63 protein-coding genes, 2 tRNA genes and 1 riboswitch (1 of these 66 running past the window's edge) are annotated in these 57,017 nt (G+C 44.2%); of the genes, 35 read left to right on the top strand and 30 right to left on the bottom strand.

Translation table 11 applies throughout. From position 1 onward, the window contains the following. The first annotated feature begins 160 nt into the window (after positions 1-160). Complete coding sequence (locus ACZ5Q7_RS05230) at positions 161-706, top strand: LOG family protein (RefSeq protein ID WP_425542331.1); 546 nt, start codon at positions 161-163, stop codon at positions 704-706. 89 nt (positions 707-795) lie between these two features. On the opposite strand, the gene ACZ5Q7_RS05235 is transcribed toward ACZ5Q7_RS05230, so the two are convergent. After that, entirely contained in the window at positions 796-1,212 is a 417-nt protein-coding gene (locus ACZ5Q7_RS05235; protein ID WP_343750819.1) for a universal stress protein, read from the bottom strand. Between the two features lie 264 nt (positions 1,213-1,476). Between ACZ5Q7_RS05235 and ACZ5Q7_RS05240 the strand changes: the two genes are divergently transcribed. After that, complete coding sequence (locus tag ACZ5Q7_RS05240) at positions 1,477-2,955, top strand: SulP family inorganic anion transporter (RefSeq protein WP_343750821.1); 1,479 nt, start codon at positions 1,477-1,479, stop codon at positions 2,953-2,955. Between the two features lie 155 nt (positions 2,956-3,110). On the opposite strand, the gene ACZ5Q7_RS05245 is transcribed toward ACZ5Q7_RS05240, so the two are convergent. Together ACZ5Q7_RS05245 and ACZ5Q7_RS05250 are read right to left on the bottom strand one after the other, a co-directional pair. Further along, a complete protein-coding gene (locus ACZ5Q7_RS05245) occupies positions 3,111-3,467 on the bottom strand; it encodes a DnaJ family domain-containing protein (protein WP_343750823.1) in 357 nt (118 codons plus the stop codon). A 243-nt stretch (positions 3,468-3,710) separates the two neighbouring features. Next, positions 3,711-3,920: a hypothetical protein gene (locus ACZ5Q7_RS05250; protein WP_343750825.1), complete on the bottom strand. Its 210-nt coding sequence runs from the start codon at positions 3,918-3,920 to the stop codon at positions 3,711-3,713. A 111-nt stretch (positions 3,921-4,031) separates the two neighbouring features. Here ACZ5Q7_RS05250 and ACZ5Q7_RS05255 point away from each other — a divergent pair, with 111 nt between their 5' ends. From ACZ5Q7_RS05255 to ACZ5Q7_RS05305, 11 genes are all read left to right on the top strand, one after another. Beyond that, positions 4,032-4,355 (top strand): PadR family transcriptional regulator, encoded by a 324-nt coding sequence (locus ACZ5Q7_RS05255; protein WP_343750826.1) that lies wholly within the window; start codon positions 4,032-4,034, stop codon positions 4,353-4,355. Continuing rightward, complete coding sequence (locus ACZ5Q7_RS05260; RefSeq protein WP_343750827.1) at positions 4,352-5,227, top strand: permease prefix domain 1-containing protein; 876 nt, start codon at positions 4,352-4,354, stop codon at positions 5,225-5,227. The genes ACZ5Q7_RS05255 and ACZ5Q7_RS05260 overlap by 4 nt, the downstream gene beginning before the upstream one ends. Before the next feature lie 3 nt (positions 5,228-5,230). Beyond that, positions 5,231-6,256, top strand: a complete 1,026-nt coding sequence (locus ACZ5Q7_RS05265; protein WP_343750828.1) for a TolB family protein — start codon at positions 5,231-5,233, stop codon at positions 6,254-6,256. A gap of 132 nt (positions 6,257-6,388) precedes the next feature. Next, entirely contained in the window at positions 6,389-6,955 is a 567-nt protein-coding gene (locus ACZ5Q7_RS05270) for an NADPH-dependent FMN reductase (protein ID WP_343750829.1), read from the top strand. Between the two features lie 75 nt (positions 6,956-7,030). Then, on the top strand, positions 7,031-7,714 hold the full coding sequence (locus ACZ5Q7_RS05275; protein ID WP_343750831.1) for an RluA family pseudouridine synthase: 684 nt from the start codon (positions 7,031-7,033) through the stop codon (positions 7,712-7,714). Positions 7,715-7,727: 13 nt separating this feature from the next. Further along, on the top strand, positions 7,728-8,135 hold the full coding sequence (locus tag ACZ5Q7_RS05280; protein ID WP_343750832.1) for a secondary thiamine-phosphate synthase enzyme YjbQ: 408 nt from the start codon (positions 7,728-7,730) through the stop codon (positions 8,133-8,135). A gap of 105 nt (positions 8,136-8,240) precedes the next feature. Next, a complete protein-coding gene (ytxJ, locus tag ACZ5Q7_RS05285) occupies positions 8,241-8,588 on the top strand; it encodes a bacillithiol system redox-active protein YtxJ (protein ID WP_343750833.1) in 348 nt (115 codons plus the stop codon). Between the two features lie 124 nt (positions 8,589-8,712). Further along, on the top strand, positions 8,713-9,165 hold the full coding sequence (locus tag ACZ5Q7_RS05290; protein WP_343750834.1) for a YndM family protein: 453 nt from the start codon (positions 8,713-8,715) through the stop codon (positions 9,163-9,165). Positions 9,166-9,295: 130 nt separating this feature from the next. Continuing rightward, on the top strand, positions 9,296-12,124 hold the full coding sequence (locus tag ACZ5Q7_RS05295) for a UPF0182 family membrane protein (protein WP_343750835.1): 2,829 nt from the start codon (positions 9,296-9,298) through the stop codon (positions 12,122-12,124). A gap of 145 nt (positions 12,125-12,269) precedes the next feature. Further along, a complete protein-coding gene (locus ACZ5Q7_RS05300; protein WP_343750837.1) occupies positions 12,270-12,506 on the top strand; it encodes a hypothetical protein in 237 nt (78 codons plus the stop codon). Then, positions 12,503-13,234, top strand: a complete 732-nt coding sequence (locus ACZ5Q7_RS05305) for an EcsC family protein (RefSeq protein WP_343750839.1) — start codon at positions 12,503-12,505, stop codon at positions 13,232-13,234. The genes ACZ5Q7_RS05300 and ACZ5Q7_RS05305 overlap by 4 nt, the downstream gene beginning before the upstream one ends. A gap of 21 nt (positions 13,235-13,255) precedes the next feature. On the opposite strand, the gene ACZ5Q7_RS05310 is transcribed toward ACZ5Q7_RS05305, so the two are convergent. Then, positions 13,256-14,023, bottom strand: a complete 768-nt coding sequence (locus ACZ5Q7_RS05310; RefSeq protein WP_343750841.1) for a DUF3891 family protein — start codon at positions 14,021-14,023, stop codon at positions 13,256-13,258. Positions 14,024-14,242: 219 nt separating this feature from the next. Here ACZ5Q7_RS05310 and ACZ5Q7_RS05315 point away from each other — a divergent pair, with 219 nt between their 5' ends. From ACZ5Q7_RS05315 to ACZ5Q7_RS05340, 6 genes are all read left to right on the top strand, one after another. Continuing rightward, positions 14,243-14,470, top strand: coding sequence for a hypothetical protein (locus ACZ5Q7_RS05315; RefSeq protein WP_343750843.1), 228 nt, complete (start codon positions 14,243-14,245; stop codon positions 14,468-14,470). A 138-nt stretch (positions 14,471-14,608) separates the two neighbouring features. After that, complete coding sequence (locus tag ACZ5Q7_RS05320; RefSeq protein ID WP_343750845.1) at positions 14,609-15,916, top strand: homoserine dehydrogenase; 1,308 nt, start codon at positions 14,609-14,611, stop codon at positions 15,914-15,916. Further along, positions 15,913-16,974 carry a threonine synthase gene (gene thrC / locus ACZ5Q7_RS05325; RefSeq protein ID WP_343750846.1) on the top strand — a complete coding sequence of 354 codons (1,062 nt, stop codon included), beginning with the start codon at positions 15,913-15,915 and terminating at the stop codon, positions 16,972-16,974. The genes ACZ5Q7_RS05320 and thrC overlap by 4 nt, the downstream gene beginning before the upstream one ends. After that, on the top strand, positions 16,971-17,894 hold the full coding sequence (gene thrB, locus ACZ5Q7_RS05330; protein ID WP_343750847.1) for a homoserine kinase: 924 nt from the start codon (positions 16,971-16,973) through the stop codon (positions 17,892-17,894). Before thrC ends, thrB begins: the two co-directional genes overlap by 4 nt. Before the next feature lie 74 nt (positions 17,895-17,968). After that, positions 17,969-19,246, top strand: coding sequence for a cytochrome P450 (locus tag ACZ5Q7_RS05335; RefSeq protein ID WP_343751015.1), 1,278 nt, complete (start codon positions 17,969-17,971; stop codon positions 19,244-19,246). A gap of 116 nt (positions 19,247-19,362) precedes the next feature. Next, entirely contained in the window at positions 19,363-20,787 is a 1,425-nt protein-coding gene (locus ACZ5Q7_RS05340) for a LysM peptidoglycan-binding domain-containing protein (RefSeq protein ID WP_343750849.1), read from the top strand. A 107-nt stretch (positions 20,788-20,894) separates the two neighbouring features. Here the strand turns inward: ACZ5Q7_RS05340 and ACZ5Q7_RS05345 are convergent, their stop codons facing one another. Next, entirely contained in the window at positions 20,895-21,341 is a 447-nt protein-coding gene (locus tag ACZ5Q7_RS05345) for a YaiI/YqxD family protein (RefSeq protein ID WP_343750852.1), read from the bottom strand. A gap of 349 nt (positions 21,342-21,690) precedes the next feature. Here ACZ5Q7_RS05345 and ACZ5Q7_RS05350 point away from each other — a divergent pair, with 349 nt between their 5' ends. Next, on the top strand, positions 21,691-23,229 hold the full coding sequence (locus tag ACZ5Q7_RS05350) for a BCCT family transporter (protein WP_343751016.1): 1,539 nt from the start codon (positions 21,691-21,693) through the stop codon (positions 23,227-23,229). 107 nt (positions 23,230-23,336) lie between these two features. Further along, entirely contained in the window at positions 23,337-24,152 is an 816-nt protein-coding gene (locus ACZ5Q7_RS05355; RefSeq protein ID WP_343750853.1) for a squalene/phytoene synthase family protein, read from the top strand. Positions 24,153-25,106: 954 nt separating this feature from the next. Here ACZ5Q7_RS05355 and ACZ5Q7_RS05360 read toward each other — a convergent pair. The 4 genes from ACZ5Q7_RS05360 to thiD form a co-directional block, all read right to left on the bottom strand. Further along, a complete protein-coding gene (locus ACZ5Q7_RS05360) occupies positions 25,107-26,081 on the bottom strand; it encodes a glycine betaine ABC transporter substrate-binding protein (protein WP_343751017.1) in 975 nt (324 codons plus the stop codon). A 208-nt stretch (positions 26,082-26,289) separates the two neighbouring features. Then, complete coding sequence (thiE, locus tag ACZ5Q7_RS05365) at positions 26,290-26,895, bottom strand: thiamine phosphate synthase (RefSeq protein WP_343750854.1); 606 nt, start codon at positions 26,893-26,895, stop codon at positions 26,290-26,292. 4 nt (positions 26,896-26,899) lie between these two features. Next, positions 26,900-27,670: a hydroxyethylthiazole kinase gene (gene thiM / locus ACZ5Q7_RS05370; RefSeq protein WP_464433148.1), complete on the bottom strand. Its 771-nt coding sequence runs from the start codon at positions 27,668-27,670 to the stop codon at positions 26,900-26,902. Beyond that, positions 27,671-28,474, bottom strand: a complete 804-nt coding sequence (thiD, locus tag ACZ5Q7_RS05375; protein WP_343750858.1) for a bifunctional hydroxymethylpyrimidine kinase/phosphomethylpyrimidine kinase — start codon at positions 28,472-28,474, stop codon at positions 27,671-27,673. Between the two features lie 169 nt (positions 28,475-28,643). Beyond that, a riboswitch (TPP riboswitch) is annotated at positions 28,644-28,759 on the bottom strand. A gap of 176 nt (positions 28,760-28,935) precedes the next feature. On the opposite strand from thiD, the gene ACZ5Q7_RS05380 reads away from it, so the two are divergent. The 3 genes from ACZ5Q7_RS05380 to panF all read left to right on the top strand — a co-directional run bounded on the left by ACZ5Q7_RS05380 (position 28,936) and on the right by panF (position 31,210). Further along, positions 28,936-29,367 (top strand): DUF4064 domain-containing protein, encoded by a 432-nt coding sequence (locus tag ACZ5Q7_RS05380; RefSeq protein WP_343750860.1) that lies wholly within the window; start codon positions 28,936-28,938, stop codon positions 29,365-29,367. Between the two features lie 134 nt (positions 29,368-29,501). Continuing rightward, positions 29,502-29,786: a YhdT family protein gene (locus ACZ5Q7_RS05385; RefSeq protein ID WP_343750862.1), complete on the top strand. Its 285-nt coding sequence runs from the start codon at positions 29,502-29,504 to the stop codon at positions 29,784-29,786. Beyond that, complete coding sequence (panF, locus tag ACZ5Q7_RS05390; protein WP_343750864.1) at positions 29,783-31,210, top strand: sodium/pantothenate symporter; 1,428 nt, start codon at positions 29,783-29,785, stop codon at positions 31,208-31,210. Before ACZ5Q7_RS05385 ends, panF begins: the two co-directional genes overlap by 4 nt. Before the next feature lie 311 nt (positions 31,211-31,521). Here the strand turns inward: panF and ACZ5Q7_RS05395 are convergent, their stop codons facing one another. The 3 genes from ACZ5Q7_RS05395 to ACZ5Q7_RS05405 form a co-directional block, all read right to left on the bottom strand. Beyond that, the gene (locus tag ACZ5Q7_RS05395) at positions 31,522-33,507 is read right to left on the bottom strand and encodes an acetoacetate--CoA ligase (protein ID WP_343750866.1); all 1,986 of its coding nucleotides are present in this window, start codon (positions 33,505-33,507) and stop codon (positions 31,522-31,524) included. Positions 33,508-33,613: 106 nt separating this feature from the next. Continuing rightward, complete coding sequence (locus ACZ5Q7_RS05400; RefSeq protein ID WP_343750868.1) at positions 33,614-33,868, bottom strand: DNA alkylation repair protein; 255 nt, start codon at positions 33,866-33,868, stop codon at positions 33,614-33,616. A 135-nt stretch (positions 33,869-34,003) separates the two neighbouring features. Next, positions 34,004-34,183, bottom strand: a complete 180-nt coding sequence (locus ACZ5Q7_RS05405) for a YfhD family protein (RefSeq protein ID WP_343750870.1) — start codon at positions 34,181-34,183, stop codon at positions 34,004-34,006. Between the two features lie 232 nt (positions 34,184-34,415). Between ACZ5Q7_RS05405 and ACZ5Q7_RS05410 the strand changes: the two genes are divergently transcribed. Both ACZ5Q7_RS05410 and ACZ5Q7_RS05415 read left to right on the top strand, forming a co-directional pair. Continuing rightward, on the top strand, positions 34,416-36,359 hold the full coding sequence (locus ACZ5Q7_RS05410; RefSeq protein ID WP_343750872.1) for an aconitate hydratase: 1,944 nt from the start codon (positions 34,416-34,418) through the stop codon (positions 36,357-36,359). 15 nt (positions 36,360-36,374) lie between these two features. Then, positions 36,375-36,548: a hypothetical protein gene (locus tag ACZ5Q7_RS05415; RefSeq protein WP_343750873.1), complete on the top strand. Its 174-nt coding sequence runs from the start codon at positions 36,375-36,377 to the stop codon at positions 36,546-36,548. Positions 36,549-36,723: 175 nt separating this feature from the next. On the opposite strand, the gene ACZ5Q7_RS05420 is transcribed toward ACZ5Q7_RS05415, so the two are convergent. After that, complete coding sequence (locus tag ACZ5Q7_RS05420; protein WP_343750874.1) at positions 36,724-37,341, bottom strand: spore coat protein; 618 nt, start codon at positions 37,339-37,341, stop codon at positions 36,724-36,726. Between the two features lie 159 nt (positions 37,342-37,500). Between ACZ5Q7_RS05420 and ACZ5Q7_RS05425 the strand changes: the two genes are divergently transcribed. The 4 genes from ACZ5Q7_RS05425 (at position 37,501) to ACZ5Q7_RS05440 (ending at position 40,046) form a co-directional block, all read left to right on the top strand. After that, complete coding sequence (locus tag ACZ5Q7_RS05425; RefSeq protein WP_343750875.1) at positions 37,501-37,902, top strand: alpha/beta fold hydrolase; 402 nt, start codon at positions 37,501-37,503, stop codon at positions 37,900-37,902. A gap of 63 nt (positions 37,903-37,965) precedes the next feature. Then, positions 37,966-38,913, top strand: coding sequence for an MBL fold metallo-hydrolase (locus tag ACZ5Q7_RS05430; RefSeq protein ID WP_343750876.1), 948 nt, complete (start codon positions 37,966-37,968; stop codon positions 38,911-38,913). 66 nt (positions 38,914-38,979) lie between these two features. Continuing rightward, a complete protein-coding gene (locus ACZ5Q7_RS05435; RefSeq protein ID WP_343750877.1) occupies positions 38,980-39,387 on the top strand; it encodes a CidA/LrgA family protein in 408 nt (135 codons plus the stop codon). Continuing rightward, on the top strand, positions 39,354-40,046 hold the full coding sequence (locus ACZ5Q7_RS05440) for an LrgB family protein (protein WP_343750878.1): 693 nt from the start codon (positions 39,354-39,356) through the stop codon (positions 40,044-40,046). Before ACZ5Q7_RS05435 ends, ACZ5Q7_RS05440 begins: the two co-directional genes overlap by 34 nt. A gap of 109 nt (positions 40,047-40,155) precedes the next feature. On the opposite strand, the gene ACZ5Q7_RS05445 is transcribed toward ACZ5Q7_RS05440, so the two are convergent. The 4 genes from ACZ5Q7_RS05445 to ACZ5Q7_RS05460 all read right to left on the bottom strand — a co-directional run bounded on the left by ACZ5Q7_RS05445 (position 40,156) and on the right by ACZ5Q7_RS05460 (position 43,659). Then, the gene (locus ACZ5Q7_RS05445) at positions 40,156-40,548 is read right to left on the bottom strand and encodes a hypothetical protein (protein WP_343750880.1); all 393 of its coding nucleotides are present in this window, start codon (positions 40,546-40,548) and stop codon (positions 40,156-40,158) included. A gap of 125 nt (positions 40,549-40,673) precedes the next feature. Continuing rightward, positions 40,674-41,711: a tRNA 2-selenouridine(34) synthase MnmH gene (gene mnmH, locus ACZ5Q7_RS05450; RefSeq protein ID WP_343750881.1), complete on the bottom strand. Its 1,038-nt coding sequence runs from the start codon at positions 41,709-41,711 to the stop codon at positions 40,674-40,676. An 18-nt stretch (positions 41,712-41,729) separates the two neighbouring features. Continuing rightward, entirely contained in the window at positions 41,730-42,770 is a 1,041-nt protein-coding gene (gene selD / locus ACZ5Q7_RS05455; protein ID WP_343750882.1) for a selenide, water dikinase SelD, read from the bottom strand. Between the two features lie 157 nt (positions 42,771-42,927). Continuing rightward, on the bottom strand, positions 42,928-43,659 hold the full coding sequence (locus ACZ5Q7_RS05460) for an MOSC domain-containing protein (protein WP_343750884.1): 732 nt from the start codon (positions 43,657-43,659) through the stop codon (positions 42,928-42,930). A gap of 365 nt (positions 43,660-44,024) precedes the next feature. Here ACZ5Q7_RS05460 and ACZ5Q7_RS05465 point away from each other — a divergent pair, with 365 nt between their 5' ends. Genes ACZ5Q7_RS05465 through ACZ5Q7_RS05480 form a run of 4 tightly spaced genes read left to right on the top strand, consistent with a single transcriptional unit; the run spans position 44,025 to position 47,145 of the window. Further along, positions 44,025-44,417, top strand: a complete 393-nt coding sequence (locus tag ACZ5Q7_RS05465; RefSeq protein WP_343750885.1) for a GntR family transcriptional regulator — start codon at positions 44,025-44,027, stop codon at positions 44,415-44,417. Continuing rightward, positions 44,410-45,099, top strand: a complete 690-nt coding sequence (locus ACZ5Q7_RS05470; RefSeq protein ID WP_343750886.1) for an ABC transporter ATP-binding protein — start codon at positions 44,410-44,412, stop codon at positions 45,097-45,099. The genes ACZ5Q7_RS05465 and ACZ5Q7_RS05470 overlap by 8 nt, the downstream gene beginning before the upstream one ends. Continuing rightward, on the top strand, positions 45,096-45,926 hold the full coding sequence (locus ACZ5Q7_RS05475) for a hypothetical protein (protein ID WP_343750887.1): 831 nt from the start codon (positions 45,096-45,098) through the stop codon (positions 45,924-45,926). Before ACZ5Q7_RS05470 ends, ACZ5Q7_RS05475 begins: the two co-directional genes overlap by 4 nt. 13 nt (positions 45,927-45,939) lie before the next feature. After that, on the top strand, positions 45,940-47,145 hold the full coding sequence (locus ACZ5Q7_RS05480) for a hypothetical protein (RefSeq protein WP_343750888.1): 1,206 nt from the start codon (positions 45,940-45,942) through the stop codon (positions 47,143-47,145). Between the two features lie 53 nt (positions 47,146-47,198). On the opposite strand, the gene ACZ5Q7_RS05485 is transcribed toward ACZ5Q7_RS05480, so the two are convergent. The 6 genes from ACZ5Q7_RS05485 to ACZ5Q7_RS05510 all read right to left on the bottom strand — a co-directional run bounded on the left by ACZ5Q7_RS05485 (position 47,199) and on the right by ACZ5Q7_RS05510 (position 50,435). Further along, positions 47,199-48,320: a CAP domain-containing protein gene (locus tag ACZ5Q7_RS05485; RefSeq protein ID WP_343750889.1), complete on the bottom strand. Its 1,122-nt coding sequence runs from the start codon at positions 48,318-48,320 to the stop codon at positions 47,199-47,201. A 148-nt stretch (positions 48,321-48,468) separates the two neighbouring features. Then, complete coding sequence (locus tag ACZ5Q7_RS05490; RefSeq protein ID WP_343750890.1) at positions 48,469-48,798, bottom strand: PadR family transcriptional regulator; 330 nt, start codon at positions 48,796-48,798, stop codon at positions 48,469-48,471. Positions 48,799-48,992: 194 nt separating this feature from the next. After that, a complete protein-coding gene (locus tag ACZ5Q7_RS05495) occupies positions 48,993-49,493 on the bottom strand; it encodes a CotY/CotZ family spore coat protein (protein ID WP_343750892.1) in 501 nt (166 codons plus the stop codon). A gap of 296 nt (positions 49,494-49,789) precedes the next feature. Continuing rightward, positions 49,790-50,125 carry a thioredoxin family protein gene (locus ACZ5Q7_RS05500; protein ID WP_343750894.1) on the bottom strand — a complete coding sequence of 112 codons (336 nt, stop codon included), beginning with the start codon at positions 50,123-50,125 and terminating at the stop codon, positions 49,790-49,792. Positions 50,126-50,265: 140 nt separating this feature from the next. Further along, a tRNA-Ser gene (locus ACZ5Q7_RS05505) sits at positions 50,266-50,355 on the bottom strand. Between the two features lie 4 nt (positions 50,356-50,359). Next, a tRNA-Thr gene (locus tag ACZ5Q7_RS05510) sits at positions 50,360-50,435 on the bottom strand. 430 nt (positions 50,436-50,865) lie between these two features. On the opposite strand from ACZ5Q7_RS05510, the gene ACZ5Q7_RS05515 reads away from it, so the two are divergent. Then, positions 50,866-51,060: an SHOCT domain-containing protein gene (locus tag ACZ5Q7_RS05515; protein WP_343750896.1), complete on the top strand. Its 195-nt coding sequence runs from the start codon at positions 50,866-50,868 to the stop codon at positions 51,058-51,060. A 41-nt stretch (positions 51,061-51,101) separates the two neighbouring features. On the opposite strand, the gene trpA is transcribed toward ACZ5Q7_RS05515, so the two are convergent. The 7 genes in view from trpA to trpE are tightly spaced (at most 5 nt apart) and all read right to left on the bottom strand, a layout consistent with a single transcriptional unit that may run on beyond the window. Next, positions 51,102-51,875 (bottom strand): tryptophan synthase subunit alpha, encoded by a 774-nt coding sequence (gene trpA / locus ACZ5Q7_RS05520; protein WP_343750897.1) that lies wholly within the window; start codon positions 51,873-51,875, stop codon positions 51,102-51,104. Then, positions 51,868-53,073, bottom strand: a complete 1,206-nt coding sequence (gene trpB / locus ACZ5Q7_RS05525) for a tryptophan synthase subunit beta (protein ID WP_343750899.1) — start codon at positions 53,071-53,073, stop codon at positions 51,868-51,870. Before trpB ends, trpA begins: the two co-directional genes overlap by 8 nt. 5 nt (positions 53,074-53,078) lie before the next feature. Beyond that, positions 53,079-53,684, bottom strand: a complete 606-nt coding sequence (locus ACZ5Q7_RS05530; RefSeq protein WP_343750900.1) for a phosphoribosylanthranilate isomerase — start codon at positions 53,682-53,684, stop codon at positions 53,079-53,081. Continuing rightward, on the bottom strand, positions 53,674-54,474 hold the full coding sequence (gene trpC, locus ACZ5Q7_RS05535) for an indole-3-glycerol phosphate synthase TrpC (protein WP_343750901.1): 801 nt from the start codon (positions 54,472-54,474) through the stop codon (positions 53,674-53,676). Before trpC ends, ACZ5Q7_RS05530 begins: the two co-directional genes overlap by 11 nt. A gap of 1 nt (position 54,475) precedes the next feature. After that, entirely contained in the window at positions 54,476-55,501 is a 1,026-nt protein-coding gene (gene trpD, locus ACZ5Q7_RS05540) for an anthranilate phosphoribosyltransferase (protein ID WP_343750903.1), read from the bottom strand. Further along, complete coding sequence (locus ACZ5Q7_RS05545) at positions 55,485-56,084, bottom strand: anthranilate synthase component II (protein WP_343750904.1); 600 nt, start codon at positions 56,082-56,084, stop codon at positions 55,485-55,487. The genes trpD and ACZ5Q7_RS05545 overlap by 17 nt, the downstream gene beginning before the upstream one ends. Next, positions 56,068-57,017 carry the 3' portion of an anthranilate synthase component I gene (gene trpE, locus ACZ5Q7_RS05550; protein ID WP_343750905.1) on the bottom strand. 451 nt of this gene lie beyond the right edge of the window, so only the last 950 of its 1,401 coding nucleotides appear in the window; its start codon lies beyond the right edge, outside the window; its stop codon occupies positions 56,068-56,070. The genes ACZ5Q7_RS05545 and trpE overlap by 17 nt, the downstream gene beginning before the upstream one ends.

Here is a 57,017-nt window from a genome sequence, read left to right on the forward strand (position 1 = left end):
AAAATCGCGATAAACAAACTTATAAAGTGAAAGGCAGTGTTAGATAATATGTAAAAATAATGGCTTAATACAGTTTGGGTGCTTGTAGCGGCTATGTCTATACTGATCGGCTGATTATTGAAAGGTTCATCAATTTAACACCTGTTTGGAGAGGATGTTCATGGAACGTTTGGCTGTTTTTTGTGGATCCAGCGAAGGAGCTTCAGATAAATATAAACAAGGAGCTGTTCAGCTTGGAAAAGCATTGGCGAAAAAAGGGATAACGCTTGTGTACGGCGGTTCAAGTGTCGGATTGATGGGAGCGGTGGCTAATGCGTCCCTGGAAAACGGTGGACAAGCCATTGGCGTAATTCCCGAGATGTTAAAGGACCGAGAATTGGCGCATCCCGATTTAACGGAATTATATATTGTCCAGTCCATGCAGGAGCGAAAAGCAAAAATGACCGAATTAGCGGATGGTTTTATCGCTCTGCCGGGAGGGCCGGGGACATTGGAGGAATTTATGGAAATCTTCACATCAGCTCAGCTGGGGATCCATGACAAACCTTTTGGACTCCTGAACACGAACCATTATTATGACCCTCTCATATCCCTTTTTAATCATATGGCCGATCAGCAATTTCTGGGTGAAACATATCGTTCGCTTGCTCTTGTAGACGCATCGCCCGAATCTCTGATTATAAAATTAAGTGCTGCCAACTGTTAAAACGTTTGATAACAATGGTGAACGAACGTTTGCATTGGAGCAGCGGCTTAAGCCGTTTACCTTTTAATTAATTAATTATCTTTGTACGCTTATTTCACAATCATGACAGGGCAATCCACGCGCTTAGCTACCTTGTGACTGACACTCCCCAATACCATTTCCTGCAGTGTATTTAATCCACGGCTTCCTATGGTAACAACATCGTATTGATGGTCATTGGCATAGTTGACGATGGTGGGTCCTGGTTCGCCATGGAGAAAGACCACGTCATACGTGATATTGGCATGCTTTGCTTTTTGTTCAATCATTGCCAGTTTTTCTTTACGCTTTTGCGATGTGTCTTTTCCCCAGTTATCAATGACTTGTTCTTTGGAGTCCTTCTCGTCAATGACGTAAATGATATCAACTTGAGCATGTTGGTTGTAGCTTGCCAGTTCCATGGCTTTTTCCCCTGCGCGAATAGCGTGTTCTGAGCCGTCCGCTGCTAAAAGAATCTTCTTAAACATTAGATATTCCCTCCAGCCTCAACTTTAAAACGATGGGTTATGACAGTTTAATTATTTTTACATTTTAACTATTATAGCATGACGTATGACCATGAAGCATTATGTACAAGGAACCAAACGAAAAATAAAGGAAAATGATAATGATCACGTTTTCAAAGGCTTCACAAATACCTTAAAACAAGATATAATACGTTTTGTTCACAACGGTCCCGACTTTCATGAGAGTTGAAAGTCATCATATACTAAATTAGAAAGAGGTGCTTCATGAACAGTAACACCATTCAATCGTCGTGGTTCGGCAACATCAAAGGTGATGTTCTGGCTGGAATGGTCGTAGCAATGGCGTTGATACCTGAGGCGATTGCTTTTTCAATTATTGCCGGTGTTGATCCGATGGTCGGACTGTATGCATCATTTTGTATTGCTGTTGTTACGGCTTTTGTCGGTGGACGGCCGGGTATGATTTCTGCAGCAACAGGTGCAACAGCATTATTAATGGTTACATTGGTCGCCGAGCATGGATTGCAATACTTACTGGCAGCTACGATTTTAACCGGGGTATTGCAAATTTTAATGGGCGTTCTCAAGCTTGGACGTTTAATGAAATTTGTCCCGCGCTCGGTTATGGTCGGTTTTGTAAACGCCCTGGCTATTTTGATTTTTACCGCACAGCTCACCCATTTCAAAGGGGAGTCCTGGTCGATGTATGCCATGGTTGGCGGCGCGTTAGCTATTATTTATATTCTTCCCCGCTTTACAAAAGCCGTCCCATCACCACTGGTAGCAATCATTGCTGTTACCGTTATCGCAATTATGACAGGCAGCGAGGTCCGTACAGTAGGCGATATGGGAGAATTAACACAGGCGTTGCCATTTTTCCTTATACCGGACATTCCTTTAAATTTCGAAACGCTGCAAATTGTTTTTCCATATTCTTTGTCCATTGCGATTGTAGGACTTGTGGAATCATTACTGACAGCGTCCATTGTCGATGATATGACCGATTCGACCAGTGATAAAAACAAGGAAGCCAAAGGTCAAGGAATGGCGAATATGGTATCGGGGTTCTTTGGCGGCATGGCAGGTTGTGCGATGATTGGTCAGTCGGTTATTAACGTGAAGTCAGGTGGAAGAGGCCGACTGTCTGCATTAACAGCAGGTGTGTTCCTGATGGTATTAATCATGCTGTTAAACGACTTTTTAGTAAAAATTCCGATGGCTGCACTGGTCGGTGTCATGATTATGGTGTCCATTGGTACATTTGAGTGGTCATCGCTAAGGACGATTCATAAAGCACCGCTCAGTGATACAGTAGTTATGATAGCTACCGTCGTCACCGTTTTGCTGACACATGATCTGTCAAAAGGCGTTTTGGTCGGAATTATTTTAAGTGCGATTTTCTTCGCAGCTAAAATTTCCAAAGTAAACGTTACTGAATTGGCGTCCGATGCAGCTGCTAAAAAAGTCTATCGCGTATCAGGACAATTGTTTTTTGCTTCAGTAACGGAATTTGTAGAAAGCTTTGATTTTAACGAGTTTGTTGAAGACGTTAAATTAGACTTAACACACGCGCATCTTTGGGATGATTCAGCCGTTGGTGCGATTGATAAAGTCGTGATGAAATATGAACAAAACGGTGTGAAAGTCCAATTAAGCGGGTTGAATGAGGAAAGTAATAAACTGCTGGAAAAACTGACAACTCGTCCAAAAACCGAGAACCTGAAAGATGTCATCAATGAATAATAACTTAAAAAAAAGCATCCATGCTCGATTGAAGCATCTGGATGCTTTTTTATTTTTTGTCAAAACGTTGCACATTTCCCGGGAAATAATGTGGAAATGCGTCGACGTATTTAGCAAAGGTGAAGCTGTCTCATGGTATCGGCCTAAAGTATTCACTATCCCCGTCTCAGTTTTTTTAACAGTTTTTTTCGGTAGGATGGGTAAACTGGATTATGGTGCAGTTTTCGATTTTGAATGAAATCATCAACCTGTTTGTTTTTTCTGGTAAGACTGGTATCTTCTTCACCAGTGGCATAGGTCATCAAATCCCCGGTTGTTGTGCGTTCGCCTGAATGTTGTTCGTTATCCGGAACGAATCCTGCATTTTTAAGCATTTTGTATGCTTGATTAAGTTCTGGTGATAGACCTGGGAGCTCATCCCGCAAATCGAGTTTTTGCCCCTTCCCCGGCAAATTGTCAAAGTCACCATTCTCAATGGATTCTCTAATTTTGTCTTCTACAATCAAGTACATAGTCAACCTCCCCCCTCAATTGAATTGACGGCAATTCAGTACACGGCTAAACAACCAAAAATGTCCTTTAAATTAACCCGTCTCGCATATGATAAAATCCTTCTACGCTTACGTTCGTTTTCTCGGGAAAATTCACGCTAATTTCTTCCAAATAGTACACGTTTATAACCTTATTGTACCACAGAATGAAATGGTGTTGAGGAAGTGTATTGTGATTGATTGGCTTTGAAAGATCGTTGAGACCTACGAATTATTGTTTATTTGTGATATCTGTTTTTCAGCCATATATTCATTGGCGGCCTCCAGTTCTTTATGTTCATCCACTGAATCGCCAGCAGGATTGTCCTCTTCGTTAAAAGGATGATTAGCATCCAGTCCATCGCTAACGCTTAATTCGCCGTCCATATTGGCCTGTGTTGGTTTATTAAATGTCTTTTTACGTTGTTTTTTCATTTTATTCACCTCACCACTTAACTTGTGTAGCATTGAGATTTTTATAACTTCTGTTTAACCATTGTATTACGATGCACATCGTAATACAATAATGGAAGAGGTGATAGGAAAATGGACCGTGAAATTATGAAGGGTAGCATTGATATTTTGTTGCTTAATTTGCTGAATGGAAAAGATATGTATGGTTATGAAATGGTAAAAGTGTTAAAAGAAAAAAGTGAACAACTGTATAACATGGGAGAAGGAACGCTTTATCCGGCACTGAAACGGATGGAGAAAAAACAGTGGCTTTATTCCTATTGGTATGATACAGATCACGGACGACGGAAGTATTACCGGATAACAGATGATGGGAAAGCAGAGTTAGAAAAGAAGTTGAATGAATGGAACAGTGTTCACAATCTCATTACGAAGACATCGGGGGACCTATCATGAACCGGCTGAAAAAGCATGTTCAAAAAATGCTGGAACAAACACAGAGTGCCAATGGTGAAAGGGAAGAATTGTGGGAGGAGCTTCTCAACCACCTGGAGGAAGCGAAACAGCATTATATGGATGAAGGTTTGACAGAAAAACAGGCCGAAAAGCGGGCAATTGCGGAGTTTGGAAATTCTAATAGCGCAGGTCATCAGCTGCAGGAGGCAATGTATCCATACCAGCGCGGGCTTTTGTATGTGATGGGGATAGGGACGATTTTGTTTGGTGTACTTTATTTTGTGAATGCGGCGTTTTTGCAGCATGATCCCATTCCCGTTTGGCTTGCGATTCAGTTTTTCACCGGAAGTCTTATTACATTGGCTGCTATTAATATTTCGTTTGCAGGACGGTATTTTTATCTGCTGCATTTAGCGTTGTTTGCTAACGTTATCTGGAATGGCATTAATCTTCTAACCATACAAGGATCCCAGTGGCAGATCATCATATTCGGTATTTATGCACTGCTTCTGGTCGGAATGGGGATCGTTGCCATCATTCGTAATTCGTATTTTTCAAGCAACCTGATAGATAACAAACAGCAAAAGCACGGACTTGTGTTGACCAGCTATATAGTGAATTTGTTGTTTGGTATTGCTGTCGTTTGTGTGAGTTTGTTCTTTCTTTGGGCGTATTTTTTCGCTATGGGGAGAAGCCTGTTTGCCCTTTTGACTGTTACTCCGATTCTGATATGGATTATCATTTATAAATTTCAAATGGGTTACATTGCAAGGAAACCGTTAATTTCTATGATGACGGGATTTGGTTTTTCAGTGTTGTCTATCGCTGTTCCTTTGTCCGTTCTGATTCTTATCCCTGGAAGGTGGCTGTAAGATATGTCGCTAAAAATGAAAAATATCAGTTTTATCATCGGTATGCTTCTTTTATTCTTTGTCCTGTGGGGAACCGGTTCATTGGCTGAAGCACCTGAAGGGTTTACGGGCTTTGGGCAGGAAACCGATATTTCTCCGGATGACAGTGAACTTGTTTTTTCGTACTTTCATGGTGATGATAGCGCATTATATACTGTTCCTGTCGACGGTGGTAAGGCTGAGCTTGTTAAAAAACCAGCGGAAGGGAAGTCGTATAGCAATCCGACATTCTCTCCGGACGGTGACCAAATTGCCTTTATTGAAAAATGGAAAACTGACGAGCGCCGGTACTATCAATTGCGCATTTTTAACCGTAAAAGGCAAACGATAGAGCAGCGGATCAATGCAGACGGCTATGTAACGGAAGCAGCGTTTTCCCCGAATGGGCAGTCTTTGTACTTTTTGAAAGCGGATGTGTTCAAGAGTTATTCGTCGATTACCGGCGCACGACCGCATGAATTTGATATTTTCCGGATGGATTTGACATCCGGTGAGACGGAGCAGCTTACAGACAAAAAGGCATACACCATGTCATCACTTGAGGTGACATCTGATGGAAAACAGCTTATGTATCGAACGAGTCAGAAATCGGCTGATCAACTTGTCGTACGCTCCATCGACAGCAATCATGGAAAAACGATTGTCCCTGAGGGTGATTTTGCTTCCGATTCTCGTATTATTTCATCACCAGCACTGTCGCCTGACGGGAAGCAAATGGCTTTCACCAGTGTCGCCACGAAAGACGAAAATGGTACGTTCATCTATGAAGCCTTTAAAATGGATATGGAAACAAAACAGGCCAAGCAGATGACCTCATTTTATGAACACGTGACAAATCCTGTATTTTTTCATAATCAGGATAAGCTGATTGTCACCGTTGACAATAATTTCGCTGGGGGAGAACCAGACAACAGTTATTGGCAAGTCAGCATGGATAGCGAAGAACGCCATCGCGTGTCGATTGAAATGCCCAAGGAAAAGGGACAATAAAATGTCCCTGCTGATTATTGAAAAAACGTTTCTCCCAGTTCAAATAGCTGTCTTTTAAACGATTTTTGTGTACAATAGTAGTCATAAGATATGAACAATGAGTCACTAGACAGCGTTGAGGAGGAAGCGGTTTTGAAAGTGGTTGGCATATCCGGATCGATTATTGGATCAAAAACACGTATTGCTGTTAAACATATTTTAAGTACCATTGACCGGCGCAATGAAGAAATAGAGACGGAATTTATTGATTTAAGTGCGTATCAGCTTGTATTCAGCGATGGCCGGGATTATCGGGATTATACAGGTGATACCAAAGAGGTATTGCAGAAAGTGATGGAAGCGGATGCGTGCATTATTGGAACGCCGATATTTCAAGCATCGATCCCAGGAACGTTGAAAAATTTATTCGATTTACTTCCGGGCGATGCTTTTCAAGGTAAAGTTGCAGGTATTGTTGCAACGGCGGGATCCGGCAGACATTATCTGGTACCAGAACATCAGTTGAAGCCGATTTTATCCTACATGAAGGCCGTTATTATTCCAAAGTATGTATTTGTGGAAGAAAAGCATTATTACCAAAAAGAAATTGTCGACGAAGATGCATGTAACAGACTTAACAGGCTTGCCGATGAAATGGTTTATGGAATCAATGTGCTTTGCGAGATCACCAGGTCAAAAGGATCGGCATTCCCATTTTAGTTTAAAATAAATTAATTCCGTAAATGGTAGAATGTTTGATAAATCAACACGATTGAATGAAAGGTTTGCTGTAAGATGACGATTCCGGTCCTTTATGAAGATAACCATTTGCTTATCGTTGAAAAACCGATCAATATTCCTGTACAGGAAGACAGCACCGGTGATAAAGACGTATTGACGATGCTAAAGGAAGATATCAAAGTCCGTTACCAAAAACCGGGTAATGTCTACTTGGCACTTGTTCACCGTTTGGACCGTCCGGTTGGTGGTGTGATGGTTTTTGCCAAAACCTCTAAGGCCGCGTCACGTCTGTCCGATGCCTTGCGAAGAGGTGCCTTTGATAAACACTATTTGGTTGTTGTCAGAGGCAGTCCTTCAAAAGATCAGGCATTGCTGGAGGATTATTTATGGAAAGATAAGCGGGAAAACAAAGTGCATAAGGTTTCACCAAAACAAAAACAGGCGAAAAAAGCAGTGTTGGCTTATGAAGTTATCGGAAAAACGAATGGCTTTTCGCTGCTTTCCGTTAAACTTCATACTGGAAGGCCGCATCAGATTCGCGTTCAGCTTGCATCTATCGGCTGCCCTATATATGGCGATCAAAAATACGGGCAGGATGTGAACCGCCCCGGACAGCAGATTGCTTTATGGTCTCATACATTGTCCGTGGAGCATCCGACGACAAAGGATATGACCTCAGCTAATTCGTTGCCGCCTGGGGTACATCCGTGGAACTTATGGAACGATTATTCCCAATAAAGGAGATGGTATCGTGGCAGAAACGCTTCATTCATTCACGATTTCAACGTATGAAAAACAGGCTTTCGTCAATCTAGACCGCTATGTGGACGACGTTCTTGGTGAAACCGGTGTACGTGATGGCATCATGGTCGTCTATTGTCCGCATACAACCGGGGCCATCACCATCAATGAAAACGCTGACCCGGATGTTAAAACGGACTTGAAACATGGGCTTGACGAAACGTTTCCGAATAAACCGGCTTACATTCACATGGAAGGCAACTCGGATGGTCATATGAAGTCATCGGTTATCGGAGCAAGTGAAACGTTAATAATAGCAGAAGGCCGTCCTGTACTTGGCACGTGGCAGAGTGTTTATTTTTGCGAATTTGACGGACCACGAACGAGAACCGTTCATGTTAAAGTTGTAAAAGGATAAGGAAAGCAAGACAATCTAAATGAAGTCACTGCTGTTTCGTTGATAAATGAAAAGGAATATCGACACTGCGGTGTCTGCAGAACAGAAAAGAATGGAGTGATTAACATGACTGAATTAAACGAGCTTCAGTCGAATCAGGAATTAACACAGGCGTGGGAGCATTCTGTGGAAGAACCGGTATTGGTGTTCAAACACAGTACAACGTGCCCGATCAGCGCCACTGCGTTTGAACAGTATCAAACGTTTCTTGAGTCAGCGGGAAACGATCTGAATAGCTATGTGATTAAGGTGATTGAAAACCGGGATATATCCAATCAACTAGCGGAGGATACCGGCGTGAAACATGAGTCGCCACAGGTTTTTCTGATCCGGAACAAGGGAGTGCTATGGCACACTTCGCATTCGAATATAACCGCTGACGCGATTGCCGGTGCCATGCAACGGGCAAGGTAACCGTGCGATATTCTTACCAGTCTTAACCATTGGTATACGCAAGCATCACTTCCCTGTTCAAGTATAAATGCGTCCCATTTCGACACACTATGACTGATTGAATAAGAAAGGGTGTGTCATGGTTATGATTTATTTAAAAACACTTGGGATAAAAGCAATTGCAATTGGCATCACCGTTTTATCATTATTTGGGATATTTTATTATGCTAATCTGATGAACTTATTTTGGATCAGTATACTGCTAACGGGGGTTACGTTTCTTGTTGGCGATTTATTGATACTCCGGCGTTTTGGCAATGTTACAGCATCAATCGTTGATTTTCCGCTGGCATTTTTTGTTCTTTGGTTATTGGGGTCACTGCTTATTGAAGCCAGTATTCCATTGGTGAGCATTTCGTTGATAGCGGCTTTTTTCATTGCATGTTGTGAACCATTTATCCATACGTATATAGAAGAAAAAACGGAAGAAGACAACGAAGGTGGAGCGAAACCATCACCGGACACTGGTCGGATGCAGACAGAATTTGCTGAGGAGTTTGAATTCGATAAAAATGAAAACCGACACGACCATTTGTGAATAGCTTGGCCTTTGTGATCATCGTGACCTTTGTTATCTGAATAAAAAATAATTATTATTTTCATTCTTGGCAAGAGTCATGTATGATAGGAAGAAAGAGCCTTATGGATGCAAAGGGAGAGGAAAAATAGTGGAAATTTTTGATGGGGGTTCCGGTAGCGGCCGAAAAAAAACATTTAATAAAAAGTGGAATTGGATTGGTTATCTGGTACTTGCTCTTATCCTGGCTTTGATTGTCATTTTTTTCAGTATCGGACTTATAACTGATTATATTTGGATGGATACGCTCAACTATGCGAGTGTGTTCACGACCGTTTTGACAAGCAAAATTCTTTTAGGTGTTTCAGGATTTGTGTTGTTTGCAGTAGGCACATTCATAACGTTGTATTGGATTCGGCGATCGTACATAAAACATTTTGATTCAAGTCAGTTGCCGCCGATCCTGCTGAGATGGAAGCCCGTTATGCTGATCATGTTAGCCATTTCTGCATTGGTAGGCTTATTCGGAAGCAGTGTTATACAGGGCATTGGCTGGGAACGAATGTTGAAATTTATCAACCATGTTACATTCGGAAAGACAGATCCTTACTTTAACATGGATATATCGTTTTATGTTTATGTCCTTCCGTTTTTAAATTTCGTCGTGTTCGTTCTGCTTGGATTAGCTATCTTTTTCCTGTTGGTGCAAATTGGTGCTTATTCGGTTTTTCATATGTATCGAGTGAGTCGTTCCGCGCAACTGCATCTGGGAGTGACTCTTGGTTTCATTGGGTTATTTTTAGCCGGCTATCATGTTTTACAGCCATTCGGAACATTGTCAACGAACCAGGTGAACTTGTTCCAGGAAAGCGTTGTGACCGGTTTGAGTTACACCGATGACGTCATTAATATCCCCAAGTCTTATGTGTTGGCGGCAGTGGCGATTATAATGGCTGTTTGGATGATCGTTGCTCTGATCCGGGGGCGATTACGATCTGTTATGATCCCCATTATTGCCTACATAGGGCTTGCCGTTATTGGACAGGGCGCATCGGTTGTTGTGCAGAATTTCATTGTTTCACCAAATGAGTTTTCAAAAGAAAAACCTTATTTGGAGGATAATTTATCCTATACTAAAGCCGCATATGACTTGGATAGCATTGCAGAAGAGCAGCATCCCGGCAACCATTCTCTGAGTAAGGAAATGGTTGAACGTAACAGCGGCACCATTGATAATGTGCGGATGAATGACTCACGGCCATTGTTGGACGTTTACAATCAATTGCAAACGTTCCGAACTTACTATGAGTTCAATGATGTCGATATTGACCGTTACCAGGTTGATGGTAATTATGAGCAAGTATTTCTGGGTGCAAGAGAGTTGAATACAAAAGATCTTCCAAGCCAGGCAAAGACTTGGGTCAACCAGAATTTGCGGTATACGCATGGTTACGGGATGGCGATGAGCCATGTTAATCAAGTGACGGCACAAGGGCAGCCGAAATATATGTTGAAAAACTTGCCCCCTGAAGGCGATTTGGATGTCAGTCGACCACAACTTTACTTCGGTGAAGAACCGTATAAGAATGTTATTGTCAATAGTGAGGTGGAGGAGTTTGACTACCCATCAGGCGATGAGAACGTAGATACCAAGTTTAAAGCGGACACTGGTATCCCACTAAGTGGAATCAATCGACTTCTCTTTGCCTTGAATGAGGGAACATTCCGTATGTTAATTTCGGATCAAGTAACAAGTGACAGTCAGCTTTTGGCCACCAGAAATATTATGGATCGTGTGAATCGTATTGCACCGTTCTTCACATATGATAAGGATCCATACCTAGTGGTTCGTGATGATGGAACTGTCGTCTGGATGCTTGATGCTTATTTGAGTGCAGAAAACTACCCATATTCGGAATCATTTCAAGGACAGACCAACTACATCCGGAATTCGGTGAAAGTGTCCGTGGATGCTTATACAGGTGAAGTGAATTTTTACATGGCCAATCCTGATGATCCATTGATGCAAACATTCAAAAATATATTCCCGGATTTGTTTACTGAAGACATTCCTGACGACATTAAAGCCCATTTTCGATATCCTGAGAAGCTGTTCACTGTCCAGGCTTCTATGTATGGGACGTACCATATGTCCGATTTGGAAGTATTCTATAACCGGGAAGACTTTTGGCAGTTCCCAACGGAAAAATATTTCAACGAAGATACGGAGATGGAACCATATTATACGACTTTGAAATTGCCGGATCAGGAAGAGGAAGAATTTATCCTGATGATCCCGTATACACCAAAAAACAGACAAAACATGATCGCTTGGATGGGCGTACGCAATGATGGCGAGAATTATGGGGATATGTTCGTCTACCGGTTCCCGAAACAACGGAACATATACGGTCCTCAGCAAATTGAGAACCGCATTAATCAGGATAGTGAAATTTCACAGGAATTGAACTTATGGTCCCAGGGCGGATCAGAAGTGATACGGGGAAATCTGCTTGCTATACCGATTGAAGACACGGTTCTGTATGTGGAGCCAATCTACATCGAATCAAATAATGAAACATCGCTGCCGGAAGTAAAACGGGTTGTCGTTGCTTATGAAGACCAGATTGTTATGGATGCCAACTTCGATCAGGCGCTTGAGAAGATATTGAAGAAGGTGGATCCTGGCATGGAAGATGATGAAGATCAGGAAGACGACAAACCGGATGATACGCCGGACTCATCGAAGCCGATTCTCGATGCTGAAGAACAGTTGAAGGAATTCTCTGATAAGTTTAAGGCTTATAAACAAGCATTATCAGAAGGCAACTGGCAGGAAGCTGCTGAAATTATGGATGAACTGGAAGGTATGCTGGAGAAAAAACAAACGCCGGATCAACCGGAACCTTCCGATAACCAGCAGTCATCCGGAAACAATAACAACCCTAACAATAGCGATGCAACCAACGAAACAGAATAATAGCACTAAGAAACGGGATGGGCTGTGGCTCATCCCGTTTTTACACAGGAATTAGTTGATCATTCCAAAAAAAACAAACAAAGAGACAATGATTGGCTGTCCTTTTTGTTATAATGAAAGAAACGGGTGCGGGGGAGATGGGCATGTGAACGGTGATAATCTGGCATGCAATCAGTCATCACAGAAACTTTGTGTCTCAATGGTACCGATCTTCAATCACTTGGACCATCAAGAACAGGCTGAGTTAACCCGGACAAGTAGAATCAAGACATATGCTGAAAGTGAAATGATATTTCAAGCTGGTAAACCGTCCGGCTATTTAGTCACCCTTGTCTGTCACGACTCGCATTTTGTTTATGATTGGAGCGAAACATCAACATGAATAACTATGAGCAAACAGTGTATCATGAGTTGATAAGATGGCGACGAAACGTGTTGAAGCGGTCAGGACTTTTCAAGCAACTATCCAAAAAGACGCAGACAAAAGTCAATGATATGATCCCTGAGAAAGTTCACAGTATGATAACTGCAAGCATAAAAAGCATGGTGAAAGCAACGTTAACCGGCTCGGAAATGACAACAAACAAAAAAGCAGCAGCTGCCTCAAGTCTGTTCGATAAAGATACGTGGCTTAAGGAAAAGTGCGCTTCGTACCGGAAAACAGCTGTTGCAGAAGGAGCAGGAACTGGTGCGGGTGGCTTTTTCCTGGGCATTGCAGATTTTCCGCTGCTTTTGTCTATTAAAATGAAATTCTTATTTGAAGCAGCGGCGATATACGGATTTGATACGCGACAATACGAGGAGCGTCTATTCCTTCTCCACATCTTCCAGCTTGCCTTTTCCAGTGATAAACATCGGAGAGAAGTTTTCCATACTATGGAAAACTGGGAATTTGAAAAGAAAAATCTTGCCGACATGGATTGGCGGATGTTCCAGCAGGAGTATCGGGATTATATGGACGTCATTAAACTACTGCAGCTGATCCCCGGCTTCGGCGCGCTCGCAGGCGCTTACGCCAATCATAACTTAATGGATACGCTGGGAGAAACAGCGATGAATGCGTATCGAATGCGTCTATTAGTTTTCCCGTCGCAAGATTACGATTATTGAGAGAGCAACGCGGGTTTTGAATTATTGAGCCGTTAAGCGTAAGTGGATATTATGAAACGGGGTATTTTCATAGCTTTTTATTAAACCTTTGGCGTCTATATCTTTTTTGGATACTATTTTTTGCGGCAGGGCAATATCGACCGGTTGGTGAAAGGGAAATGGTTCGAGCGCAACAGTCTGTTGATCGAGCCAATGAGCTTTTATTTTGCTATGACTAATCCCGTCCAGTTTTGCAGAAAGTGGTATTCCATCTTTGAAAAAAGGGTGCTCCTGTTCTTTACTGACACCGGGTTCATTTAAACAGGCATATAATGATAAGCTGTCGGCGAGTTGCAGGAATGCGTAATGATTATGGAACCATGTGCTGTTCCAGTCTTTTAGCATTGTCATAAGCCGCTGCTGCCGTTGTTCCTCCTGTTGAACAAACTCCCGTGCCGCTTCTCCCTGTTCCTGCTCCATAAAGCCTTTATAATGCTCACTGCACAATATGGCTGCATACGTATCGTCGCGTTCCACCTCGTCAATACCCTGTTTATAAAGGATGGTCTTGGGGATAGGCGGAAAATCAATAAAAGTGTAAGGGGCCTGTTTTTGGTCATTCCAAAACGGCTGTTGATCAAATGATTTCCAACCAACGTCGTGCTGGCGGATGGCATGTTCCACAGATGGACGCCAGTGCAGTCCAGGAAATAAATCATTTTTCCATTGGATCATCATGTCACCGGAGGCCTGGGCATGGTTATCCTGTTCGATCATTACAAAGTCATTCGGCCGTTCTCTGACGATCATCAGCACTCTCCCCTTTCATTCATGTCCGTATTCCATTTGATACCATATATGTCATTCCGAACTAAAATACATCCTCTTCCTTCATTAATTCGTAACTCACGTCATTTGAATTAGAATGAGTGTAATACATTTTCGAAAAGAGCGTCAACTAATACTGCTTGGACGAGCTTTTTTGTGTTATTATAGGAGGACAAGCGAATAATAAAGGAGGCGGATCACTTGGAAAATTGTCCGATCGATCATTCGCATGATGATGTCGTTACTAAGCTGAATAACCAAAAGGATTTTTTGCCGGTGGAAATCAGTGCAAATATGGATCGGTTTTTGGAACATACGCTGACACAAGAAACATTGAACACACTTTTCCACCTTTTGAAAAAGTATGATCTTGCTTCATATGAGGAGCGGCAGGATCGGAACAAACAACTTCTGTCCATTATGAGCTGATGGCGATCAATAACGGAGGGTGATCATCGCTTTAAATAATGGCAGCCCTTGCAAGAATGGGGAAATTGACTATTGCCACACGCTTTTTTTCGTGTTTAAATAAACCAAATATTATTTATTAGTTGATGGGGTGATGATGTGCAGGATAGTGTAGCAGTTGGACTATTGGGCGTCGGTGTTGTTGGCTCCGGTGTCGTTAATCTTATTGAAAAGCATCAGGAGAAATTGTCGCATCAGCTCGGATGCGGTGTCCGGGTGAAGAGTGCTCTCGTTCGTAATCCGGATAAAGTGAGGGATATCGGTGCTGATATGAATGGCATTACGCTGACAGCGGATGCAGATGCCATTCTCGATGACCCGGAAATTGACGTTGTTGTCGAAGTAATGGGAGGTATAGAAGAAGCGCGTGAATCTATTCTGAAAGCATTTGCTTCCAAAAAGCATGTTGTGACAGCCAATAAGGATCTTGTTGCACTTCATGGCGGGGAACTGCATGAGGCCGCTGAAGAGAACAATTGTGACTTATACTATGAAGCAAGTGTTGCCGGTGGAATTCCTATTCTTCGCGGAATAACGGATGGGTTTGCCTCTGATCATATTGAGCAATTATTAGGCATTGTCAATGGCACGACCAATTACATAATGACGAAAATGAGTCAGGAAGGTCTCAGCTATGACGATGCATTGAAGCAAGCGCAAGATCGTGGTTTTGCCGAAGCGGATCCTGCATCGGACGTTGAAGGCTTGGATGCCGCAAGAAAAATGGCCATTCTTGGACGACTCGCTTTTTCCACCTATGTGAACCTTGAGGATGTGGAAATGACAGGGATTGAAGAGGTGGAAGCAGCAGACTTGCAATATGGTGACAGTTTAGGATTCACTATGAAATTGATAGGTTTCGCCGATTTTGATGGTGAACGGGTGGAAGTAAACGTTCAGCCGGCGCTCATTTCCAAAGAACATCCGTTGGCCGATGTCAAAAACGAATACAATGCCGTTTATGTGTACGGAGAGGCCGTTGGAGAAGCTATGTTTTATGGAGCCGGTGCGGGAAGCATGCCGACTGCAGCAGCTGTTATGTCCGATGTGGTTGCAGTCATCAAGAATATGCATCGGGGTGTTACCGGTGGTCAATTCGTGGAGCCGCGATTTGAAAAACGGTTGAAAACGGCTGAACAGCGTTTTGGCGAATACTATGTCCGGTTCCATGCAACGGATGAAGCTGGTGTGTTTTCACGCATTTCTGCCCTCTTTAATGAAGGCAACATCAGTTTCAAACAAATTCTTCAAAACCCGTCGGAAGAAAGCGGAATAGCAGAGGTTGTCGTTATAACACACAACACATCGCTTCAGAATATGTACGACGCCTTGGAAAGACTTGAAACACTGGACCAGGTAGAGGCGATTAAAAGCTTTTACAAAGTAGAAGGAGATGCTGAAGCATGACATGGCAAGGCTTAATCAAACATTACAGAGAACATTTGCCGGTAACGGATAAGACGCCTGAGCTGTCTCTTCTTGAAGGCAATACACCGCTTATCTATTTTCCTACCCTTTCCGAAGAGTGGGGTATTGAGTGGTACGGTAAAGTAGAAGGCATAAACCCAACCGGTTCATTTAAAGACAGAGGCATGGCTTTGGCCGTTGCCAAAGCAAAGGAGGAAGGGAGCGATGCTGTAATCTGTGCCTCTACGGGGAATACATCAGCCTCCGCAGCAGCATATGCGGCCAGAGCTGGTCTGCAAGCAATTATTGTTATTCCAAAAGGGAAAATCGCACTCGGCAAACTAGCTCAGGCCATGATGTACGGTGCCTCGATTGTGGAGATCGATGGCAATTTTGATGATGCGCTGAAAATTGTTCGTAAAATAACTGAAACAGATCCAGTAACACTGGTTAATTCAGTGAATACGTATCGACGGGAAGGTCAAAAGACAGCAGCTTTTGAAGTCTGTGATCAACTTGGGACTGCACCGGATTTCCTGTCTATTCCGGTTGGTAACGCCGGGAATATCACGGCTTATTGGGAAGGGTTTAAAGAATACAATCAAATGGAGAATACCGGTTTGCCTCGACTATTAGGATTTGAGGCGGAAGGTGCCGCAGCGATCGTGAATAAACACATCGTTACTGAACCGGAGACCATTGCTACCGCTATACGAATCGGCAACCCGGCAAGCTGGGAAATTGCATTGCAGGCCAGAGAAGAGTCTAATGGAACAATTGATTCCGTTACGGATGAAGAAATCGGGGATGCTTATAAACGTCTAGCCCAAAAGGAAGGCGTATTTGCTGAGCCTGCTTCCTGCGCCTCTATTGCCGGGGTTATCAAACAATTTGAAAATGGCACAATACCACAACAGTCCAAGGTTGTATCTGTTCTGACGGGGAATGGCTTGAAAGATCCGCAGACAGCGATTGATCAGCTGGATACAACGACAGTAACCCTGCCGAATGATGAAGCCAAGGTGACCGACTATATCCGGAAGCTGGTGAATGTATGAAGTCTTTCCGGATAAGCGTTCCGGCCAGCTCAGCAAATATAGGTCCGGGGTTTGATTCTCTTGGGGTTGCACTTAATCTCTATTTGACAGTAGACGTATGGGATACCGGCAAATGGGAGATTGAGCAACGATCCGAGCATCTTTCCGCTGATGAAAAGGTGGAGGATAATTATATTCTTCAAATTGCTCGTCAAACAGCGGCACGCTATCATCGAAAACTTCCGGCATGTAAATTGGTCATAAATAGCGATATTCCATTGGCCCGTGGGCTCGGCAGCAGCGCATCAGCCATCATTGCCGGCATTGAACTGGCTGATCAGTTGTGCGAATTGTCACTGTCGCCGGATGAAAAACTTGCTTTCGGCAACGACATCGAAGGTCACCCGGATAATATTGCACCGGCGCTTTTCGGCGGTTTGGCCGCTACAACGGTGGTTGATGGCACTGTTCAGTGGGTACGCATCTCTGATATAGCTGCAGATGTGATCGTGTATATTCCCGCCGACGATTTAAAAACGGAAGCAGCGCGACAGGTCTTGCCGAAGACATTTCCGAGAGCGGATGCCACGAAAGCTAGTTCTGTGAGCAATGTGTTGATTGCAGCACTCTTGTCCGGCGATTTAGCGTTGGCCGGTAAAATGATGGAAGCAGATTTATTCCATGAACCATACCGGGCCGATTTAATTCCGCACTATAGGGATATAAAAGAACATGCCAGCCGAAACGGCGCCTTTGGAACTGTGATCAGTGGAGCGGGGCCAACGATGCTTTCCCTTTTTCCAAAAGGAGAAGCGGGCACCAGTATGCATCGGCTGGAAAAACTATTTTCCGAACATGTTATGAAGCTGCTCACCATTGATCAGGCAGGAACGCAAATAACACCTATCCATTCCCGGCAATATACCGGTAAGAGCCACTAAACAGTGTAGACTGTTTAGTGGCTTTTTTTATTCCGGGCGAGTGAATAATTTTTTTGAGAAAGAAAATGTTATTCATGGATCAGATATATACCGGGGAGGTGAAAAAATTGTCAATACCGCACGAAAAAGGTTTGGACCATACATGTAACATGTTATTGGAAGGTTATAATTACATTGGAAACAGACGTAAAAGGTTTGGATCGGATATTTTTCAAACGAGATTACTTGGAGAAAACGTGATTTGTATGGGTGGAGAAGAAGCCGCGCAGATATTTTACGATGAAACCAAATTTAAGCGTAAAGGTGTTGCTCCGGAGCGGGTTAAAAAAACATTATTCGGCAAAAAAGGTGTACAAGGAATGGATGGATCGGCACATAAACACCGAAAACAGCTGTTTATGTCATTTATGACGTCTGATCGGATCAACGACTTGAAAGATATAACCGAAAGACAATGGGCAATTGCAGCAGCTGACTGGGAGCAACGTCGGAAAGTTGTTTTGTTTCAGGAAGCGGAAAAAATCATGTGCCGGATTGCTTGTACATGGGCTGGTGTACCGTTATGGGCGAAGGAACTCAATCAGCGAACCAATGACCTCTCAGCCATGATTGATGCATTTGGAGCGATCGGCCCAAGACACTGGCGAGGAAGAGCTGCTCGTAATCGTAGTGAACAATGGATTAGAACAATTATAAATCAGGTTCGTAATGGGGAGTACCATCCAAACGAAAATACAGCTTTATACGCTATGGCCTGGCACCGGGATTTACAGGGAAATCGGCTGAATCTTAAAGTGGCAGCAGTGGAACTCCTTAATATATTGAGACCAATCGTGGCAATCGGTCGTTATGTAACATTTGGAGCACTGGCGATGCATAACGTTCCGGAAACACAACAAAAATTGGTGACAGAGGGCGATGACTACAATCAGATGTTTGTTCAGGAAGTTCGACGGTATTATCCATTCGGACCATTTTTAGGTGCAAGGGTGCACAATGACTTTATGTGGTCCGGATACCATTTTAAAAAAGGAACGCTTACTTTGCTTGATATTTACGGGACAAATCATGACCCTGATTTATGGGATATGCCGGATGAATTCAGACCGGAACGTTTCAAGGATTGGCAAGGCAGCCCATTTGATTTCATCCCACAAGGTGGGGGTGATTATGCAATGGGACACCGTTGTGCCGGAGAATGGGTAACGATTGAAATAATGAAGGTAAGTTTGGAATTTCTGGCGAAACGAATGGATTATTATGTGCCGAAGCAGGATTTGCGTTTCAGCATGACACGAATACCATCCATGCCGAAAAGTCGCTTTATTATCAATGGTGTCACAAGTAAATAAAAGTGTGTTGAGAACAATGGATGAACGGCTTTAAATTAAAAAATCCCCCAAATGGTTACGAGGCAATCACCCATTGAATAGGATGGTAAGCAACATGCAAATTGGGGGAAAGAACGATGCGTATACATGTCGTGCAGCGCGGAGACTCAATATGGAAAATAGCACAAAATTACGGGTCAAATAGTCATCAGATTGCTTTGCTGAATGACTTGATGGATAATCCTGATACGCTTGTAGTCGGCCAATCATTGGTTATTCCAGAGCCAGGACGTGACTATGTCATACAGCCCGGCGATGACTTATGGTCGGTCGCTCAGATATTCGGGGTGACTGTTCAGGAACTTGCAGAAGCGAACAACATCGCCCATCCTTCACTGATATACGTCGGACAGATGCTGACAAATCCATATATTTCACATACCGTTCGGGAAGGTGAATCTATATGGGAGATTGCTCAACAGTATGGCGTCAGTGTTGAACACATTACTTCGGCTAATAATGTGGGAACGTCCGGATTGATTTTTCCAGGTCAAACAATCAAGATACCGCTTGCTTCCGGATCAGTCGCAGAGACCAATGCATATATGACACAATTGAATGAACAGGGGCAGAGTGAAGTAATGATGCTTGGCAGATATCTTACTTACGTGTCTCCATTCAGATACAGTGTAAAAGAAAATGGAACGCTTACTCAACTGCAGGATCAGACAGTACTGGAGGCAGCCAAAGCAAATAATGTGTCTCCCATGATGGTCGTGACCAATTTTTCACAAGGTGAAATGAGTTCGGATTTGGCAGCGGCGTTATTACGTAATCCGGATGCGCAGGAATCATTGGTTACCAACCTAATAAAGACGATGCGTGACAAAGGATATGCCGGAGTCAATTTTAATTTTGAATATGTTTATCCGGAAGACCGTGAAAATTATAATAATTTCTTGAGACGTGTTGTATCAGAACTCCATCCAGAAGGATTTCTGGTATCAACCGCGTTAGCACCGAAAGAAAGTGCACAGCAGCAAGGACTTCTGTATGAGGCTCATGATTATCAGGCACATGGGGAGATTGTGGATTTTGTTATATTGATGACGTACGAATGGGGTTGGGCTGGCGGAAGACCACGTGCCATAGCCCCGATTAATAAAGTCAGGGATGTGTTGGACTATGCTGTAACCGTGATTCCGCGGAACAAAATTATGATGGGTATGCCATTATACGGGCGAGACTGGAATGTGCCATGGGAAGAAGGAACATTAGCTGACACTGTCAGTCCCAAAGCGGCTGTGCAGTTGGCGCGAAAGTATGGTGCAACCATTCAATATGATGAAACGGCCCAATCCCCATTTTTCAGTTATGTAGATGAAGACGGACAGAAACATGAAGTATGGTTTGAAGATGCCCGAAGCGTTCAAGCGAAGTACGATACGGTGATGACATACGGCCTAAGAGGTGTGAGTTATTGGGTGCTTGGTATGCCATTTCCTCAAAATTGGCCGGTATTGCAACGTAACATTAACGTCCGGAAATTTGAAAACCTTTGAAGCGGTTGTACCGTTTCAAAGGTTTTGGTCACGTGTTGTCGACCAGCATCAATACCATATCGGGTTGTGTCTGTCGTCTTTTTAAAAAAGCCATCATTGTGATCGGATTAAATCAGGCTTTCCAATGTTTTGTGGAACAAATCCTGAAATTTTGCTTCATCTTCCGAACTGAATGCTTTCGGCCCTTTGGTCTTTTTGCCGCTTTTGCGAGCCTTGGCATTTATATATCGGGATTGAAGCAAATAATCGATATTTTGATGGGTGTATTTGAATCCTTTATGGTGCAGGACAGTACAGCCTTTCGACAACGCCAGGGATGCCAGGCCATAATCCTGTGTAATGATGATATCACCTTTCTGTGCCAACTGCATAATCCGGTAATCAGCAGCCTCCGCCCCTGTATCAACGTAAATGGTTTCAACACCGGGCGGATCATAACCATGCGAAAAATGGGAAAAACTTTTGACAAAAACGACTGGAATCGTATAAGGGTATGTCATTTCTGCAACGATTTGTTTAACAGGACAAGCATCTGCGTCAACATAAATAGTCAATTTAACGCCTCCATATATAACGTTATTTTAGCAGACATAACTATGGGATACCAATTGTTCGGATCGATTTTCATGCGGGACCAATGTGCATATAAATCATGCATTCAGTGGGGAAGGAAACGCCCAGATTGTTATGTTACATTATTTGACGATTGAACGATCATTAACTATAATGGTTTACTATGTACGAAAATATATGAGCAAGCCGATGGTTATAGAGACAGAATGAAAAATGATTGGTAAAGGATATCATTTTCCATCCAACGGTCGTATTCACAGCATACTTATATGCTGGAGACACTTGTTCCTTACAACAGGGAGGAAAAACGTGCAGAAAAAGAAAGTAAAAATGGATTGGACGGCATTTGCGGTTAGTGGCGGGTTTTTGATAGCATTTATTGTTTTATCATTCATTAACAGTGAAGCCGTGGGAAATTGGATTACAAAATTGTTCGATTTTTCGGCGAAGTATTTTGGAGCTTATTGGCAGGTCTTAATGTTTGGTAATTTTATCATTGGCATATTTTTAGGCTTTTCGAGATTTGGAAAAGTCCGCCTCGGTGGACTGGATAAGCCGAAGTATAGCTATTACCGCTGGGTTGCGATGATTTTGGTAACCCTTCTGGCAAGCGGAGGCGTTTTCTGGGCGGCAGCTGAGCCTATGTATCATTACATGTCGTCACCCCCACTATTCGGCGATGGCGCGTTCAGCAATGCACCGGCCGCTTTCGCTCAGGCGTTTATGCATTGGGGATTTTTTGCATGGGCCATTCTTGGTACATTGGCTACCGTTGTCATGATGTATGTGCACTATAGTAAAGGCTATCCTTTGCGTCCGAGATCGTTATTATATCCCGTTTTCGGCGAAAAAATATATCATAAAAGTATTATCGGCTCGGCGGCTGATATTTCTTCAATTATTGCTATCGCAGCAGGCACATTGGGACCGCTCGGTTTTCTTGGGTTACAAATTTCATATGGTCTCAATTATATTTTTAACGTGCCAAATACCGTATCCGTAAGTATCATGGTTATTGTCGTTCTCGTAGCGATTGCGGCGATTTCAGCTGCTACCGGGGTTGACCGGGGGATTCTTATTTTGAGCCGTTTCAATGTTGGCATGACATTTGTGTTAGGTATTATTGTCTTGCTGATTGGCCCCACGTTCTTTATCATTGATTCGTTCGTTGGGGGAATGGGAACGTACTTGCAAAACTTTTTCACGATGAGTTTTTATCGCGGCGATGATGCCTGGCTTGGATCGTGGACACTGTTCTTCTGGGGCTGGTTTATTGGCTATGGTCCCATGTTGATTATTTTTATCAGTCGTATTTCCCGCGGCCGAACGATAAGGGAATTGATTATCGCCGTATCCATCGTTGCGCCTCTCGTGACAAATTTCTGGTTTTCTATTATTGGCGGCACTGGGGTCTTTTTCGAAATGGAGAATTCCGGGTCTGTATCAGGAGCGTTAAATGAGGCCGGAATGCCTGCTGCTGTCATGGCCATTATGGATCAATTGCCAATAGGCATGGTTATGGCGGTTGCATTTTTAATTATATCGATTATTTTCGTAGCAACCACGGCCGATACGATCTCGTATACCGTTGCGGTAACATTGACCGGCAATGATCATCCAAAACGATGGTTGCGCGTGTTTTGGGCACTAATATTCGGTGCAACCGCAATGGTGATCCTGACAATTGGGGAAGGGAGTATAACAGCGATCCAGAATTCGATTGTTATTACTGCTGTGCCTGTCTCGTTTCTTTTGTTGCCGCCATTGTGGAATGCACCACAAATTGCGAAAAAGATGGCTCTTGAGCAGGGGCTGTTGTGGGAGCGTCCACGAAAAGGACGGCCCATTAAAATTGACCATTGGAAATAATGGGAGTGCCTTCGTGGTTCTCCCCCTTTTTTGTTCAAAATCATTTATCCATATCAATGTTTTGTGTTTTTTGATATACTTAGAGGTATCAAAGGGAGGCGTAACGGTTGAGTCAAGCAAAACAATTGCAAAAAGATGCAAACCATATGCTTAAGCAGACAAGCAGAACATTCTATATTCCGATTACTTTACTGAAACCGCCATTGAAACAAACGGTTGGATCAGCTTATTTATGCATGCGTGCTGTCGATGAGATAGAGGATCATCAAGAACTGGATGTAGAAACCAAACAACGTCTGCTGCGGGAGACCGGCCGCCTTTTAGAGGGCGAATTTGATGATGATGCGTATCGCTCCATGCTGCAGCCGTATGAATCGCTGCCGGAAGTGACACACAGGCTTGGTGACTGGATCCGTCTGTGTCCGAACGGAATTGTTGAAAAAGTAAAAGCGTCAACACGTGTCATGGCTTTCGGAATGGCTGACTGGGTGGAGAAAGGCTGGCATATACGAGATAGAGACGATCTTGATGATTATACCTATTATGTAGCTGGTCTCGTAGGCGTTATGCTGTCTGATATCTGGTATTGGTATGATGGAACGGAAACAGACCGTGAGCTTGCCATTAGCTATGGACGTGGACTGCAAGCTGTGAATATTTTGCGGAACCAGGATGAAGATAGTGAACGTGGTGTGAAATTTGTCCCGGATGGCTGGACAAGGGAAGATATGTTCCAGTACACTGAAAATAATCTTGCACAGGCCGACGAATACATGAAATCTATCGAAACCCGACATATTTTGCTGTTTTGCAGAATTCCCCTCGCATTAGCCAAGCGGACGATTAAAGCTTTGAAAGAAGGCCGTGAGAAGATATCCAGGAATGAAGTGGAGACGATTGTTGAGAACGTGAAACATAATTAGATAAAGAAATTGCTTGATTTGTTGTTTACTGAAACGATTTGACCAATTAACATCCACATCGCCAGTGTATAAAATAAAGAAACAACATTTCATGGTAATTGCCATGAAAAATTCCCGCCTATGTGAAACCATATGGATTGATTGCATATGAACAAGAGAAAATGGCTGCCAATTCTATACTCTTGGCAGCCATTTCCTTTTTTTTATATATTCGTCAGGTGTTAACAAACCCTGCTCTGCTGAGAGTTTATATGAGAAAACATCAAGCGGTCATCAAGTGGTTAATAACATTGAAACGATTGTATATGGTCTAAATCGATTCCATAGTAGACCCATCTGTTCCTCCGCCAACGAAAGCCAGCGATGGATCGTGGTCCGATAAAGATTGGGAAAAACCAGAAGGCATCCCATTGTAACCAAATATACGTGAATTGAAACAAGCATCCTCTGATCGAGCCAGGGTCAATAGCATAGGTGCTAACCCCTCCCGGCCCCTTTTGCATTGGCTGTTGTTGTGGTGTGAAGGCCGGTGGTGGGGAATTGGGGGGGCTGACTTGCTGTTGTCCGCCCGGCACGTTGGACGGTCCTCCAGGTGAATAGCCGCCCCCTGATGGCCCGGGAGATCCGCCAAAGGTAGGCCCCCCTCCGGGTCCTTGATTCGAAGACCAAGGAAAGTTAAATATCCTTTCATTATCAAACGGTGGCTGATTATGATTCATAATTCATTTCCTCCTTAAAAAAACCTTCTCTTTACTATATGGGAATTCGTCTAATACTGTATGGGCGAATCCATTAGTTGTTCTTTTATTTCTTATATCTCATCTCTGAACATAAGTTATCCCATACGTGGAGACGGGGATAAACAGCTTCTCTTTAACATCCGTGGGAGTTAAAAACACTCTATCAAAAAAGAGCTCCCCCCCATTCGTCATGGAGGAAGCTGGTTTGTAGGGTTTATTCCGTTTGAATACCTTTTGTCCATTCGTCAATAAGCTCTGGATTATCGTTTATAAACTGCCGGGCAACTTTTTTAGGGTCTTTATCCTCGGCAAACACCTTAGGCATCAGTTTTTCAATCATTTCATACGATTCCGTATACTGATTGATAAATTTATAAGCGGCTGGTGCGTCGTCTTCCAAATTTTTATTGGCGACGATACTAATATGGCCACCATTTCCGCCATAACTGCCTTTTGGGTCATTTAACATTTTTAAATCCATGACGCCAAATGTCCAGTGCGGTTTCCAAAGGGTAACCACAATTGGTTTTTTATTCTCAATAGCCGATTTCAACTCGGTGATCATAGCTGCTTCCGAACTATGTCGCAGATCCCATTGCTCCAGACCGTATTGATCAATTGCTTTTTTGGTCAGGCTCATAATGCCGGCTCCCGAATCGATACCTGTAATCTTCCAATTCAGTTTTTTACCAAGCTCTGTGTTGTCTTTTAAGTCTTCCACAGAGTCAATATCTTCCATATAGGATGGCACGGTTAAGGCCAATGGCGCTTTATCGAGCGTCTGATTAACTTCTTCCACCTGGTTTTTATATTGATCCCAATATTGCTTCTGACTTTTTGGCAGCCAGGCTGATGCAGTGAAATCGGCTGTTCCATCAGCTACACTGGCCCACATAGGTCCTGTTTCGACTTGCTTGACCTCCACATTGTAACCAATGTCTTTCAGAACTTCCCCCATTAAGTAACTGACGACCGTTTCTCTTGCCCATGCAACATACGGAATGGTCAGTTCCTTTTTGCCTAATTCAACATCTTTGTTTTCGTCCGTTTCCGTATTTTCGTTCTGGCTCTCATTATTTTCCGGGGATTCGCTGGCATTCGTGTTATTATCGTCTGCACCACATGCTGCAAGAACTATAGAAAACATCAAAATAAAAGCCAATTCTGTTAAACAACGTTTGTTCCACATCAACCGTTATCCACTCCTTCTCTCAATTTATTAGCCATGTGGTTCAGTGTACGAGACTCGACCTGAACAAGGCTAATACCAAAAAAGGGTTTTATGGATAACATACCTTTATTTTGAAGATCCACGGTCAGTTATTGCAGTGATTCTTCGTTTTTTCTGTTTACAGGGCGGAATGCTGTCCGCGTGTCACCATTCGACAATTTTCACCTCAAAGGCTGGCGACGACAGCGTTTATATCATCCGCTTTTGTAATAGCTGAAACAACTGAAACCCCATCCGCACCGGCATCGATAACGGATGCAGCATTTTGGTCGTTAATGCCGCCAATTCCGACAATGGGCGTACCGGGATACTGACGTTTTAATGTTTTAATCCATTCGGTACCGACAGCTTGTTTGGCGTCGTCTTTGGTTGACGTGGCAAAAATCGGTCCAGCTCCGAGATAATCAGCCAGATGAATTGGGCTGTTGTCAACTTCATGCTGATTGGATACCGACAGGCCAATAATTTTATCCGGAAATTTTTCCCTTAACTCTTCCAAGTGCCTATCATCCTGGCCGACGTGGATACCATCAGCTTCCAGTGGTTCAACCATATCCATGTCGTCATTGACAAAAAACAATACGTGGTGCCGCGTGCATATATCGCGCAGTTGAAAACCTAAATTCAGCTTTTCCTGTCCGGTCAGCGAGCCTGTCCCCTTTTCCCGGAATTGAAAAGCGGTAATACCGGCTTTTGCTCCCTTTTCCAAAATAGCTGCAAGGTCCCCAGTACAGTTCTGGCTTCCCATGATAAAATACTTTCGTAAATTCATAACGTTACGTCCTTTCCAATGTTGCAGGGTCATAGGATAGGGCATCGATAAAATGGGGCAGAAATGTTCCAGGTCCATTGACATCCGTTTGCTCGGCGACATATTCCGCTGCCAATCCATAAAATCGGACTGCCGTTAAGACTTGTTGTTCAATCGCGTCGTTCGTTGACAGGCAAGCTGTTAAAATGGAACCGAGAAGGCATCCAGCCCCGGTTATTTTGCCTAGAAGAGGATGCCCGGTGGTATTATGCAACATTTCATTGCCAATGCAAATGACATCCGTTTTTCCAGTAACAACGGCGGTACAGGAATAGGCTTCCGTTACCTTTGAAGCGATTTCATCCGCGTCGCCATCCCCGATTGATTCAACGCCTTTGGTTTCCCAGGGGACTTCAACGAGGTGCGCGAGTTCACCGGCATTTCCTTTAATGACGGTGGGCTTTACTTCGGTTAAAATCTCTTTCATCGCTGTTGTCCGGAACGGGGTGGCCGCAACACCGACCGGATCAATGACAACCGGAACTCCTTTTTCATTGGCTGCTTTGCCGGCTCGAATCATGGATTGCAGCTCGTCAGCGGTTAAGGTGCCGATATTAAGCAGGACGCCATTCGCATTAGCGGCCATGTCGGCGGCTTCCTCTTCAGCCTTTGCCATGACTGGCGCTGCCCCAAATGACAGCAATCCGTTTGCGGAAAAGTTCACAACTACCTGATTGGTCAGATGATGGATCAGCGGTGTTGCTTTGCGTACGTTTTGTATAATCGTTTGATTCATTTATTTCACCTTTTCCTCTCGCTGTGCCCAATGGTTAGTCGGACCGCTTCCATAGCCAATGGAAAACGAATGACGTATGGCTGCGGTCACATAGTCTTTCCCTTTTTGCACGGCTTCCGGTAATGGATAGCCTTGACTCATATAAGCGGTTATGGCTGCGGAATACGTACAGCCGGTGCCGTGTGTGTTTGTTGTATCAATCCGGTCTGCTGTGAACGTATGCATCTGGTTTCCATCATATAAAAAATCCACAGCCTTTCCTTGCATATGACCACCTTTAACCAATGCAGCACCTGCGCCATACTCATGAACCATTTGTTTGGCAGCCTGCTGCATATCTTCGGACGTTTCCACCGTCTTGCCGGTGATCACCTCTGTTTCCGGAATATTCGGTGTGATGACGGTCGTTAAAGGAAGTAATTGGTCGCGTAAATACGTTTGAGCATCTTCGGAAATTAATGGGTCACCGCTCGCCGCGACCATAACCGGATCCATGATATATGGCGTTTCCAACCCGGAAATTTTTTCTCCAACGGCATTCATGATGTCGATATTGGCCAGCATGCCCGTTTTAAAAGCTTGGAACGGAATATCGGAAATAACGGACTCCAACTGCTGCTTAATCATGGATTCCGATAAATGCTGTACATCCTGGACGCCTGTTGTGTTCTGAGCAACAATCGAGGTGATGACGGACATTCCGTACGACTGCAACTCCTGAAATGTTTTTAAATCTGCCTGAATACCGGCACCACCGCTTGGATCTGTCCCGGCAATCGTCAATGAAGCAGGAATAGACTTCATGATAAGACCTCCTCATATGTAATGTTTTAATAAATTGACATGTTTCATTTTCGTTAGAACAAACCAGCCGATAAACGCTCATTTCGGATGGAGTATGTTCTCTATGCGAATCCAAATGAAAAAAGCCAGATCCATAGACTGGACCTGGCTTGAAATAGCTGATAGCAATTTTACCGTCAGACTACTTCCCTGCGCTGGTGCTAACCAGATCAGGTCCATAAGAGTCGGAAAGCTTAAAAGCCTTTCCTCTCAGCCCATAGTTGCCGGGCACCCCTAGTAGTACATTGTTTTATTGTGATTTCATTGTAACAGAGAAACATCTGTGTGTCATCTAATTTCGAAATTTTCAAATCATCATGGTATCAGAAGAAAATGACCTTGATTTTTTGTTACAATAAAATAGTATGCTAATTCACATCATATGGATGAAGAGATTAAAAGGCATTTGGGGAGGTAATTGCATGAACAGAACAGGTGAAATCGTATTAACCATTATCGGTGCATTGATTTATGGGTTTTTTGGCATTGTCGGATCATTTGCGGTTTGGCTGTTAAGCAACGAAGAGATTATAAATGAGGCAAAAGAAGAAATTAGTCAGCAGCAATCCGGAATAACGATGAGTAATTTAAACGAGTTCTTGGAAGCAGGGGTGCAAGGCAGCGGCTGGTTATTAATTATTGTGTCAGTGTTAGCACTGATTGTAGGGATTATTTCCGTTGTGTTCATGAAAGGTGACAAAAAACCCAAAGCAGCCGGCATCATGTTGATTGTAACAGCTGCTATCAGTGTCGTTATCACTCTGGGCGCAGGAATATTCAGCGGCTTATTTTATTTAATCGCCGGTATCATGTGCTTGGCACGGAAAAAGCCAGAGACTATAACTATGGAATAGATACATATCGAAGAGTAACGTATGATCGTTACTCTTCTCTCTTGTATGTGTTAATTTTAGGAATATTTACAAAGTCATTTGCAATCCGTTATAGTGTAGGACAGGTATGATATAGAGATAAGGGAGGATTAAGAATGGAAGAACATCATACCCATGATAATGATTCACGCTATAAAGTAGCCAATCGGGAAGCGTTAATCGGACTTGGATTGGTTGTGTTTAATTTTGTCTGGTGGTTTGCCTTTGCCTATGGTCTTGGTGGGAAGGATCCATCTGACTATTTGTATGTTTTTGGACTGCCTGCATGGTTTTTTTACAGCTGCGTGCTTGGGTTTATCGTTATGGCGGTTCTGGTTACGATTGTGGTTAACAAGTGGTTTGTGACCGTTTCATTTGAGGAAGAAGGAGAAGACACATGAATTGGCAAGCATTGGTTCCATTAATTGGCTTGTTGCTCATAATATTTGGTGTGGGCGTTTGGGCTGGAAGGTACGTTAAATCAAATACATTCATGCAGGATTACTTTCTGGGTGGAAGAAGCCTTGGCGGATTTGTCCTGGCGATGACGATGACGGCTACTTATGGCAGTGCGAGCAGTTTTATCGGTGGCCCTGGAACGGCTTATACACAAGGGCTCGGCTGGGTGCTGCTGGCGATGACGCAGGTGTCAACCGGATATTTCGTGCTGATGGTTTTAGGTAAAAAATTTGCGATTGTGACACGCAAATATAACGCATTGACCATGGTTGATTTTTTGAAAGAGCGCTACCGCTCCAAATGGGTGGTTCTGCTATCGGCGTTCAGCATTATTATCTTTTTATTTTCTGCAATGGCAGCCCAGTGGATCGGTGGCGCCCGGCTGATTGAGTCACTGGTCGGGATTCCGTATACAACGGCGTTATTTATTTTTGCGTTATTCGTTTTGATTTATGTAACTATTGGCGGCTTCCGGGCGGTTGCGCTGACCGATGCTGTTCAAGGAACGATTATGTTTGTCGGGACCCTCATATTGCTGGTTGCGACGATTATCGCCGGGGGTGGTATTTCCAATATCATTGCAGACCTGTCTGCGGAAAACCCGAATTTGATTACTCCATATGGTGCGGATGGCAGTCTTTCGCCAACCTTTGTATCGTCGTTCTGGATCCTTGTGGGCGTAGGCACAGTAGCTTTACCACAAATTGCCGTCCGGGCTATGTCCTACAAAGATTCCCGTTCCATGCATCGAGCGCTAATCATCGGTACCATTGTGGTCGGTGTTATCATGTTAAACATGCATTTGATTGGTGTGTTCGCCCGCCCGATTTTGCCGGGGATTGACGTGGGTGATAAAGTGATGCCGCTTATCGCGTTGGAAGTATTGCCGAACTGGCTGGCTGGCATTGTGCTGGCAGCTCCCATGGCAGCCATTATGTCAACGGTGGATTCTCTATTGCTTCTAGTGAGTTCCTCCATTGTAAAAGACGTTTATTTAAATTACGTGGAACCACAAGCATCCCGTCAGCGCGTGAAGCGATTAAGCATTGGAATCACAGCTGTTCTGGGAATCATTGTATTCGTTATGGCGTTGAATCCACCTGATCTCATTATCTGGCTGAATTTGTTTGCATTCGGCGGCTTGGAAGCGGCGTTTATTTGGCCGGTTGTCATGGGGCTGTATTGGAAAAAAGGTAATAAATACGGTGCGCTTGCTTCGATGGTGGCCGGGATAGGGTTGTATATTTTATCCGACTCGTTCTTTCCACAGCCATTGGGCTTGCATTCGGTTGTCATGCCGGTTGTGGCCGCGTTTTTTGCATACGTTCTCGTGAGCCTGAGCACGCAGAAGCGCACGCTTGGATAGATATGTGACACGATGACAGATGTGTGTTGAATAATGAACACGGCCGTTAAGGTGGGACGGATTTATTGATCGTGTTTGATAGATATCAACCGGAATCGCGATATATCGACCCGATTTCGGGTATATCGACTGGAATTGCGATATACCGACCCAATTTCGAGTATATCGACCGGAATTGCAATATATCAACCCGATCTCAGGTATATCAACCGGATTTAGGATATATCGACCGAAATCGCGCTTCAACAACATGAGTATGGAGATACTGCCTAATCGCATCGAAAAAAGGATGTCATCACGACATCCTTTTTTTACGTACGTTCAATTGATTGGTCATTCGCAAGTTTTACAAAATAATCCAAAGATGCTTCGTTGCTTAATGATCCTTTATTGACCACTTCATCAACCGATTTGCCCATTAGTATTTTTTTGATTGGAATTTCCAACTTTTTACCGTTTAATGTTTTTGGCAGATCAGGAACGTCGTAAATGGCGCTTGGAACGTGTCGCGGTGAACATTGTGTACGGATCTCACTTTTAATGGTTTTTTTTACGTCTTCGGTCAGCTCTTTGCCATCTTTCATTAATACAAACAGCGGTGTATAAGAATCACCATCCCCCTTGGGAACATCGACAATCAAGCTGTCGCTCACGTCGCTGACATGGTCAACGGCTCGATAGATTTCACTTGTGCCAATGCGGATACCGCCGCGGTTGATGGTAGCGTCCGATCGTCCGTAAATGACACATGTATAGCGGTCGGTTATTTTCAAATAGTCCCCGTGCCGCCAAATACCCGGAAATACGTTGAAATAACTGTCGTGCAAGCGGCTGCCGTCAGGGTCGTTCCAGAAATAAATCGGCATGGATGGGAACGGTTCGGTCAGCACAAGTTCGCCGACTTCCCCAATTTGCGGATTTGCGTTGTCATCAAAGCTTTCAATTTTAGCTCCCAGACCGCGGCACTGCAATTCACCGGCATAGACTGGTAAAATTGGTGCACCGAGAATAAACGCCGTGCATATATCCGTTCCGCCGCTTGCCGAGGCAATCCAAAGATCTTCCTTCACATGATTATAGCACCACTGAAATCCTTCCGGCGGCAGCGGGGATCCGGTCGAGCTAATACTTTCGAGGCGACTCAAATCAAACTCATTCCCCGGTTCCAGACCATCTTTCATGCAGGCAGTAATAAAGCTGGCACTCGTTCCGAACACCGTCATTTTCGTATCCTGAGCAAATTTCCACAGCATTCGCTTATCCGGATACCCTGGACTGCCGTCGTATAAAATAATTGTGCTGCCGGTCAGAAGACCTCCAACGAGGAAATTCCACATCATCCAACCGGTTGTTGTGAACCAAAAGAAGCGGTCGCCTTTACCAAGATCGACATGGAACGTCAGCGCTTTCAAGTGTTCGAGCAAAATACCGCCCTGACTTTGAACGATGGGTTTCGGTTTGCCGGTTGTTCCTGATGAAAAAAGTACCCAGAGCGGGTCGTTAAATGCTACATGTTCGTACGTTAACTTTCCAGGTGTGCTCACGGCATCATCCCATAAAGTGACATTTGTTAAACGGTTGATATCCGGGTTGCTGTTCAAATATGGAATAACGATGGTTGCTTCCAATCCTGGTAACTCTGATTGGATATCTTCCACGACAGACGTTCGGTCAAAATCCTTGCCATTGTAGCGATAACCGTCAACCGTTATCATCACTTTGGGTTCGATTTGTTGGAAACGATCAATCACGCTTTGCATCCCGAATTCGGGGGATGCGCTGGACCAGATGGCACCAAGGCTGGCACTTGCCAGAAATGCTACAATTGATTCGTAAGTATTGGCGACATAGGCAACGACACGGTCGCCTTTATTCACGCCGAGGTTTTTCATCGTCCGCTGCAGGGCGGATGTATCACGGTGAAGCTTTCCCCACGAAGCCTCTTCCGTCCCGCGCAGTTCCGAAGAGTGAATAATAGCCGGTTCATCGTTATGCCGGTTTCGAAAAATATGCTCGGCATAATTAATCGTCGCTTCGGGAAACCACTTTGCTCCAGGCATTTGATGGGTTGAGAGCACTGTTTCGTAGGGTTCTTCAGCTTGGATGTTAAAATAGTCCCAGATGGATGCCCAAAAATGCTCCGGTTCCTCAACAGACCATTGCCAAAGCGTATGATAATCCTCGAATCGCTTGTCCTTATGGGTTTGAAGCCAATCCATAAAATGATACATATTGGATTGCTGTTTTCGTTCATCGCTCGGTTCCCACAGCAATGTCCCTTCCTTTATATCACTCACACTTTTCCATCCTCCTTGCCTTTGTTCTCCACTCATATCCATTATATGAAACCGTTTACTATCTGTAAAGGCAGGTACAGGAAGGAAGCAGCGTCACCAACTGATCTTAATCATTACGTTGTTCATATTCGGCAAATTTCACAAATGTATGTTCATCTTCAATCAGCCCGCATGAACCGCACTGGATCCGATAAGTCGGACCATGATACATGATATGAAATACTTCCGGATAGCTGTCTTGATAATCATTCTGCACATCACCGGTTTGCGGATTCAATTTGACCGGTTGGGCAACTTGTTCAATCACGTTGAACCGTGACCAATTGGTTTTGCAGTTTGGACAACAATATTGTTGTGACATGTAAGACACCTCCATTCGTATTATTATCCACAAAATAATGAAATTAATGAACGGGTTCACTGAGTCAGACATCATTCAGGAAAATGTAACAAAACGTCCCCCTTCTGTTTGATCAAAAGGGGGACAAAACTGTTATTACTTTCGGTTTTCCATTCGTTGTCTGGCTGCCCGCATTCGTGCTTGGGCTTCTTTGTCCCGGTGGTCAGCGAACTCTTCTGAAAACTCCACTTCTTTACTGTCGGTTTTGGCATATTCAGGGGTTTGTGCTAAACGCGCTCTTCCTCTGCGGCTTGTCTTGTGCTCATCTCTACCCATTTTTTAAGATCACCTCAATCAAAGTGATTTCATCCTTAGTTTGTACCTGGCGAGCAAAAAAATGAACAAAAACGTGATGGAACATATAGGAAGTCATGTATGTTTATGTATGTTCATTCAGTGGTACATAAAGAGTGACGAGCAAAAGAAGCTGCAAATAATTATACAAAGACTGTCATATACTATTTGTGTATGAAAAGATGTCAAACATCATATGTTCAGGAGGTATTCCATGGCTTTGAATATGACCCAGAAGTTGATTAAAGATCATCTTGTGGAAGGCAATATGAATCCCGGGGAAGAAATCGGTCTTACCATTGATCAGACACTTACGCAGGATGCAACCGGTACGCTTGTCATGCTTGAACTTGAAGCAATGAATCTTGATCGTGCCAAAACAGAAGCCTCCGCGCAATACGTTGATCACAACTTGATTCAGGAAGACAGCAAGAACCCTGATGACCATTTGTTTCTTGAAAGTGCAGCTCAGCGCTTTGGACTGCATTACTCAAGACCCGGCAATGGTGTGAGCCATCCCGTACATATGCAACGGCTGGCTAAGCCGGGGAAGACGCTCCTCGGTTCGGACAGTCACACGTGCGCTAATGGAAGTATGGGTATGCTCGCTATGGGCGCCGGGGGAATTGATGTGGCCATGGCCATTGCAGGAGAACCATTTCACGTAAAAATGCCGGAAGTATGGGGCGTCAAACTCACTGGAAAAATGCCGGACTGGGTAAGCGCGAAAGATGCTATTCTGGAGCTTCTTCGCAGACATGATGTCAAAGGCGGCGCCGGCAAGGTTATCGAATACTTCGGTCCGGGCGTTGAGGACTTAAGTGCCATGGACCGCCATGTTATTGCCAATATGGGTGCTGAGCTTGGGGCGACTGGTACAGTATTCCCTTCCGACAAAGAAGTGAAGCGGTTCATGAAAGAGCAGGACCGGGAAGACGAGTGGGTTGAAATGGCCGCTGACAAAGATGCAACGTATGATATTTTAGAGGAGGTTGATCTTTCTGCGCTTGAGCCACTTATCGCCAAACCATCAAGTCCCGGAAATGTCGTTCCTGTCCGTGAACTAACCGGAACCCCGATTTATCAATCGTATATCGGGTCCTCAGCAAACCCGGGCTTCCGTGATTTCGCTGTCGCTGCTGAAATCGTTAAAGGCAACTATATTGCAGACGGTGTGTCTTTCGATGTTAACCCAACGTCAAGACAAATGTTGACGGATCTCGTACAGGAAGGTCACATGGCAAGTTTGCTGCAGTCTGGTGCACGAATGCATCAAGCCGGGTGCAACGGGTGTATCGGTATGGGGCAGGCACCGGCAACAGGCCAGAACAGTCTGCGCACGACCCCTAGAAACTTTCCAGGACGTTCCGGGACGAAAGAAGACAGTGTGTTCCTGTGCAGCCCAGAAACAGCCGCTGCATCTGTGCTAACTGGAGAAATCACCGATCCCCGCACGTTGCAAATGGATTGTCCAAAAATAAAGGAACCAAAACATGCTGAAGCGAATATGGATTTGCTGGATGCGCCACTTCCATATGAGGAGTCCAAGCAAGTTGAGTTGAAGAAAGGCCCCAACATTGCGTCCATTCCGGAAATGGATCAAATGCCGGATCGTTTTGAATTGCCGATTTTACTGAAGATGGATGATAATATTTCAACGGACGAAATTCTTGCCGGCGGTGCACGGGTTCTTCCGTATCGAAGCAATTTGCCGGAGATCAGTAAATTCACATTTGAAATTATAGATGACACGTATTACAAACGTGGCAAAGAAACAGTCGAAAAAGGCGGGCATGCTATTGTTGGCGGTTATAACTACGGGCAGGGATCCAGTCGCGAACACGCAGCCCTCGCCCCGAGATATCTCGGTTTGCACGTAGCATTGGTCAAAGACTTTTCCCGGATCCACTGGCAAAACCTGGTTAACTTTGGAGTGCTGCCTTTAACATTCGTTGATGAAAACGATTATGATAAACTTTCCTCCGGTGATGTTCTTGTTCTGGACGATTTACGGAATAAGATTCAGGAGGGGAATGAATTCTCCATTACTGTAAAAGATAAAAATGAGCAAATAAAAGTCAAGCACAGCCTGTCTGAACGTCAGATTGAGATTATGCTCAAAGGAGGCATTATCAACTGGGCTAAAGACCGGCAGTAACAAGGAGGATGTAACGTGGATCGAGCATACACTTGCAAAGCCTGTGAAGGAACAGGCATGCTCTCGGATGATGAAGGCTGGCAATACCAATGCAGCGTATGTCATGGCGATGGCATGTACGATGTGGATGATATTTCGAGTTCCGCCCGGGTCATGTCAGTTGATGAGAATAATCGGCTACTGGATTGAAAAAACTGCCTGTTTGCTGTGGGGCGAACAGGCAGTTTTTATAATAGATATGGATAAACGCCAAACTTCATCTCAAAACGCCAAAATTCGATGTGAAAACGCCAAATAAATCATACATAATCATAAGAAAGAAGGAATCGAAATGGCCGATTCCTTCTTCGCTAACTGGTTGTTTTTAATGTGGCATGGTTCCCTGAATAGGCGCGTAACTTTGCTGAAATGCCTGCATGTCCTGTTGCTGCAGCTGTGGTACTTGGTAATATTGGTTTTTGTTTTGATAAAGGAATACTTCATAAGCCATTTCGACTAAGTTCGGAACACTGTCAGCCAGAATACGGCGCAGAACAGGATTAGTCATTTCCAATGATGCCATGGTAAAGGACGAGGCCGTTGCCTTCAGTGCGCCCATCATAAAGCCGGAAATGGTTTCATCATTGATTTCATTGACCGATTGCATCGGTGTTGTCGGTTGTGCCGGTGTTTGCTTGCCGTAAACAATGTTATTATTCTGATCCATTTTATAGGATTGGGTGTCAACAGCAGGATCCTGTCCGGATTGGTACGTGTCCAGAATGGTATTATACAGCTGGCTGCAAAATGCCCGATGTTTTTGCGACATTGTTTGTAATTCAGGATCCTGAATATGCTGTTCGTACAACACATATTGGTCTATTCCGCCGACCAAGGATGACAATGCCTCATGGCCATCAAACATGTCATGTCCGCCATAATGCTGTTGTGGCGGCATTTGTGTCGTGTTCGTAAAATTTTGCTGCTGTTGTTGATTTTGCATCCATATAACCTCCTCAATGTTGATCCTTATTAGTTTGACCAATTGCTGATACGTTATGTATGCATCAAATGCGGTTTTTTTCCAAATTTTTAAAGGAGTCTTCTTCATGAAACGACGTTCATCAGGTATAATCGATAATTGAGGAGAAACGCTTCACTGATGCAGGAGGCTAAAGGTATTATTGGAAATATAAAGCAAGGTGAAAACGTACAGAATATGAGCCAGGAACTGAAAAGTGTTTTCCGTCCGTCCATACAAGAATTCTTGGCGTCATGGATGCATTGTAGCCCTAGCGAAGAAGTGGCTGAATTGGATATGCCGATTTTGCTGATTGGTGGCGGTTGTGATTTACAAGTGCCGTCCAGTGAGACCGAATTGCTCCATACGGCACAACCTGATGCTGATATAATGGTTCTTGAAAAAATGAATCATGTGCTAAAAGAAGCACCCACAGATGAGAAGGGCAATCAAGAAACATACGGTGATCCTGATCGTCTATTGGCCGATGGGTTGGTGGATGGAATTGTCGACTTTTTAAAAGGCAATGGCTTTACGGGATAAGTATGTGTCTGGTTTCTACTGGACAACCGGAATTAATGTTAGAGTAGATAGGGGATGAAAGTGGTGGAGGATAAAAAGCCAATACAACTCGATGAACGGATTCATTTAATTGACGGCTTTGATATGGGTATACCGGAACGGACCGGTACGTATGTCGTGAATGAAGACGATTTGACATTGATTGAAACCGGGCCAAGTCCGTCTGTGAAATATATTAAAAAGGGGCTTGGTGACCTTGGTTTTACATTGGATCAAGTAACCTACATTATTGTCACGCATATTCATCTTGATCATGCCGGGGGTGCCGGGCGACTTTTGCAGGAATGTCCGAATGCGACCGTCGTTGTTCACCCCAATGGAGCCAGACATTTGGTCAACCCCAAAAAATTGGCTGCCAGCACGCGAGGGGTTTACGGCGAAAGTTTTACGGAATTTTTTGATCCGATTATTCCTGTACCGGAAGACCGCATGCTTTTGAAAAATGATAAGGAGACACTCGCCATCGGAAGCCATTGCATCCTTGAATTTCTCGATACTTCGGGCCATTCCAGGCATCACTTTTGTATTTATGATCCCATCAGCAATGGGTTATTTACCGGAGACACAGCCGGTATTTGTCATCAACAGTTGTTTCGGGAGGGCATTGATTTCTTTTTACCGACCACGTCACCGAATCATTTCGACCCGGAAGCGATGAAGGAATCGATCGATCGAATCCGAAAACTGGGGCTGGACCGCATTTATTTTGGTCATTTCGGTATGACGGAAAAGGTGAATGAAGCACTTATACAAGTGTCGGAATGGTTGGATGTATTTTTGGAGATTGGCGACGATGCCTTTTCCGAGGGATATGGGTATGATATACTCGCTGCCCGGATGCTGGAAAAAGTGAAAGAACCGTTGACATTTTTGGGTATCTCCGAGGATCATTCTGTCTATTTGCAGATTCATTTGGATATGCAACTGAATGCCCTTGGGATGGTGGACTATTTTCAAAAACAACGGCAATAGCAATTTAATGATAAAGGAGGGCGGTGTGTTTTCTGTTCTAATGTAACGGAGATAACACCATCAGCGATGAAAATGGTTAACGGCATCATGCAAATAGCATTTTTATATGTATTTTACCTTGCCGGAAGCTGGCTGCAGGACTTGTTGAATTGGCCTATTCCGGGAAGTATTGTTGGATTATTGCTGTTATTTACTGCCTTGGTATTAAAGATATGTCCTGTCAATTGGGTTGAGACGGGCTCGAATGTGTTGTTAACGTACATGCCGCTGTTGTTTGTTCCTGCCACTGTCGGTGTAATGAATCACTTTGGACTTTTCGTCGGTCATACGGTCTGGTTGTTTATTATTACCATTATCAGCACCTTGCTTGTCATGATTACAGCCGGACATACAAGTCGATTGTTAGAAAAAAGATCCAAAAAAGGAAAGGAGAAAGCGGAATGCAAGAAGCACTTATCGGAATCATCTTCATAGTAGTCACGGTACTCCTTTATCTTTTCATGAGCCGTTTATACGATCGGTTCCGGGTGCCGATCCTTATTCCTGCTTTAACAACGCCGATAGCGGTGGTGGTGCTGCTGTTATTGTTCGGTGTTTCCTATGATACGTTTATGATGGGCGGACAATGGATTGACTTTCTGCTTGGACCGGCTATCGTTGCGCTGGCCAACCCTTTATACAAACAACGGCATCTGTTGCTTTCCTATATATATCCTATTTTGGGTGGCGTATTTATTGGGTCCCTGGTCGGTCTTATAAGTGGTCTTGTATTGGCGCAGTTGCTTGGTTTTAAACAAGAGTTGCTGTATTCCATTTTGCCTAAGTCGGTGACAACGCCTGTGGCGATGGAGATAGCGGATGAATTGGGTGGATCGCCGTCGCTTGCCGTCCTTTTTGTCATGACGGCCGGGTTTACCGGTGTCGTTCTCGGTCCATATATTCTTAACTGGTTTAGGGTGAACGGTTCATTGGCACAGGGGATGGCTTTCGGCAGTGCGTCCCATGTTATTGGAACAAGCAAAGCTATTGAATACGGCGAAGATACAACGTCGGTGAGCTCCGTCGCCATGACGTTGAGTGCCATTGCTTGTTCCATTTTCGGCCCGTTAATGGTGGTGTTGTTTTATACTTAATCATGGGAGAAGCCTGTATGACGGGATACAGGCTTTGTTCTATGAGCGGACGGAGTCGTTATTCGGACGCTTTTATATATAACTTCAGTCACTTCTCACGTTATTCCGGTTACTTATCTCTTTCTGTCTTCATAAACGTCAGCACAGCAAAGAACACGAAACTTAAAAGCATAATGGATCCGCCGACAATAAAGAAGACGGTGACGAGTCCATCAGGCCAACCAAACGGATGCAAGTAGTACAGCCACATGCCGACTGTTAGCCCGATGACCCCGATAATGGCTGAGAAGACATGAAGAGCGGCCATGACTGTGCTTGCCGGTGTAAAAAGTTTGTAGTAAACAGCCCAAGCAAACAAGGTCAACCAGCCAACGACCAAAATATGGGCGTGCACTGTTTTAAAGGCTAGACTTCCTGCCCCAGCCATGTGGGAGCCCAAAAAGGCACCAATCAATGCAAAAACAGCTGAAAATCGAAGTAATGTTTTACTGTAATTTTCCATTCGTTAATCCCCCTTTCGTAAAAGTCACTAATAAAACAATGTGTTAATTAAGATAACATACGTTTATGAACAGAAAATGAACAGTATATATCATTAAACGTAAAGGTTACTGATGGCAGAGGTCGCTATGAATACATTGTAACAAGCCACTGTTCAATTTGGGACGTTGCTTCGTCCACATTGGCTGCATGTATGTGTTTTGTCTGATCAGCAGGGTATTTTTCTGTTGTGTGTTCGTAACGCGGGTCATAGTAATAGTCCAACAGCTGTCGAATGGCTTGGCTGTAATATCCTGTTTGCAGATCGTTATCAATTTGTTTGGCAACCGGGGTATGAATTCGCTTTTGAATCCGCCGATATGCTTCCAAAAAGGCATCCGGATGGTTCCAAGGCTGGTAATCCTCGAGAATATTCCGGATGCGCTGTTCCATTGGCAAATCAATGAACAGCTGCAAGCTATGTTCCTTTTTCTCATTAAGAAAGGTCGGGATGGCGACATTGCCAATTCGCTTGCTTTCACCTTCCATAAGAACGAACGGGGCGTTTTCATATTGGTGTATCGCGTGAATAAGACGCGCGTCAAATTGTTTCTGGTTTGCCGGATCGACACCAATATGACCGAATATGGACCCTTTGTGACCGGCCATTCCTTCAAGATCGATGACCGGGTAGCCATTCTCCCAAAGACGGTGCAGAATTGTCGTTTTGCCTGTTCCGGTATTGCCGTTTAAAACGACAATGCTGGGCGGGAAGTTGGCTTTTTCCAATTCGTTCACTACCCACTCTCGGTATGAACGGATACCGCCCTGCAGTCTGCTGACATCCATGCCCATTAAATCAGTGACGGTAGCAGCGGTTTTACTGCGCATGCCGCCCCGCCAACAGAAAACGACTTTAGGTGTATCAATTTGTTGAAACGCATGGATGAAATCGGGCAATTTAGCCGATATTATTTCCAGACCACGCTGTTCGGCTGCCTCCTTGCTTTTTTGGTTATACAGGGTGCCGACCTCGGAACGTTCATCATCGGTGAACACTGGTATATTTATACTTCCGGGGATGGTCGTTTCCTGAAATTCTTTTGGTGAACGGACGTCGATAGCGGTGAGTTCACCTTTTTGTTGTTGTTTAAAAAGTTCTTGAAGTGAAATGTCTTGAAACATGGATGAATCTCCCCTTGGTTATTCGACTGTGATATGTCCGCTGCCATCGGTCACAGAGCCTATGATACTTGACTCGGTTCCTTTTTCCCGCAGTTCCCTAAGCAGTGCTTCAGCATCATTGTTGTCCACTGAAATCAGAAGGCCGCCTGATGTAACCGCATCACACAGGATCCACTTATCCAGCTGATCGGTGTCTGCAGGGAAGGTGACGATATCGAGGATGTGGTCATAATTGTTTTTCGTCCCGCCTGGTACAGACCCAGCATCGGCAAGTTGTTTGACACGTGGCAGCACTGGAACCGATGCGGAATGAATCCGGATGTCAACATGGCTTCCTGACGCTATTTCAGACGCATGGCCGAGCAGCCCGAAACCGGTGACATCGGTTGAAGCATGAACATGATAATCATGCATCGTTTCGGCAGCAGTTTTGTTCAATGTTGTCATAACGTCGGTGACACGGTCAATTTCTTCTTGATTCAACAAATCTTTTTTCAAAGAGCTGCTCATAATGCCGACGCCGATCGGTTTTGTCAAAATCAGCTTGTCACCCGGTTTGGCTCCGGAATTTGTTTTGATGTTTTCAGGGGCAACAGTACCGGTGACGGCCAGTCCGAATTTTGGTTCCTGATCGTCAATGGAATGGCCACCGGCGAGGGACACGTTTGCCTCTTCCAACTTATCACCGGCACCGTGTAATATGTCGGCAAGAATGCTTTCGTCCAAAGTGGAAATAGGATAAGCGACAATGTTCAATGCGGTAATCGGTGTGCCACCCATGGCATAGACGTCACTGATAGCGTTGGCGGCTGCAATTTGGCCAAACGCATACGGATCGTCGACAATCGGGGTGAAAAAATCAACTGTCTGAACAAGCGCCAGATCATCGGTGAGTTTATAGACACCGGCATCATCGCTTGTGTTCAAACCGACGAGCATGTTTGGATTTGGCGCTGTCTGCGGGAGGGAGTGGAGCACGTTTTCCAGATCAGCCGGGCCGATTTTACAGCCGCATCCGCCTTTTGAGGAGAGCGACGTTAATTTTATATCTGTGGTCATGATGAATCACCTTTCCGTTCATTCAAATATATATATTCTATTTTAGCACAGAAAGGATACGTTTGCGTTTGAACGCATTTCATATGCAGGCGATGCATAGTAATAAGTCTTACTCTCTTTCGTTTCTACCAATTAACAGCATTGTATCTTCTATCTATTATTGATCAGCGAATAAATAAACATCATCCTCAAGTTGAATGGTCCCAGTCTTAATAACGGAAGCATAAACGCCAAAATTCACATTATGATGTTGGGCAAGCGTTTTTAATAAAGTAGGGTCAATATCATATTTTTCAGGGTCAATATTAACCATTTTGCAACGCTTACATTGTTTATAAATCTTTAATACAGTGTCATTTATTTGAATGTGTTTATCCATCCATTCATTTTCAAGAAACGGTATGTTGTCGTCAATACTTAAGACAATATTAGGCCTGAAACGGAGATAGCTCATATCTTTTCCCCATTCTTGTTTTAATGCGTCTAAAGATGGTTTGGTTACAAGGAGGATATTAGCTTGGTCAACCGCCATCATATTATCTTCCGGGGAAAATTTCACACGTTCTAATGGTCTGTTGCTAAGTTGCTTAATGTCATGGAAAAAATCATCATCTTCCCACGAATAGAGTTTTCCTTTGGGCGATGTGATTTTAACATAAGGAAACGCTTTGTTGTTTTCTTTATTAATTAAATTTGCTTTATATTCAATTAGTGAAGGAACATGTTTTGCTGTGAGGTATTTCACAGGACTCTTTTCATCTAAAAATGCATAACACCTATCACCATATAATCCGTATCTTTCAATTTTAGTTTCTGTAAGGCTTTCACCACTGAATGACTTTACTGGATATCGATTGAGTGTTTTTACTTTACCGATGATTGTTTGCATATTATCCTCCATTTTCTTTTTATTTTAAGAATTACTCACTATGTATTAATTGTCTTTCCAATAACTAGATTTAGAATTAAACCGTTTGCTATAACGGCACCAGACGGTTTTATTTATGGTTTTCTATTAAAGCATACCTTATTTTCTGCCTTTACTAAACCTTTTTAACGCAACGTTATTAAGCAATCTCTATATAGTAGTGTTTATGATGAAAATGGGAATTTTGTTTATTGACACTTAAGTGTATTAACCGTATAATACAAAACATCAGATGTATTAGGCACTTAATACACATTTTTTTGGCAATTGTGTATTAACCATTTAATACACTTGCGGACATTCTGAGTTATATAGGAGCTGGGCGTATGAATGTGCAGTTTAATAAGCGGGATCCGGTCTATGTGCAGGTCATCCGTCATTTTAAGGAGCAGATTGCAACCGGCGTATTGGAGCCGGGGCAGGAGATTCCTTCAAGACGGGAGCTGGCGAACCGGTTGAAAATAAACCCGAATACCGCGCAACGGGCTTATAAAGAAATGGAGGAAGCGGGTTTGATTTATACGGAGCGGAATTTGCCGAGCAAGATTACCAAGGATGAACAAGTACTGGGAGCAGTCAGGGAAGAATTGATCGACGACGCCGTAGATACGTTTGTTCACGCGATTCGTTCCATTAATGTATCAGCCGAGGATGTTCTGGACCGGGTGAAGGAGAAGTTGGAAACAGACCAGGATACGAGGGGGTACGAGAATGATTGAAGTCAAAGATATGAAGAAAAAGTTTGGCCGCAAGAGCGTGCTTAAAGGTGTATCGTTCACCGCCGAAAAAGGCGAGATCACCTGCGTTATCGGAATCAACGGCGTCGGCAAGACAACGATACTTAATGCGGTTATGAATTTAACCCCACTTAATGGTGGACAAATTCTGATTGATGGCGAAAAAATAAACAAACATAGCTATGAAAAGGTGACGTTCATCCCGGATGCCATTATTATGCAGCCGAGCATGACGATTCGTGAGGCGATGCAATTTATGGCTGATTTTTATGACAGCTGGAATCAGAAGCGCGCAACCGAATTGCTCGCTTTCTTCAAACTGAAGGAACATGAAAAAATCAATAACCTGTCAAAAGGCAATCGGGCCAAAGTCAACTTATTGCTTGGATTGGCGCTGGATGTGGATTATTTGCTGATGGATGAGCCGTTTTCCGGCATTGACATCTTCACCCGGGAACAGATTGCTGAGGTGTTCACAAGCCATCTGGTGGAAGACCGCGGGGTAATTATCACAACACATGAAATTAGTGATATTGAGCATTTGATTGATAAGTCAGTGCTGCTGGATGACGGGGTTGTGGTGAAAGAATTTCATACGGAAGACATGCGGGAAACGGAAGGAAAATCAATCGTTGATGTGATGAGAGAGGTGTATCAGCCATGAATCGATTTGTGAAACTAGTGAACTTTGAATTGAGCCGGTTTATGAAGGTCTATCTAGTTCTTATTGCCATGACGGTCATCGTGCAGGTTGCGGGCGTCATTGTGAAAGCCAATGGGTATATGGCTGATGCGAACAAAGCTATGTATGAGGATATGCTTTCACAGGAGCAATTTCTTGAGAAGTATGGTCAAATGGCATTTATAGACGTGGCTCGAAGTTTATGGTTCATGGGGCCCATCACCATATGTGTCGCAGCATTAATCTTTTATGTATTTATAATCTGGTACCGTGACTGGCTTGGCAAAAACACGTTTATCTACCGGCTCTTAATGCTGCCCACAGCACGATTAAATATTTATGTGTCCAAAATGATCACCATATTTTTGATGGTACTTGGGCTTGTTTCCGTACAGCTCATCTTTTTGCCGTTGGAAAACAATGTGTTGAAGTGGATGGTTCCAACGGATTTTAGATCCGATATGACCGTCAGTCAGATTATCAATTGGAAATATCTATCTATGCTTGTTCCACAAACCTTTTCTGAGTTTGTTTTGTACTACGGTGCCGGCTTCATGGCGTTGACGGTTGTGTCAACAGCCATTCTGTTCGAGCGCAGTTTTAAATGGAAGGGAATTATTGCAGGTATCATTTATATCGCAATAACCGTCCTGATTTTTATTTGGCCCGCTTTATTGGTGTTTATCATGGGACGTGACTTCCTGTACCCACTGGAGATAGTCGGATTGGAAACGGCAATGGGGATCATTGTTACCGCCATGTCCATTTGGGTTGGTAACTACTTGCTGAATAAAAAGATAACGGTGTGAAAGGTGTGATAATATGAAACGTTATTGGAGATTAGTAACCATCATCACGGTTGTAGCGCTGACCGTCGGAACATTTTATATACAATCCGCATTATCAGCGAGCGGCTCTCCGGAGATTGTTTTTGAAAAAATAAGCGGAAATAAAGATGAGTTGGACCCCGTTGTTCTGGAGGGTCTTTTGAATCCCGGATCCGGAATGAGTGCAGATGAACGTGTCAAGGTCACAGCAGAAGGGGCAATGTATGAACGTAAGCAATCATTTTTGGAGCGCATTTCGGGAAGTTTCTTCGGCAATGACATGCAGAGATTGAAAGAAAAACATCGTGGCTTTATGCGCGGAAAAAGTGGAAATGCTTCATTCTTTTATGAAACAGATAGTACACTCGCCTATGCAGCAGTTAACAATCAATCGGCTCGAATATCCGAAAGTAACATGGAATTTGATGTTGCTGTTATGGATAAAGATAATGGAAAAACATTATCATTTAATGTACCGATCCCCAATCGAGCTAAGTATGTACAAGTTTGGGTGGAAGATGTGCAAATGATAGACGGAGAGCTGAAAGTGATCACTCAAAATTTCTTCAGAGATGGAGGAAATGGAGAACTCCTGTATCGTTTTGATATCACCAACGAAGAAATCAATGGGAAAGAAACGATTGCAACAGCTGATAACCAGGAAGGAAATAAGCGAAAACACATTCAACTACTATCCAGTTCGGATCAAATAGGTGCGCATCCATACGTTATTTTTTCGAAAACCACGGAGATGAGAAGACAAAAGCAGGGCCATGCACAGACCACGACTGAAAAGCGCGAGCGGAAATTTATTGTTTACAACCTGAAAACAGATGAAAAGAAATCCGTAAAAGCTCCAAATTCCGTAGCTGGTAAAGATGTTCTCATGTATAAAAAGGAAACCCTTTACTTCAGGGATGAAAACCAAATTGTAACTTATAATTGGAAAAATGATGAAATAACCGGCAAGCTTAAGCTTCCCTCACTTAAGGAAGGGGGACAGACCCTAGTAAAAATAGCAGAAGATAACATATACGTGCTGAATAGCCAAATAGAATCGTCGCTGGAACCGGGTAGCGCTCCTGTGTTAGTGATTTTGGATTCGGATTCCGGGGATGTACTGTATAAAGGCGAAGTTGTAACGGAAGAGCCAGTCGCTAAAAATGCCTACCTGAATATTTATGAATTAATGATTAAGTGACATACGGGGACGGTTCTCACGTTTTTGGAAACGAAGGAGCCGTCCTCTTTGCTTCAATCAGCCCAAAACGTTTCGGTATAGAATGGCTGGTTATCGTCATTAAAAGCAACGCCGATGACAAGGTTTTCAAAATTTGTTTTTAAAATATTTTTTCGGTGCCCCAACGAGTTCATTAAACCTTCATGGGCAAAGATGCTGCTTGGCTGACCTGCAGCCAGGTTTTCTCCGGCCGTGCGAAAACCAATATTATCTTCCCGCATACGATCAAAAGGCGATTGACCAGATGGGTTGGTATGGGCGAAGAAGTTGTTCTCGGCCATATTGGTACTGTGGCTGCGGGCGGTTTTCCGTGCTGATTGCTGCCAGGATAGCGGGCTAAGACCATGGCTGACTCTGGCGGCGTTGGTTAGGTCAAATAATTGGTATTCCAACCCCTTTTTCAGTTTCTTGCTTGGGTCGGTAAAATAGTTTTGCTTTTGCTGCTCGATGTGATCACTGATGATTTGCATCGCTGTCACGGTGTTATTCTCATGTTTGTCGTAGAAGATGGTCACATACTTGTTATCCACATGAAACATGTCGTACCCTTGCTTGTTTTGCAACTGGTAATTGACAAAGCCTTTTCGGATGCTTTCCATTGGATCGTCAAATATCGAACGCACGGCGTCTTTGGAGGTTTTATAGGTGATGTCGTTTATAGACGGTAGTAGATTCTGGTTCGTATATAAACCGGCCACCTTATTGTCGCTATTATAGGCGACCATGATAAAGTTGCGGTAGTTTTGATGATAGGCAACCCAATCGACGCCGTACCCATTCAACGACGATCGCTGTGGGGGACCTGTTTGCTGTTCCACATCCGAGCGGCTATCACCAAGGTGAACATCGTAAACAGCGGATGAGTCCTTCGACGGGTTTGGCTCCTCAGGGACAGGCTGATTTGACTTATCCTGTTCCGACGACATTTCCTTTATTTTGTCCAGTAAATGTTGTATTTCTTCACCGATATAATCGGCAGCTGCGGTAACTTTTGGATTCTCTTTTAAATCGTTAAAATCCGAGCGCATTTCCGTGAAAACGCCTTGAGCACCGGATTTAGTGAAGGTATCACCATAAAAATGCCAAAGTGTTCCAGCAATAAGAATTAAAACGATAACGTTTCCGATTTTCCGCATAGGCATTTCTCCTGTGACAGGGATGATTGTCATTGTATTATAGCAGATGTGTCAGCGTTTACTAAATGTTAGTTTTTCCCTTGCGTATTATCTTTTTAATAGCGCTGTTTGCGTTTGTTGTTGTTTTCCTCGACTAATGTTTTGGTATTCATGTATGATCGTCCTTCTTTAATAATTGGTCCACCGGTCGTTGGATATCTTCCCAATGTGTTTTAAAAAGGCCAAGTGCATCCGCGCCTTTATCAGTCAAATGATAATATTTCCTGTTGGGTCCGCTCGGCGAGGGCTGCATGCTGCCCTCAATTAGATTATCTTTTTGCATGCGCAGGAGAACTGGATAGACGGATCCTTCGCTAACTGACAGTCCATATTCCTGAAGTTTCATTGATAATTCGTACCCATACACTTCATTCCTGGATATAATAACCAACATGCATCCTTCCAATATTCCCTTTAATAACTGGCTGTGCATGGACATTTGCGTCACCTACTTTGTATAACATGATAGTCAGGCAAAAAAATATAGATAGTGTTTTTCCGCTGTGGTTTAACGACATTGTAGTAACATGTATTACAATATAATGTACCAATGTGCTGACTATATAGCAATACATGTTACCTCAAAAAATAACCAAAGGCTGCGTGCACAGCCTTTGGTTGATTCAGTGTTTCTTAGGCATTGTTTACAAACTGGGAATAAGGATATGGCGTGACCGCATCCAAGCACTGGATACCATTGAAGGTATTCAAATCAACGGTTATACAGATACCTGTTGCCATGAAGTTTGTTACGGTATTTCCAAAGAAATCGCAGACGTCGTCTCCATCAACATCTGTAACACCACCAATTTCGTCAGCTGGTGCAAGAAGTTCCAGTCTTACACAACATTCGTTGTCATCAGTAAATTCCTTCGCACGAAAAATCGGGGATTCTAGACAATTGAAGACGCCGTTGTTCCGGTATACACCACTTGCAATGAACGGGTTGCAGTCGCCTTCACAATAAAGCATAAATGGAACAGTGTCCGGGCCGTTGTTGTTGGTCATTCCTGGTGACAGCAAGTCTTGAATTGAGCTTTCACAGCTTGTTGGGCAATTGCCTCTATTATTGTTGTTCGCTTGATCTTGTGCCTCGACAATATCCCTCACAATATTACATACACAGTCTGCCACAAAAATCTCTCCTTTTGATTATTTTTCATGTTACATTAATACTCTATGTGGATTGTCAGTTTCAGGTTGTATATGAGTCTATTTTTCATGCAAAATGAGTAATATATCCACAGTCAGTGTCAGAATGTGTGTATAACTCAGGGTATGCGCCGATGCTAAGGGAGGTTTAAAGACATAGAATGAACTATAAATCGAAACAAGTCTTGTTGGATTTATACCACAACCCATGAATTTTGTCGGAAAAGTCGGCTGATCACCGGCTTTCCCGCATATAAAAACGTGGCTGGATGCATGGTTCATCCAGCCACGTTTTTATATAGTTTATCAAGTTTTTCTTTAAAGAGATCCATATGCACTATCCGTGCTTCCCGAATAATTTCTTTTCCTTCCACACATACAAGGATGACCGGTACGGTGAAAATGGAAAAATGTCCCGCAATGGTCTCGACATCATCTGCATTGATGTATCCCAACTGTATTTTTGGATAATTTTTCATCAGTGTTTGTACCTGTGGCAGCAAGTCGTGACAAACGCTGCAGCCGGGACGGGAAACAAATAACAAACTCAGACGGTTGTCCTTCGTAAATAGATCGATGGCATCAATGGAGCGTAATTCAGTGAAAGAACGCATAACGACACCCTTTTATGTATATTTTTTTAAATGATTATCAATGTCTCTATGGTCAAAAAGATTTTTGCAAATGGAAAGATGGTTGAGTTGCTGTCGAGGGTTATAAGGCAATAGGGGGGGATGAAATAAACATATAAAAGCGGAGGAGGAGGGATTCGAACCCCCGCGGCGCTTACACGCCCTAGCGCATTTCGAGTGCGCCCCCTTCAGCCGTACTTGGGTACTCCTCCAAAGTGGTGCTGGTGAGAGGACTCGAACCTCCGACCTCGTCATTACGAGTGACGCGCACTACCAACTGTGCTACACCAGCATGATATATACAGCCTCGTAAGTCCATTGAAAATGGTAGTATAAATTTTATATTTATGCAATGGATTTGACTGGAAAAAAGGCTAATAGCATCAGTAAAATTATGATTGACCTTAGAAAAATTAAAGTTGATGGGTAGATTTGCATGGGATAAATCCTTTTATTTCCTTATCTGTACCAAAAATATCTTATAAATGAGCTGAAAAAGTCCGAGAGAAGGCGTCTCGAGCCCAAAACATCAAAATTGCGGGCTGAAAAAGTCCGAGAGAGGGTGTCTCAAGTCCAAAACATCAAAATTGCGGGTTGAAAAAGTCCGAGAGAGCCCATCTCAAGGTCCGAACTAGCTTGAAGATTGTTCAAGAAAATAAACAAGATCCAGTTTTGGCTTTAAGTCATTAAAAACAGGGAACAGTAATAGTGGAGGTGGTCTCATGAAGGTTGAAGGCTATATACGATTGGGCGTCACGCTTATAATTCTTATTGTATTGGCGATCATCCTCTACCGGTTTCGTGCCGGGAGACATAAGCGGCAAAAAGGCTCCCTTGAGATAATGGAGGAACGCTTGGAGAAAGGGGAGATCACTGAAGAAGAATATGAACGAGCCAGGGAAAAACAGGGGAAATAAAACCTGTCACTTGCCAGTTCACCCAGCAAGCGACAGGGTGTTTAAAGACTATTCTGAATGAGTTGTTTGATATCGTCTATTTTTCCTTGGTGAAACCAATCCACAATCCGGCTCCCGATAATGACACCGTCGCAATCGGCAGCCAGTTCACGGGCCTGCTCAGAAGAGGATACCCCGAACCCGGCGAGGACGGGTGCATTCGCCATTTGTTTTAATTGCTGCAAGTATGATTGCACGTTACTGCCATGCGCGGATCTCGTACCGGTTGTTCCTTTGACTGAAACGGCGTAAAGAAAGCCTTCTGTACGGCCCGCTATGTCAGCAAGTCGCCGTTCAGGGCTGGTCATCGCAGCTAGTCGGATACTGGAGATGGCATGGTCCTGTAAACGAGCAACGATGTGTTCTTCTTCTTCCATTGGTAGATCAGGAATGATAACACCATTTACGCCGACACTTGCGCAGTCATTGGCAAATGCTTCAACACCATAAACGTAAATGGGATTGAAATATGTCATTAAAATGACAGGGATAGACCGCTTATCTTTAAACGTTTCCAGCGTTTTCAGAACACTTGTTAATGATGTATCATTTTTCAGTGCCCGTTGTCCGGCATCCTGAATCGTCGGGCCATCCGCAACTGGGTCGGAAAAAGGAATTCCCAGTTCCACAGCTGCTGCTCCGCTTTCCTGTAAAAATTCGAGCCGTTGTTCAAGTATGTCAAGACCGCCATCTCCGGCCATAATATATGGGACGATGATATTCTTTCCTGCTTGTCTTTTGTCAGCCAACGCTTTGTCCAGTGCTTGGTTACTCATGTGTTGTCCCTCCCATGACATCTTTAACGGCTTCCACGTCCTTATCGCCACATCCCGACAGACAAATAACAATCGACTCGGTTTCGTCCATCTGTTTAGACAGTTTCCCTGCATACGCTATCGCATGGGCACTTTCCAAAGCTGGAATTATGCCTTCTGTTTGTGACACCAGCTTAAACGCATCGATCGCTTCCTGATCGGTGATCGACGTATAGGCGACACGATCGATGTCATGAAGGTGACTGTGCTCCGGTCCGACACCGGGATAGTCGAGCCCCGCTGAAATGGACGTGGCTTCTTCAATCTGCCCATGCTGGTCCTGAAGCAAATGGGTCATGGTTCCGTGCAGCGTACCAGGGGTTCCGGCACTCAACGTTGCTGCATGCTCATTCGTATCCAGTCCGCTGCCGCCAGCTTCCACGCCGTAAAGGGCCACGTGTTCATCCTCGATAAATGGGTAAAACATGCCCATTGCGTTGCTGCCGCCGCCAACACAAGCGATGACAGCTTCCGGCAACCGGCCTGTCACATCACGGTGTTGTGTTTTTGTTTCATTGCCGATAATGGATTGGAAGTCACGTACCATTTTTGGAAACGGATGCGGGCCGACAACCGAACCGATAATATAATGGGTATCCGACACATTGCTAACCCAATAGCGCAATGCTTCATTCACCGCATCTTTCAATGTTCCGCTTCCGTTTGTAACGCTGCGGACTTCGGCGCCGAGCAGTTCCATCCGGAAAACATTCAATTTTTGCCGGCGGATATCTTCTTCCCCCATGAACACGACACAGTCGAGTCCGAGAAGGGCACAAACGGTCGCGGTCGCAACACCATGTTGGCCTGCGCCGGTTTCGGCAACGATCTTCTGTTTGCCCATCCGGCGTGTTAATAAGGCTTGGCCGATCGTGTTGTTAATTTTATGGGCGCCGGTATGGTTCAGGTCTTCACGTTTCAAATAAATTGATGGCCCGCCCAGCTTCTTCGATAAGTTGGCTGCGTAAAAGAGGGGTGTCTCTCGTCCTACGTAGGTTTTTAAATAGCCATCCAATTCTTCCCGGAACTGTGGATCGTTTATAGCTGCTTCGTAATAGTCTTCCAATTCCAACAGAGCCGGCATTAATAATTCAGGCACATACCGTCCGCCGTAGCTTCCATATTTTCCTTGGGCATTGGGAAATGCATAGGTTGTCATTTCGGTCATCCCTTCCTTTTGGCATTGGTAATGAATTGTCGTATTTTTACAGGATCTTTGACGCCATTGGTTTCAACACCGCTTGATACATCAACACCAGCTGGTTTTGCAGTGGCGATGGCTGTTTGCACATTGTCAGGCGCTAGTCCCCCGGCCAGGATGATGGACTGGCGGCGGGGAGTCGTTTCTATCAACTGATTCCAGTCAAATGCGGTTCCATTGCCACCGCGATTGGGTCCGATCGGGCTGTCGGTCAGGCAGTAAGAACATGGGTATGTCTCCATTTCCGACGTAACCTTTCCGGTCATTGGAAATGCTTTAATAACCGGATAAGCCAGCTGCTCGGCAAAGGCCGGTGGCTCATCGCCATGAAGCTGAATGATATCCAATCCGACCTCGTCGGCAATGCGGGTGATCGCATCGTTCGTTTCATTCACAAAAACGCCGACCTTCTTGACGGCAGTAGGGAGGGCGGCGCTTATTTCCGCCGCTTTTTCCAATGTGATCTGCCGTTTGCTCGGTGCAAACACAAGTCCGATGAAATCCGCACCGGACCGTGCAGCTTCGCGTGCTGCTTCGGTCGTGGTGATTCCGCATATTTTAACGAGCATCAGGGGTGCTCCCCTCTGTTACAGGTACTTTTAATGTGTTGATGAGGTCAGGCACGTCTTCAGAGCGCATCAGTGTTTCCCCGACAAGGATACCGTGCGCTCCATGGTTGCGGGCACTGGCAGCGTCATCACGTGTTTGCATGCCACTCTCACTGATCAGAACGGTATTGCGATCTGTTACCATGGCGGCCAAACGTTTGGTGACAGATAGGTTCACGTCGAATGTTTTCAGATCCCGATTGTTAATTCCGATGATGGTCGCTCCCAGTTTGATAGCTGTTTCCATCTCTTGTTCGTTGTGAACTTCACATAGCACATCGAGCCTTTGTTCCGATGCGTAGGCATACAGTTCATGCAATTTGGCTTCAGACATGGCGGCAACAATTAATAAAATAATAGAGGTACCAGCCGCCTTTGCGCGGTCAATTTGAATTGGATCGATAATAAAATCTTTGCAAAGGACAGGGAGGTTCACCGCTTCACTGACAGCCTGCAAGTCATCCATCGATCCGTGGAAAAAGGTTTCATCCGTCAGAACTGATATGGCATCCGCACCGCATGCTTCATACCATTTAGCTTGCTGAACAGGGTCGATAGTCGTATTTATTTCCCCTTTGGATGGGGAGGACCGTTTGATTTCAGCGATAAGATTCAACTGTTTCGAGTTTCGAAAAGATGGTGCTACGTTGGCAGGTAACGCTGCTTTCCTCTCGGCGTTATGAAACGAACGTCCCTGCAACGACGCAATTTCTTTTTCTTTTTCACGGAGAATATGGTCTAAAATAGTCACGTTATATCGCCTCCTTTGCTATTTTTTTACTGTATTCGGTTAACTTCTGAAGTTTTTCCATAGCGGCACCGCTGTCGATGCTTTCAGCTGCTATTCTGACACCATCGTGGACGGAAGATGCGGTGCCATTGGCGAATAGTCCGAGTCCTGCATTGAAAAGAATCGTATCACGGTAAGCCCCCTGTTTTCCACTCAGGACATCCATTAAAATGCGGGCGTTATCTTTTGCATCGCCCCCCTTTATGGCATCATTATCGTGGACGGGCAAGTTCACGTCATTCGGATGCAACGTGAAGGAATGGACATTTCCATTGTCGAGCATGGCGATGTGATTGTCACCCGCAAGCGAGCCTTCGTCCATATAGTCAGCGCCATTAATGACGAGTGCTCGCTTTCGTCCCAACTGATGCAACGTTTGGGCAAGCAGAGACAGCATATCGCGCCGGTACACGCCGAGGAACTGCGTGTCGAGATGAACCGGATTGGTCAATGGGCCGATCAGGTTGAATATCGTAGGAATGCCCAAATCTTTCCGGACACCCATAAAACGTTTCATTCCGGGGTGTACATTTGGCGCAAACAAAAAAGCAATACTGGCTTCGGTGAGCATTTCCTCGACATGTTCTTTCATGAACGACAGGGAAATACCCAAATGCTCGAGCACATCAGCACTTCCTGTATTGCTGGAGATGCTGCGGTTGCCGTGCTTTGCAACTGGGACGCCGGCACCGGCCAGAACAAATGCAGCGGTTGTGCTGATGTTAAAGCTTTGGGAACCGTCGCCGCCTGTTCCACAATTATCCATAACCCTCATCGGCATGTCGGTTGTCTGGGTGGATTGGGAACGAAGAACCGAAGCGAGCCCGGCAATTTCCTCGGGTGTTTCGCCTTTTGCTCGAAGTGCCGTTAAAAATGATGCCAGTTGACTATCAGTAATATGATCTGAAAAAGATGCTGCAGTTGCCTGTTTCATTTCCTCAAGTGTAAGGTTTTCCCGATTCATCAGTTTTTCAAGATACTGTTTCATGATGGATCTCCTTTCCAATTTCAATTAAAAAATTGCGGATGATTGTCTTTCCGGATGCTGTGCCAATGGATTCCGGATGAAACTGTATGCCATAAACAGGGTGTTGCCGGTGTTTAATCGCCATAATTTCATTATCATCAAGAGATGACGACACAACCTTTAGTTCATACGGCAACGTTGTCCGGTCAATGGCCAATGAATGATAACGCATCACCTCCAGCGGTTGCGGGAGATAACTGAAAAGTCCGTGCCCATTATGGGTGATGGATGATGTTTTGCCGTGTTTAACGGTCTTAGCTTTGGTAAGTGATACACCAAGGGCATGAGCAATAACCTGATGACCGAGACAAATTCCGAGAATGGGAATGCGGTTGTAAAATGTCTTCACAATCTCTGCGCAGATACCTGCTTTCTCCGGTGTTCCCGGTCCTGGGGAAAGGATAATGGCTTCCGGGTTTAACGTTGCAACATTCTCGGCAGTCAGCTGATCATTTCGGCGGACGGCTACCTCCATTCCTTCGCTTGCCACGAATTGATAGATGTTGTACGAAAATGAGTCGTAATTATCAATGAGTAAAATCAAAGTTTGTCACCTCCATTAATGAGCGTGCTTTGTGCAAGGTTTCGTTATATTCGGTTTCCGGATCGGAATCGTAGACAATACCTGCACCTGTCTGTAAGTAGGCATAGTTATCTTTTACAATGAGTGATCGAATGGTTAGTGCCATGTTCATGTCGCCATTAAAATTGATGTAGCCAACACCACCAGCGTAAGCACCGCGTCTGACGTCTTCCAGTTCATTGATGATTTGCATGGCACGGATTTTCGGTGCACCGGATACGGTTCCAGCGGGCAGGCATGCAATTAATGCATCGATACTCGAAAATCGGGCAGCCAATTTTCCGTGTACCTCTGAGACAATGTGTGAAACGTGCTTATACTTTTCGATGTGCATATAAGCTGGGACCGTAATGCTATCTACTTCACACACACGGCCGAGGTCGTTTCGGCTTAAATCAACGAGCATCCGGTGTTCTGATAACTCCTTTTCATCTGCGAGAAGGTCTCTCGACAATGCTTCATCTTCCGCCTTCGTTTCCCCGCGCGGTCGTGTACCGGCAATCGGATTGGCAATAATGTCCTCTCCCGACGTTTTCAGTAAACTTTCCGGTGACGCCCCCAAAAGGACGTAATCATCAAAGTCGATATAAAACATGTATGGGGACGGATTCACTTTTCGCAACTTTCGATAGAATGTAAATGGATCCCCATGCATGGCAGCTTTCATTCGTTGAGATAAAACGACCTGATAGATATCTCCTTGCTGAATATGTTCTTTTGCTATTTCGACATTACGCATAAAATGGTTTTTATCCATGTCAGGTTGGAACGTGATTGGGTCATCCGCTGATGGATGATCGGACGGAGCCGGCATCAGTGCCTTGCTTAATGCGTCTAAACGTTTATCCAATACGTGTTCCGGCTGCTCATCCAGGTTTGTTGCTATGACGAACA

The sequence above is a fragment of the Lentibacillus halophilus genome, from assembly GCF_055395055.1.

Coding starts and splice junctions, on each gene's coding strand:
- ACZ5Q7_RS05470 (WP_343750886.1), top strand. CDS start 44,410: ATGATTGAAGTCAAAGATATGAAGAAAAAGTTTGGCCGCAAGAGCGTG.
- ACZ5Q7_RS05230 (WP_425542331.1), top strand. CDS start 161: ATGGAACGTTTGGCTGTTTTTTGTGGATCCAGCGAAGGAGCTTCAGAT.
- thrC (WP_343750846.1), top strand. CDS start 15,913: ATGACATGGCAAGGCTTAATCAAACATTACAGAGAACATTTGCCGGTA.
- ACZ5Q7_RS05250 (WP_343750825.1), bottom strand. CDS start 3,920: ATGAAAAAACAACGTAAAAAGACATTTAATAAACCAACACAGGCCAAT.
- thrB (WP_343750847.1), top strand. CDS start 16,971: ATGAAGTCTTTCCGGATAAGCGTTCCGGCCAGCTCAGCAAATATAGGT.
- ACZ5Q7_RS05530 (WP_343750900.1), bottom strand. CDS start 53,684: ATGCTCGTTAAAATATGCGGAATCACCACGACCGAAGCAGCACGCGAA.
- ACZ5Q7_RS05235 (WP_343750819.1), bottom strand. CDS start 1,212: ATGTTTAAGAAGATTCTTTTAGCAGCGGACGGCTCAGAACACGCTATT.
- ACZ5Q7_RS05490 (WP_343750890.1), bottom strand. CDS start 48,798: ATGTCCATGCACAGCCAGTTATTAAAGGGAATATTGGAAGGATGCATG.
- ACZ5Q7_RS05340 (WP_343750849.1), top strand. CDS start 19,363: ATGCGTATACATGTCGTGCAGCGCGGAGACTCAATATGGAAAATAGCA.
- ACZ5Q7_RS05465 (WP_343750885.1), top strand. CDS start 44,025: ATGAATGTGCAGTTTAATAAGCGGGATCCGGTCTATGTGCAGGTCATC.
- ACZ5Q7_RS05475 (WP_343750887.1), top strand. CDS start 45,096: ATGAATCGATTTGTGAAACTAGTGAACTTTGAATTGAGCCGGTTTATG.
- thiE (WP_343750854.1), bottom strand. CDS start 26,895: ATGAATTTACGAAAGTATTTTATCATGGGAAGCCAGAACTGTACTGGG.
- ACZ5Q7_RS05335 (WP_343751015.1), top strand. CDS start 17,969: ATGGATCAGATATATACCGGGGAGGTGAAAAAATTGTCAATACCGCAC.
- ytxJ (WP_343750833.1), top strand. CDS start 8,241: ATGACTGAATTAAACGAGCTTCAGTCGAATCAGGAATTAACACAGGCG.
- trpA (WP_343750897.1), bottom strand. CDS start 51,875: ATGAGTAACCAAGCACTGGACAAAGCGTTGGCTGACAAAAGACAAGCA.
- ACZ5Q7_RS05240 (WP_343750821.1), top strand. CDS start 1,477: ATGAACAGTAACACCATTCAATCGTCGTGGTTCGGCAACATCAAAGGT.
- ACZ5Q7_RS05265 (WP_343750828.1), top strand. CDS start 5,231: ATGTCGCTAAAAATGAAAAATATCAGTTTTATCATCGGTATGCTTCTT.
- ACZ5Q7_RS05425 (WP_343750875.1), top strand. CDS start 37,501: ATGCAGGAGGCTAAAGGTATTATTGGAAATATAAAGCAAGGTGAAAAC.
- selD (WP_343750882.1), bottom strand. CDS start 42,770: ATGACCACAGATATAAAATTAACGTCGCTCTCCTCAAAAGGCGGATGC.
- ACZ5Q7_RS05305 (WP_343750839.1), top strand. CDS start 12,503: ATGAATAACTATGAGCAAACAGTGTATCATGAGTTGATAAGATGGCGA.
- ACZ5Q7_RS05480 (WP_343750888.1), top strand. CDS start 45,940: ATGAAACGTTATTGGAGATTAGTAACCATCATCACGGTTGTAGCGCTG.
- ACZ5Q7_RS05500 (WP_343750894.1), bottom strand. CDS start 50,125: ATGCGTTCTTTCACTGAATTACGCTCCATTGATGCCATCGATCTATTT.
- ACZ5Q7_RS05405 (WP_343750870.1), bottom strand. CDS start 34,183: ATGGGTAGAGATGAGCACAAGACAAGCCGCAGAGGAAGAGCGCGTTTA.
- ACZ5Q7_RS05380 (WP_343750860.1), top strand. CDS start 28,936: ATGAACAGAACAGGTGAAATCGTATTAACCATTATCGGTGCATTGATT.
- ACZ5Q7_RS05350 (WP_343751016.1), top strand. CDS start 21,691: ATGGATTGGACGGCATTTGCGGTTAGTGGCGGGTTTTTGATAGCATTT.
- ACZ5Q7_RS05460 (WP_343750884.1), bottom strand. CDS start 43,659: ATGCAAACAATCATCGGTAAAGTAAAAACACTCAATCGATATCCAGTA.
- ACZ5Q7_RS05255 (WP_343750826.1), top strand. CDS start 4,032: ATGGACCGTGAAATTATGAAGGGTAGCATTGATATTTTGTTGCTTAAT.
- ACZ5Q7_RS05485 (WP_343750889.1), bottom strand. CDS start 48,320: ATGCGGAAAATCGGAAACGTTATCGTTTTAATTCTTATTGCTGGAACA.
- ACZ5Q7_RS05410 (WP_343750872.1), top strand. CDS start 34,416: ATGGCTTTGAATATGACCCAGAAGTTGATTAAAGATCATCTTGTGGAA.
- trpB (WP_343750899.1), bottom strand. CDS start 53,073: ATGACAACCTATGCATTTCCCAATGCCCAAGGAAAATATGGAAGCTAC.
- ACZ5Q7_RS05435 (WP_343750877.1), top strand. CDS start 38,980: ATGAAAATGGTTAACGGCATCATGCAAATAGCATTTTTATATGTATTT.
- ACZ5Q7_RS05310 (WP_343750841.1), bottom strand. CDS start 14,023: ATGATCGTCAGAGAACGGCCGAATGACTTTGTAATGATCGAACAGGAT.
- ACZ5Q7_RS05245 (WP_343750823.1), bottom strand. CDS start 3,467: ATGTACTTGATTGTAGAAGACAAAATTAGAGAATCCATTGAGAATGGT.
- ACZ5Q7_RS05275 (WP_343750831.1), top strand. CDS start 7,031: ATGACGATTCCGGTCCTTTATGAAGATAACCATTTGCTTATCGTTGAA.
- ACZ5Q7_RS05445 (WP_343750880.1), bottom strand. CDS start 40,548: ATGGAAAATTACAGTAAAACATTACTTCGATTTTCAGCTGTTTTTGCA.
- ACZ5Q7_RS05360 (WP_343751017.1), bottom strand. CDS start 26,081: ATGTGGAACAAACGTTGTTTAACAGAATTGGCTTTTATTTTGATGTTT.
- panF (WP_343750864.1), top strand. CDS start 29,783: ATGAATTGGCAAGCATTGGTTCCATTAATTGGCTTGTTGCTCATAATA.
- ACZ5Q7_RS05420 (WP_343750874.1), bottom strand. CDS start 37,341: ATGCAAAATCAACAACAGCAGCAAAATTTTACGAACACGACACAAATG.
- thiD (WP_343750858.1), bottom strand. CDS start 28,474: ATGAAGTCTATTCCTGCTTCATTGACGATTGCCGGGACAGATCCAAGC.
- ACZ5Q7_RS05290 (WP_343750834.1), top strand. CDS start 8,713: ATGATTTATTTAAAAACACTTGGGATAAAAGCAATTGCAATTGGCATC.
- ACZ5Q7_RS05400 (WP_343750868.1), bottom strand. CDS start 33,868: ATGTCACAACAATATTGTTGTCCAAACTGCAAAACCAATTGGTCACGG.
- thiM (WP_464433148.1), bottom strand. CDS start 27,670: ATGAATCAAACGATTATACAAAACGTACGCAAAGCAACACCGCTGATC.
- mnmH (WP_343750881.1), bottom strand. CDS start 41,711: ATGTTTCAAGACATTTCACTTCAAGAACTTTTTAAACAACAACAAAAA.
- ACZ5Q7_RS05440 (WP_343750878.1), top strand. CDS start 39,354: ATGCAAGAAGCACTTATCGGAATCATCTTCATAGTAGTCACGGTACTC.
- ACZ5Q7_RS05260 (WP_343750827.1), top strand. CDS start 4,352: ATGAACCGGCTGAAAAAGCATGTTCAAAAAATGCTGGAACAAACACAG.
- ACZ5Q7_RS05515 (WP_343750896.1), top strand. CDS start 50,866: ATGAAGGTTGAAGGCTATATACGATTGGGCGTCACGCTTATAATTCTT.
- trpD (WP_343750903.1), bottom strand. CDS start 55,501: ATGAAACAGTATCTTGAAAAACTGATGAATCGGGAAAACCTTACACTT.
- ACZ5Q7_RS05385 (WP_343750862.1), top strand. CDS start 29,502: ATGGAAGAACATCATACCCATGATAATGATTCACGCTATAAAGTAGCC.